Here is a 53,559-nt window from a genome sequence, read left to right on the forward strand (position 1 = left end):
CTCGGCCTTCGCCCGCGAGCTGCAGGCCCAGGGCGTGGCCAAGGGCGACCGGGTCGCCATCGTCATGCGCAACCTCCCGGAATGGCCGGTGGCCTTCTATGCGGCGGAGTCCATCGGCGCCATCGTCACCCCGCTGAACGCCTGGTGGACCGGGCCCGAGCTGGAATACGGCCTGACCGACTCCGGCTCCAAGGTCGCCATCCTCGACGCCGAGCGCTACGAGCGGCTCACCGAGCACCTGCCCAACTGCCCCGACCTGCAGACCATCTATGTCAGCCGCGAGGCGGACGAGATCGCCCACCCGATGGTGCGCAAGCTGGAGGCCGTGCTGGGCGGCCCCAACGACTGGGCCAAGCTGCCCGACCAGGCGCTGCCGGCCGTCGAGATCGACACCGACGACGACGCGACGATCTTCTACACCTCCGGGACCACCGGTAAGCCCAAGGGGGCGCTGGCCACCCACCGGGCGGTCAATTCCAACATCATGGCCGGCGCGGTGGCCGGCGCCCGGGCCTTCCTGCGCCGCGGCGAGGCGCCGCCCCAGCCCGATCCCAACGCCCCCCAGCGCTCCTCGCTGATCTCGGTGCCCTTCTTCCACGCCACCGGCTGCTTCGCCGTGCTTAACCCGTCCCTGGCCGGCGGCGCCAAGCTGGTGATGATGCACAAGTGGGACGTGATCCGCGCCTTCGAGCTGATTCAGCGCGAGAAGATCCAGTCGGCCGGCGGGGTGCCCACCATCGCCTGGCAGCTCATCGAGCATCCCCTGCGCGAGAAGTACGATCTGTCCTCCCTGGAGAGCGTGGCCTATGGCGGCGCCCCCTCGGCGCCGGAGCTGGTCCGCAAGATCAAGGAGACCTTCCCCAAGTCGGCCGCCGGCAACGGCTGGGGCATGACCGAGACCTGCGCCACCGTCACCACCCATGGGGCCGAGGACTACGCCAACCGCCCCGACAGCTGCGGCCCGGCCGTGCCGGTGAGCATGCTGCAGATCCGCGACCCCGCCGACGGCGTCACGGTGCTGGGTCCCAACCAGGTGGGCGAGCTCTGGGCCAATGGTCCGCAGATCGTGAAGGGCTACTGGAACAAGCCCGAGGCCACCGCCCAGACCTTCGTCGACGGCTGGGTGCGCACCGGCGACCTGGCGCGCGTGGACGAGGAGGGCTTCTGCTTCATCATCGACCGCGCCAAGGACATGCTGATCCGCGGCGGCGAGAACATCTACTGCATCGAGGTGGAGAACGTCCTCTATGACCACCCGGCGGTGATGGACGCCGCCGTCGTCGGCATCGTCCACCGGACCCTCGGCGAGGAGCCCGGCGCCGTGGTCACCCTGAAGCCCGGCGCCACCGCCACGGAGGCCGAGCTCCGCGCCCACGTGGCCGAGCACCTGGCGGCCTTCAAGGTGCCGGTGAAGGTGAAGTTCTGGCACGAGACCCTGCCGCGTAACGCCAATGGCAAGATTCTCAAGAACGAGCTGAAGAAGCTGTTCGAAGAGGACACGGCGAGCGCCTGATCTCGAGATGCGCTCTCAACCGCTCATCCCGGCGAAGGCCGGGAGCCAGGTCGCAGAGCGCCTGATCTGCCAGGACATCCACAGGGCGGCTTCTGACGACGCGTCGAGCCTTTGGACCTGGGCCCCGGCCTGCGCCGGGGTGAGCGGAGTCTGGCGATGAGCCGTGTCCGCGCCGATGTCCTGCTGGTGGCGCGCGGCCTGTTCGATAGCCGCGCCAAGGCCCGCGCGGCCATCGAGGCCGGCGGGGTCACCGCTGATGGCCGGACGGTGGCCAAGGCCTCGGACATGCTGGACGAGGCCTGCGACCTGCGGGGGCAGGCCGCCCACCCCTATGTGGGGCGCGGGGCGCTGAAGCTGGTCCACGCCCTGGAGCTCTGGCCGGTGGCCGTCGAGGGCGCCGTGGTGCTGGATGTCGGCGCCTCGACCGGCGGCTTCACCCAGGTCTGCCTGGCGCGCGGCGCGGCGCGGGTCTACGCCGTCGATGTGGGCCGGGGCCAGCTCCACGCCAGCCTCGCCGCCGATCCCCGGGTCACCGCCCTGGAGGGGCTGGACGCCCGGAGCCTGACGGCCGATCTGATCCCGCATCCGCCGCAAGTCGTGGTCTGCGACGCCAGCTTCATCGGCCTGGCCAAGGTGCTGCCGGCGGCGCTCGCCCTGGCCGCCCCCGGCGCCGACCTGATCGCCCTGGTGAAGCCGCAGTTCGAGGTGGGGCCGGACCTGGTGGGGAAGGGCGGGCTGGTCCGCGACGCCACCGCCCGGGCCCGCGCCCTGGCCGACGTGGCCAGCTTCCTGACCGCCTCGGGCTGGTCGGTGCTCGACACCGCCGACAGCCCCATCCTCGGCGGGGACGGCAATTCCGAATACCTGCTGCACGCACGAAAAAGCCGCCCGGCGTGAACCGGGCGGCCTTGGTTCGTCCGAGGCTCTAGGTCTTAGTCGACGACCTGATAGCGGCCCTGGCTGTCCTGGCAGACCCGCACGAAGCGCTTCTGGACGCGGCCGTCGGGCAGGTAGATCGGGCTCTCGGCCAGGGTGCAGCCGTCCGCGCCTACGCCGCCCTGGGTGGAGACGCTGTAGCTGCGGCCATAGCGGTCATAGGCGTTGTCGTAGTTGCTGGAGCGGTCGTAGTCGTAGGTCCGCTGGGCGTAGCCGTTGTCGTAGCCGTTCCCGTAGTAGCCGTTGGAGCCGTACTGGCTGTTGCCGTAGTAGCTGTTGGAGCCGTACCGACTGTCGCCGTAGTGGCTCTGGCGGCTGGGGGTGCAGGCCGCGGAGTCCTTGCCGATCTTCGCCCCGGCCGCCGCGCCGACCAGGCCGCCCAGCACCGCGCCCTCGGTCCGCGCGTTGCGGGCCGCGACGTTGGATCCGATGGCCGCACCGGCCAGGGCGCCGATCAGGCCGCCCGTGGTGCTGCGGTTCGACGACGACCGGCGGCAGGGGTCGTAATAGCCGCTGTCGTAGCTGTTGCCGTAGTAGCCCGACTGCGCCGAGGCGAAGCTCGGAACCGCCAGGGCGGCGCTGAGCGCCATGACGCCGGCGACGCCGGCGAGGGCGGACTTGGCGAAGGTGTTGGTCATCGGAAACTCCCCGTTTGGGACTGGAAAGGTGGAGGGGCTCTTACGAGCGCCCGCTGGGCCGCCACACGCCATCCTTGCCGCGGCAGATCTCGAAACTGTGGTCGCGGCCGCCGTAGTACTCGCTCACCCACTGGCAGTTCTTGCGGCTGTAGGAGGATTGGGCGACGCGGCTGGGATAGCCCTTGCAGTTGACGCGGTTGCGGCCGACCTGGTTGCCGGCGGCCGCGCCGACCACGCCGCCGAGCACGGCGCCTTCGGTCTTGGCGCCCTTGCCGGCGACCTGGGAGCCTACCAGCGCGCCGAGCACGCCGCCCACCAGGGCGCCCTTGTGGCCGGACTCGCGGCGGGCTTCGCGGCAGATGTCGCCGGTGCCGTAGGAGCGGGTGGATTGGGCCGCGGCGAACTGCGGAACCGCAAGGCTGGTCGCCAGGACGGCGGCGGCGGCGGTGAGGGCGAACGTACGCTTCATGGTCTTTTCCTTCGCAGGCTCCGGCGGCGCCAAGGCCCCGCTTTCGGAGATGAGGTTTGACGTATCGAACCTGAACGGGTCTTGAACAGACGCACGACGCCCGTTCATCTGGATTCAGGTGCGCAAGGTGAAGCTACCATCCGCCCCCCAGCCGTAAATGATCCCGATCATGCGAAGTTCCAGCCGCCGCCCCGGCCGTCCCGAGAGCCCCCAGCCCGTGGGACCGCCCGTCGAGGTGGTCATAGAGACCATCGGCGGGGAGGGGGACGGCGTCGCGCCCGGGCCGATCTATGTGCCCTTCACCCTGCCCGGCGAGCGGGTCCGCGCGGTCGGCGGCGGCGAGCGCCGGGAGCTGGACGCGATCCTCACGGCCAGCGCCGAGCGGGTGACCCCGCCCTGTCCGCACTTCGGGGTCTGCGGCGGCTGCGCCCTGCAGCACTGGGAGCACGGCGCCTACCTGGCCTGGAAGGTGGAGCGCCTGCGCACGACGCTGGGCCTGCAGCGCATCGAGAGCGAGATCCTGGCGCCCTTCGCGGCCAAGCCCGGCACGCGGCGGCGCCTGGCCCTGCACGCCCGCCCCGGCAAGCGCGGCGAGGCGCGCCTCGGCTACAAGGGCCGCAAGTCCTGGGACCTGGTGGACATCACCGTCTGCCCCATCGCCGACCCCCGGCTTGAGGCGGCCCTGCCGGCCCTGCGCCGCATGGCCGCGCCGCTGTTCGAGCACCCCAAGTCCGCGCCCACCCTGCACGTCACCCTGACCTCGGAGGGGATCGACGTCGACATCACCGGGGTGGAGCGCAAGAGCGGGGGCCTGTCGGCCGACGCCCGCATGCGCCTGGCTGAGGCCGCCGCCGAGGCCGACTTCGCCCGCGTCACCATGGACGGGGACGTGGCCTATGGCGCGCGCCAGCCGGTGGTGCGCCTCGGCCCCGCCGCCGTGGCCCTGCCGCCGGGCGCCTTCCTCCAGGCCGTGCCCGAGGCCGAGGCCGCCATGGCCGCCTTCGCCGTGGCCCAGGTCGCCGGCGCCGAGCGCATCGCCGACCTCTATTGCGGGGTGGGGACCTTCACCTTCCGCCTGGCCCAGGTGGCGCCGGTCTACGCCGTGGACGGCCACGCCCCCGCCATCCGCGCCCTGACCTCGGCCATCTCCACCGCCCCGGGCCTCAAGGGCGTCACCGCCGAGGCCCGCGACCTGACGCGCCGCCCGGTCCTGGCCGTGGAGTTCAAGAAGATCGACACCGTGCTGTTCGACCCGCCCCGGGCCGGCGCCCTGGAGCAGACCGCCGAATTGGCGGCCTCCAAGGTCTCGAAGATCGTGGGTGTGTCCTGCAACCCGGCCACCTTCGCCCGTGACGCCCGGGTGCTGATCGACGCCGGCTTCAGCCTCGACCGCGTGCTGCCGGTGGACCAGTTCCTGTGGTCGCCGCACGTGGAGCTGGTGGGGGTCTTCTCCCGCTAGCCGGCCTGGACGAGCGCCCGTTCGGCGCCCGGATCGGCCATGGCCCGGGAGATGGCCGACATCAGGGCGGGGATCTGGATCGGCTTGGCGGTGTGCTCGGTGAAGCCGAGCTCCAGATAGTGCGCCCGCCCGCCCGAGGTGACGTCGGCGGTCAGGGCGATCACCGGGACCCCCTGGTTCGGGCCCGGGCCGGCGCGCAGGCGCTGCAGGACCTGTGCGCCGCTCATGCCCGGCATCTGGATATCCATCAGGGCCAGGTCGAACGGGCGGCGGGCCAGCAGGTCCAGGGCGGCCTGGCCGCTGGCGGCCTTCTCCGTCCGGTGGCCGAAGGCGTGGAGGATCTGCTCCAACACCAGCAGGTTGACCGGGTTGTCGTCGACGATCAGCAGGTCGAGGTCGGCCGCCGGAGCCTCCTCCGCCACGGGCTCGACGGCCGCCGAGGCCGGCGCCTGGGCCAGGTCGAAGATGGCCTCCACATGGAAGGTCGAGCCCTGGCCGAGTTTGCTCTCGACCCACACCCGGCCGCCCATCAACTCGGTGAGCTGGCTGGCGATCGCCAGGCCCAGGCCGGTGCCGCCGAACCTGCGCGCCTCGGATTCGTCCACCTGGGAGAACCGCTCGAAGAGGACGGGCAGGTGCTCCTCCGGGATGCCGGGGCCGGTGTCGATCACCGAGATATGGATGCGGGCGGCGGTCTCGCCGACGGGTTGGGCGGCGACCCTGACGGTGACGGCGCCCTGGTCGGTGAACTTCAGGGCGTTGCCGATCAGGTTGAACAGCACCTGCCGCACCCGGATCGCATCCATCCAGACATGGCTGGGCAGGTCCTCGTCGGCCTCCAGCCGCAGGGCGACGGCCTTCTCGTCGGCCCGCGCGCGCCAGAAGGCCACCGCGCGGTCCAGGAACAGGGGCAGGTTCTCGGGGGCGGGGGTGATGTCCAGCCGCCCGGCGTTGACCTTGGACATGTCGAGGATGTCGTTGAGGATCGACAGCAGGTGTTCGCCGCTCTCCATGAGGGTCTCCAGCCGGCCGGCCTGGACGGGATCGGTCTCCTCCCGGCGCAGCAACTGCGCCATGCCCAGGACGCCGTTCATGGGGGTGCGGATCTCGTGGCTCATGGTGGCCAGGAAGTTCGACTTGGCGAGATTGGCCTGGCGGGCCACCTCGCGGGCCTCGTCGGCCGCCCGGGTCTCGGCCATGGCGTGGTCGCGGGCGGCCTCCAGCTGCGGGATCATCGCCAGGTTCGAGGCGTAGGCCTCCTGCCAGCTGGTCACCGCCCGGGTCGTGCCGTTCGAGATCATCACCAGCAGCACCATCAGGCAGGCCATGGAGATCATCAGGCCGGCGACGGCCGCCGGGGGGAAGATCGCCACCAGGGTCACGGTCAGGGCCAGGACGGCGGGACCGGCGAAGGACCAGAAGACGATGCGCGACAGGGAGCCGCTGGCGCAGGCGACCGCCACCATTGAGGCGACCGTGATGGCCAGGTAGGCGAGCTCCTTCTGTCCGCCCCAGATGGCCAGGACGGTGGGGCCGACGAGATAGGTCGAGACCCGCGCCACGCACAGCAGGGCGAGTTGGCGGAACCCGCGCGCGACCTCGGTCCGCGCGCTGCGCGCCAGCCAGCGGGCGATGATGCGTTGATAGAGGGTGTCGACGGCGCAGCTGGCGAGGAAGGCGAGGCCGGCGACCACCGGGTGGCCAAGCGCCAGGACCGCCGCCAGGGCGACGGCGTTGAAGACGACGTGGATCTTGACCGGCATGGCCAGGCCCGCCAGGGTCAACTGGTAGGCGTTGGCGTTGGCCGCGGGATCCATCGTTGCTGTGGTGGTCTGGCCGTCCATGACCGGTCACCTGCCCCCTGCTTGCCGGACCATTTAAGAACAGTTCGATTAACTGACTGAAAACCGGGCCGCTTTTTCTAAAAGCTCGCGCCGTCTGATCTATCCGCCCGCGAACAGGTCGCCCTGGTCGCCGGCCCGGACCGGAACCCGGAACCGCGTTAGGTCCAGACCCTCGAAGGCGAACTCCAGGCCGTAGCGCCGCCGCGCCGCCTTGAAGCGCGCGGCCATCAGGTCGGCCAGCGGCCCCTGGCCCTTCATCCGCGTCCCCCAGTCGGCGTCGTAGTCCTTGCCGCCGCGCATCTGGCGCACGAGGGACATGACCCGGCCGGCGCGGTCGGGATGGTCGCTCGCCAACCATTCCCGGAACAGGTCCTTGATCTCCAGGGGCAGGCGCAGGGCGACATAGCCCGCGCCCCGGGCGCCGGCCTGTCCGGCCCGCTCCAGCACCGCCTCCATCTCATGGTCGTTGAGGCCGGGGATGGCGGGGGCGAACATCACGATCACCGGCACACCCGCGTCCGCCAGGCCCCGGATGGCCGCGATCCGCTTCTCCGGCGTGGCGGCCCGCGGCTCCATGCTACGGGCGAGCTTGCGGTCCAGGGTGGTCACCGAGATCGCCACCCGCACCAGGTTGGCCTCCGCCAAGGGCGCCAGCAGGTCGAGGTCGCGCAGGATCAGGGCCGACTTGGTGATGATCGAGAAGGGGTGCTGGAAGCGGGCCAGCACCTCGAGGATCGACCGGGTGATCCGCAGGCTGCGCTCCTGGGGCTGGTAGGGGTCGGTGTTGCCGCCGATGTGGATGGGGATGGGCTGGTAGCGCGGCTTGGAGAGCTCGGCCTCCAGCAGCGCCGCCGCGTCGGGCTTGAAGAACAGCTTGCTCTCGAAATCGAGGCCCGGGGATAGGCCCATATAGGCGTGGGCCGGGCGCGCGTAGCAGTAGATGCAGCCGTGCTCGCAGCCGCGATAGGGGTTGATCGAGCGGCTGAACCCAACATCGGGGCTGGTGTTCTTGGAGATGATCACCCGGGCCTTCTCGGCCGTCAGGCTGGTCTTCAGCTTCGCCGGTTCGAGATCGTCCGCGGTCCAGCCGTCATCGAAGGCCTCGCGGGCCTGCGCCTCATAACGGCCCGAGGCGTTGGACCGCGCGCCGCGGCCCCGGACCTGGGGGGCAGGGTGGACCTGCTGGGTGAAGGTGGCCATGCCGCATCCAAGCCGAGGCGACGGAACAAATCAAGAACAATATCCCGCCGCTTGACCGAGGTGACCGACGCATCGCTTGTGGCGCCATGCTCTCGGTGATCATCCCCACCTCCAATTCCGCCGCCGACCTGCCCGAGCTGCTGACGGTCCTGGTGCCGGCGGCGGTGGACGGCCTCGTGCGCGAGGTGATGGCCGCCGACGAGGGCTCCACCGATCCGACCCTGCTGATCTGCGACGACGCCGGGGTCGAGGTGGTCACCGACGGCATCGCCGCTGCCATGAAGCGCGCCCGCCAGGATTGGATTCTGCTGCTGCCCGCCGACATGAAGCTGACCCACGACTGGGCCGACCGGGTGGCGCGCGGCGTCAAGCAGGGGCGCTCGGCGGGGCTGAAGGGGGTGGCTCAGGGCGGGGGGCTGATGGACCGCCTCAAGCCCGGCCCCTGGGGGCTCCTGATCCGCAAGAGCGAGCTGGGCAACCTGCCCCCCGACGCCGATTTCGCGCGCCTGCGCCGTCAGTTCGGACGCCTGCCCACCCTGAAATAGGGGGCCGGGCTTGGCGCCTAGCGCCCGGAGCCCCCGAGGTCCTTGGCCGGGCTCGCGGGCTGCATCGCCAGAAGCGCCGCCTGGGCCTCGGCCAGCAAGGCGCGAATCTGGTCCTCGTCGGCGTGCCCGCCCGCGGCCGCCAGCATGCGCTCGAAGCGCTCGACGTTCTGGTGCGCGACGTACTTGTCCATGTCGGAAGCTGACACGCTCGCGGGCTCCACGCATCGTTGCGGTGCTTTGGATTGAACCCGCCTTTTCCGTCCGCGTCTGTTCGACGTCGCACCTAGGACGCGATTTTTGCGGCCAGGCGTCAGGCGCGACCCGCCTCTGCCGCGATCGAGGCTTTGCGCGCCCGCGCCCGCGACGCACTATCGGCGCTCACAGGAGGACAAGATCATGACCCCGCCGAGCCTGCCCTGGGAGGGCGGATGCCGCTGCGGACAGGTGAGGTTCAAGGTGACCGCCGCGCCGATCCTGACCATGGCCTGCCATTGCACCGGCTGCCAGAGGATGAGCGCCAGCGCTTTCTCCCTCAGCGCCGCCATCCCCAGCGAGGGGTTCACAGTCACGGCGGGGGAGCCGGTGATCGGCGGCCTGCATGGCCCCGACCGCCACCACTTCTGCCCCCATTGCATGAGCTGGATGTTCACCCGGCCCGGCGGGATGGACTGGTTCGTCAACCTGCGGCCGACGATGCTGGACGAGCCGTCCTGGTTCGTCCCCTTCATCGAGACCTATACGCGCGAGAAGCTGCCCTGGGCCACGACGCCCGCGGTCCACAGCTTCGAGACCTTCCCGGCCTTCGAGGCCTATGAGGGGTTGAGCGCGGCCTACATGGCCCAGGCCGGCGCCGCCCCAGGGTGAGCGACGCGCAGGGCCTGATGCTGGTGCGGGCGGTCCATACGGCCATCTATCTGACGATGGCGGCCGCGTGCTTCGTGACGCTGTTCGGCGCGGTCACCGGCGCCCACGGCCCCTGGCTGTGGTGGGCGGTCGGGCTGATCGGCGTCGAGAGCCTGGTCTTCGCCGCCTGGGGGTTCAGGTGTCCCCTGACCGCGGTGGCGGTGAGGTATGGCGCGGGCGAGGGGCCGTTGTTCGACACCTTCCTGCCCGAGAAGATCACCCGCCACACCTTCAGGTTCTTTGGCCCCCTGGTCGCGATGGGCTTCCTGATGCTCGTCAGCCGCTGGCTGTGGTTCGGCTGGGGGCGGGCGCTCGGCTAGGCCGCGCGCCAGTCGAAGCGCAGGATCGCGCCGTTCCAGCGGTCGGTCTGGACGTCGGTCTCCTGCAGGTTGGCCGCCCGCTCCGCCCCGCTGATGGTCCGTCGCCAGAAGGCCAGCGCCGGCAGGTTCTTGCGCGCCACCGCGGCCTCCCAGGACCCGGCGTGCAGGTCGAAGACCAGCTCGGCCGCCCGCCGTCCGACCCCGCCGCCCCGGTGTTTCCGCACGACGAAGAACTCCGCCACGCTGCGGTCCACCGCGACGGGGCCATGGGCGTAGTCGTTGACCAGGGCGAAGCCCGCCAGGTCGCCGTCGTGCCAGATCAGGTGGGCCGACCAGTTGGGCGCGTTCCAGTAGGGATCCAGCGGGTAGGGCGGGAACCGCCCGTCGGCCAGCAGGTCGCCATGCGGCGTGCCGGCCCAGAACTCCGAGAAGTCGTGGGTGTAGAGCTGGATCAGGTTCTGGAGCAGGGGCTCCTGGGCGGCGGAGGCCGGGGTGAGGGTGACGGTCATCGGCGGTGCTTAGAGCGGGTTTGGCGAAAGTGCGAAGCGGTTTTCCGCCCGCCACCCACTCCACGTCGACAGCCGCAGATCCCGGGGCGTAGGTTGGTAGGAGCCATGGCCACCCTCATCGTCCTCTCCGGCCTGCCCGCCAGCGGCAAGTCCACCCTCGCCCGGCGGCTGGCCCAGGAGTCGGGCGCGGTCTGGCTGCGGATCGATTCCATGGACCAGGCGATCCGCGAGTCCGGCGTCGTGCCCGGCGACCTGAAGGACGTCAGCTACCGCGCCGCCTACGCGGTGGCGGGCGACAATCTGCGCCTGGGCCGCGATGTCGTCGCCGACAGCGTCAACGACCGCAAGGTGACCCGGGACGCCTGGCGCGCGGCGGGCCTGGCGGCCGGGGCCCGGGTCCTGGAGGTGGAGGTCCTGTGCTCGGACGCGGGCGAGCACCGCTGGCGGGTGGAGAGCCGCACGAGCGAGGTTCCGGGCCTGGTCCTGCCCGACTGGGCGGCGGTGACGGCGGCGGCCCCCGAGCCCTGGGATCGCGAGCATCTCATCGTGGACACCGCCGGGCGCGGCCTGGAGGACTGCGTCCAGCTCATCCGGGACGCGCGAGACGGCCCGCAAGCCTAGCGCGCGGCCCAGAGGTTGTCGGCGGCCGCCTGCAGGTCGCCGGCCACGCCGCGGCGGGCCAGGGACAGGCCCTCCAGCTCCAGCCGGTCGCCGCGCAGGGTGCGGGGATGCAGGCTGTAGCCGACCCAGTAGACGGCCCGGTCGGTCTTGGTCTGGCCGTCCTCGAAGAACACCGTCAGCACGCCCACCGGCACGCGGCCGGTCTTGGTCTTGGCCTTCCGCAGGCCGTCCTCGATCCAGCCCGCCTCCAGGCGCGGATTGCCGGTGGTCTCCAGGCTGTCGGCCCGGACCGCCTTGGGGAACCAGACGGTCTGGGTCTGGATCACCTGCTCGGGCCGCAGCGAGGCCAGGCGGATGCGCTCGCCGGAGCTTTCCGCCGCCCCGGTCATCAGGAAGGTTTGCTTCAGCGCGGCGGCGCGGACCTCCACCTGGCGCTCGCGGGCGGCCAGGGCCCTCTCGCGCGCCTCCTGGGCGCGTTCCCGGTGGGAGTCCCAATAGCCGAGCACGGCCACCACCACGGCCACCACGCCCACGATCTCCGCCAGGCTCAGCCAGCGCAGAGGCAGGCGTTTGCGGGGTGTCTCGCTCAATCTGGCCTCCGGGGTCGGGCGTGCGTCGTGGATCGCTTTAGGCCAGATGGCCGCGCGGCGCAGAGCTAATCGCAGAATGAGGGCTGAACTTGGCCGTCGCGGGCCGGACGGCTCAGCCGCGCTTGGAGCGCTTGGCCTTCTTGCCGGCCTTGGTCTTGGCGTCGGTGTCGTCCTCGTCGTCGGCGGCGACCTCGGCCTTCACCACCGGGGCGGGCAGGGGGGCGTCCCATCGGGCGTCGATGTACTTCTGGCCGCTGGCCAGCGCGTCCAGGGTGCGGGACTCCTGGCCGAACTTCTTCTGATAGGTCCAGTAGGCGGCCATGACGCGTTCGACATAGTTGCGGGTCTCCGGCGCGGGCATGCACTCGATGACCATCAGGCTCTCGTCGTCCTCGCCCAGCATCTGGGCGGTCTTCTGCAGGGTGCCGGGGCCGCCGTTATAGGCCGCCACGGTGCGCAGGATGTCGTACCCGACCCCTTCGCCCATCAGCCAGGCCACATAGTCCTGGCCGACCTTGAGGTTGTAGCCGGCGTCGAACAGCGGGCTCATGTCGTCGCGCAGGCGGGCGTTGCCGGTGGCGTGGGCCGCGGCGTCGGGCATCAGCTGCATCAGGCCCACGGCCCCGGCCGGCGAGACCACGCCCGGGTTGAAGCGGCTCTCCTGGCGCACGATGGCGTAGACCAGGGCCTTGTTGATCTTGAAGCCCTCGCGGGGATTGAGGCTGGGGGTCGGATAGTCCGGCTCGCCGCGGCGCCGCGCGGGGCCGGCGGCGGCCATGTCCTCGGCGAGGCCCGCATTGATCACCGCGGCCAGTTGACTCCAGCGGGCGCGCTCCTCGGCGGTGCGGGCGAGCGCCAGGCCGGCGCGCAGCTCCTGGCCGGCTTCCGCCACCCGGCCGATCTGGGCCAGGGCCGCGGCGCGGTGGGCGCGGACGTCGTCGCGCATCATCCGGGCCACCTCGGCGGTGGGGCCGCCATAGGAGGCCTTGATCACCTGGCGGGCGCGGGGCTGGTAGGGCTGGGCCTCCGACAGGGGCAGGGCGGGGCCAAGGCCGCGCAGGGCGACCTGGCGCTCGGCGATCATGCCGTAGAAGGTCTGGGGCGAGCCGGCCGCCTGGCGCAGATAGGTGGCGGCCCGGTCCGAGGCGCCGCGCGCCTCGGCGGCGCGGGCGGCCCAATAGGCGCCCCCGGCCCGGACCCAGATATCCTGGTCGGTGTCCTGGGCGAGCTGCGACAGATAGGTCTCGGCCTGGTCGTAGTGGCGCAGGCGATAGGCCGCCATGCCGGCGATCCAGCGCTCATTCACGGCGCGGGCCAGGTCCAGGGCCCGCTTGGAATCGCCGGAATAGAAGGCTTCGCGGGCCAGGCGGGCGTTGTCGGCGTCGAAGGGCCCGCCGGAGCCGGGCGGCACCAGCTCGATCTTGCTCCAGTCGACCCCGGTCAGGCCGGGAACCACCGGCGGGGGCAGGTCGGGGGTCTTGCGCTTGCTGGCGAGGGTGTAGATCCGCTCGGCCACCGGCAGGTCGGCGTAGCGCGACAGCCAGCCCGACAGCTCGTCGAAGTTCGACTTGTGCGCCGTCGGGTGCATCAGGCCGCGATAGGTGATGTAGCCGGAGAGCGAGGGGTCGCTGAGCTCGATGCTCTGCATGGTGGCGTCGATGAAATCGCCGCGGTCGACGGATTCGAAGGCCCGGGCGTAACCCTGCGCATCGGCGGGCGTCAGGACTTGCGGGCTGCCGGCCAGCGCCTTCCCCGCGATGGTGGCGCAGATCAGGGCCAGGGCCGCGATCCGCACGCGCTTGGTCTGCGTCATGCCCACTTCCACGCCGCCGCATCCTAGCGAGTCTGGCGTGGCCCTACTTCCAATGACCGGCGACCTTTAAAGCCCTTATGCGGAAAGGGAAAGCGGGTTCGCGCACGAAGGGTTTTGTTAAGGACGTTCGGGCCGGTTGAGTCGCTCGGTGAGCGTCAGCAGGTCACTCCACGCCTTCTTTTTCGCCCCCGGCTGCCGCAGCAGGAAGGCCGGGTGCAGGGTGGGCATGGCCGGCAGCTCGATGGACCCGTCCGCCGACTTCCATTCGAACCAGCGGCCGCGCAGGGAGAGGATGCCTTCCTCCCGCTTCAGCATCGACTTGGCCGACGGCCCGCCCACCAGCAGCAGCATCCTGGGCGCCAGCAGTTCGATGGCCCGCTCCAGGAAGGGGGCGCAGACCATCTGCTCCCCCACCGTCGGATTGCGGTTGCCGGGCGGACGCCAGAACACCGAGTTGGTGATGAACACCCGGTCGGTGAGGCCGGCGGCGGCGAACATCTTGTCCAGCAACTGCCCCGCCCGGCCGACGAAGGGCGCGCCCTGGATGTCCTCTTCCTGGCCGGGGCCCTCGCCGATCACCATCAGGGGGGCGTCGGTCGCGCCGCGATAGAAGACCGACTGGCGCGCGGCGCCCTCGAATTTCAGCGGACAGCCGTCGAAGGCCTCGATGGCGGCCTTCAGGGCTTCCAGGTCTGGGGCCGCGGCCGCCAGGCGCCGGGCCTCGGCCACCGCGGCGGCGACATCGGGGCTGGCCCTGGCCGCGCCCTGGGCGGGCGGCGGCGCGGCCACGATCCGCTCCGGTGGCTTGGGCGGCACGAACTTGCCCGCCTCGATGCGGTCGAAGGGCTCGTCCAGCAGCATGGCGTCCACGCCGGCCTCGGCCCAGAAGGCGAGCAGGCTTTCGGCGTTGAGGTCGCGCGGGACGGGGGTCATGGGGCCTTGTAATCGTTCCTGCGGCGGAGTTCACCCTTGACCGCCGAACGATAAGCTTCAGATAAGTCGCCCAACGGATCAACGCCGTGCGGGACAAGGGAGGGGAACCCCTGGCGCACGGCCCAGCGGAGCATGGGGATCATGAGCGACGTCATCGAACGCGAGGCCATGGAGTACGACGTCGTGATCGTCGGCGCCGGCCCCTCGGGCCTGGCGGCCGCCATCCGCCTCAAGCAGCTCGCCGAGAAGGCCGGGACGGAAATCACCGTCGCGGTCCTGGAAAAGGGCTCCGAGGTCGGCGCCCACATCCTGTCGGGCGCGGTGATCGACCCCAGTGGCATCAACGAGCTGCTGCCCAACTGGAAGGAGCTGGGGGTTCCGCTTGAGACCCAGGTCACCCGCGACAAGTTCGTCATGCTCGGCCCGCAGGGCGAGCTGGACATCAGCTGGGCGCCCTTCCCCAAGTGGATGCTGAACCACGGCAACTACATCGCCTCCCTCGGCAATGTCTGCCGCTGGCTGGGCCAGCACGCCGAGAGCCTCGGCGTCGAGATCTATCCCGGCATGGCCGCCTCCGAGGTGGTCTATAACGAGGACGGCTCCGTGAAGGGCGTCGTCGCCGGCGTGTTCGGCGTCGGCAAGGACGGCCAGCCCGGCCCCGACTACCAGCCCGGCATCGAGCTGCACGCCAAGTACACCTTCATCGGCGAGGGCGTCCGCGGCTCGCTCGCCAAGCAGCTGCAGGCCAAGTTCGGCCTCACCGAGGGCCGCGAGCCCCAGAAATTCGGCATCGGCATCAAGGAGTTGTGGCAGGTTCCGGATGAGGCCTTCGAGGCCGGTCTGACCCAGCACACCTTCGGCTGGCCGCTGGACAACGCCACCGGCGGCGGCTCCTTCATGTACCACTTCGGGGACAACTACGTGGCCATCGGCTTCGTGCTGCACCTGAACTACAAGAACCCCTGGCTCTCGCCCTTCGACGAGTTCCAGCGCTTCAAGACCCACCCCTCGATCCGCGGCTATCTCGAAGGCGGCAAGCGCATCTCCTATGGCGCCCGCGCCATCACCGAGGGCGGCTCGCAATCCCTGCCGCAGCTCTACTTCCCCGGCGGCGTGCTGCTGGGCTGCTCGGCCGGCATGGTCAATGTCCCGCGCATCAAGGGCAGCCACAACGCGGTCAAGAGCGGCATCCTGGCCGCCGAGGCCGCCTTCGCCGCCATCTCCGAGGGCCGTTCGGGTGACGCCCTGACCTCGTACGAAGAGGCCTACAAGACGTCCTCGATCCACAAGGAGCTGTGGAACGTCCGCAACTTCAAGCCGCTGTGGTCGAAGTTCGGCACCATCCCGGGCCTGGTCCTGGGCGGGGTCGACGCCATGATCGCCACGCTCTTCGGCGGCTGGTCGCCCTGGGGCACCCTGAAGCACGGCAAGAGCGACGCCCAGTCCACCGGCCTGGCCAAGGACTACCAGCCGATCGTCTATCCGAAGCCGGACAACGAGTTCAGCTTCGACAAGCTCTCCAGCGTCTTCCTGTCGGCCACCAACCACGATGAGAACCAGCCGGCCCACCTGAAGCTGAAGGACCCCACGGTTCCGATCGAGGTGAACCTGCCCCGCTTCGGCGAGCCCGCGCGTCTCTACTGCCCGGCGGGCGTCTACGAGGTGCTGTACGACGAGGCCGGCCAGAACCCGAAGTTCCAGATCAACTTCCAGAACTGCGTCCACTGCAAGACCTGCGACATCAAGGACCCGTCGCAGAACATCAACTGGACCACGCCCCAGGGCGGCGACGGCCCCAACTACCCGAACATGTAGGGCAAATGGGCGCGTGGCCCGTGGCCACGCTTGCGGCGGGCAAGGAAAGCGGTGAGGTTCGACCCCATGCGTAAACTGCTCGCCTGCGTCGCCCCCCTTGTCCTCCTGGCCGCCTGCGCCACCAAGCCGGCGGACGATCTCGCCAGTCTCGATGACCTGGGCGGCTCGTCCTATGGCCTGTTCCTGGCGGGTCAGGGCGCTCTGAACGATGGCCGGGGCGCGGAGGCCGCGGCCTATTTCGAGCAGGCCCAGGCCGGCGGCGCCGACGACGACCTGATCTCCGAGCGGGCCTTCACCGCCGCGGTCATGGCCGGCGACATCAGCAAGGCCGCCGCGCTGGCGCCCACCGGCGACGGGGCCTCGGAATCCTCCAAGCGTCTGGGCCGCATGGTCCAGGCCGTCGAGGCCCTCGCCCAGGGCCAGGGCAAGCCCGCCCAGGCCCTGCTGGCGCCCGAGGGCATGGGCTTCCCGCACAAGGGGGCCGCGGCCCTGCTGGCCCCCTGGGCCGCCGCCATGGCCGGAAACGCCGACGGGGCGGTCACCCGCCCCGAGCTGCGCAACGACAAGGTCGTGGAATATTTCGGCCTCCTGGGCCAGGCCTTCCTCTATGAGCGCGCCAAGCGCTACGACGAGGCCGAGACCGACTTCAAGGCGCTGACCGCCGGCGACAATCCCGGCGACATGGTGCTGCTGGCCTATGGCGGCTTCCTGGAGCGCCGGGGCAAGCGCCTGGACGCCGTGGCCGTCTATGACAAGGGTCTCGCCGACGAGCCCGCCAACAGCGTGCTGCTGGCCGCCAAGGCCCGCGCCGCGTCCGGCAAGGCGCCCCCGCCGGCCCCCACCCTGCGCCAGGGCGCCGCCCAGGCCCTGATGGCGCCGGCCGCCAGCATGATGGCCGCCAAGCAGGAGCAGCTGGGCCTCGTCTATCTGCGCCTGGCCCTGCGGCTGGACCCCAACCGCAACGAAGCCTGGCTGATGGTGGGCGACCTGATGGAGACCGCCGGCGACATCGACGCCGCCCGCGCCGCCTACGCCAAGCCCAAGCCCGGCTCGCCGGAATACGCCGCGGCCCGCTCCAAGCTGGCCTGGAGCTATCAGAACGCCAAGGACAGCGCGACGGCGCTCGCCATGGCCCGCGAGGCCGCCGCCTCCGGCGACCTGGACGCCAAGGTGACCCTGGCCGACCTGCTGCGGGTCAATGAGAAGTTCGCCGAGTCGTCCCAGATCCTCACCGAGGTGATCGCCGCCCGTCCCGGCGACTGGCGGCTGATGTACGCCCGCGGCGTGGCCAACGACCGCGCCGGCCGCTGGGCCGACGGCGAGGCCGACCTGCGCGCCGCCCTCAAGCTGCGCCCCGACGACAGCGAGCTCTTGAACTATCTCGGCTATTCCTGGATCGACCGCGGCGAACACCTGCCCGAGGCCCTGGCCATGGTCCAGCGGGCGGTGGCCTCCAACCCGAAGTCGGGCGCCATGATCGACAGCCTGGGCTGGGCCTATTACCGGCTCGGCGACTACAAGAAGGCGGTCGAGAAGCTGGAGGAGGCCGTCGAGCTGGAAGCCGGCGACCCCGACATCAACAACCACCTCGGCGACGCCTACTGGCGCGTCGGCCGCCGCGCCGAGGCGGAGTTCCAGTGGAAGCGGGTCCTGACCCTCGATCCCGAGGCCAAGATGAAGACCGAGGTCGAGGCCAAGCTCGCCTCCGGCCTCGGCCCCAGCGGTCCGGCTCAGGCGGCCCGCGTCGCCGGGCAGTAGGCCCGTGGCCGCCGACACCCTGGCGCCGGCCAAGATCAACCTGTTCCTGCACGTCGGCGCGCCGGGCGACGACGGCTATCATCCGCTCTGCTCCCTGATGGTCTTCGCCGACGCCGGCGACCGGGTGATGCTGCAGGCCGCGGACGCCCTCGACCTCAAGGTCCGCGGTCCCTTCGGCGCCCAGTTGGCGGGGGAGGGGGACAACCTGGTGCTCCGCGCCGCCCGCGCCCTGCTGGCCACGGCCAAGGGCCCGCAGGCGCCCCACGCCTTCGTCCTCGACAAGCGCCTGCCGGTGGCGGCCGGCCTCGGCGGCGGGTCCAGTGACGCCGGCGCGGCCCTGCGGCTGATGCGCGAGCAGGTGAGCCCCCGCCTGGGAGACGCCGAACTCGAGGCGGTGGCCGCCGGCCTCGGCGCCGACGGCGCGGCCTGCCTGTGGGGCCGTCCGGTCCTGGCGGAGGGTCGCGGTGAGCGGCTGGCCCCCGCGCCCGGACTGCCGATCCTCGAGGCGGTGCTGGTCAATCCCGGGGTCACGGTCTCCACCCCGGAGGTCTACCGTCGCTACGACGCGGGCGGGGCGTTCGGGGAGGTCGAGCCGCCCCCCATGCCCGAGGCCTTCGAGAGCGTCGAGGAGCTGGCCGGCTGGCTGACCTCCACCCGCAACGACCTGGAGGCGCCGGCCGTGGCCCTGGCTCCGGCCATCGGCGACGTGCTCGCCACCCTCGCCGACGAACCCGAGGCCCTGATCGCCCGCATGTCCGGCTCCGGCGCCACCTGCTTCGCCCTGTGCCAGAGCGAGGTGGAGGCCGAGACCCTGGCCGAGCGGATCATGGCCATGAAGCCCGACTGGTGGGTCCAGCGCTGCCGCCTCGGCGGCCCCTGGGACTAGGGCCTGTGCAGACCGCGCGGCTGAGTCTGCGGCCGCTGACGCCCGACGATCTTGAACACCTGGTCGCCCTGCACGGCGACCCGCGGGTTATGGCCTTCATCACCGGAACCGGGGAGAGCCGCGAGGTCGTCGAGACCCGGAGCCTGCCCGAGCTGCTGGCCCGCCGGACCTGGCTGATCTTCGAGAGCGACGCCTTCCTGGGCTGGGGGTCGCTGCGGCCCGAAGGCGGTGAGGCGGAGCTGGGCTATCGCCTGGTCCGGTCCGCCTGGGGACAAGGCTACGCCGGCGAGGCGGCCCGCGCCCTGGTGGACCTGGGGTTCGGCGAGATGGGGCTCACCCGCGTCTGGGCCCAGACCATGGCGGTGAACACCGCCTCGCGCCGGGTGATGGAGAAGGCCGGTCTGGCCTATCAGCGCACCTTCCATGTGGACTGGGACGACCCCCTGCCGGGCTCCGAGCACGGCGAGGTGGAGTACGCCCTGACCCGCGTCGACTGGCGCGCCCGCCAAGCCTGACCCCCAAACGAAAACGGGGGCCCCGAAGGACCCCCGTTCCCAACGCTGGGTGTGGTTCGAACTATTCGTGCAGGGCTTCGCCGTGCAGCGACAGGTCCAGACCCTCGACTTCGCCCTCTTCCGAGACACGCAGGCCGGTGGTGAACTTGCAGATGAACAGGATGACCAGGGTGGCGATGCCCGACCAGGCGATGGTCGCGCCGATGCCCAGCATCTGCTTGGCCACCGAGGCGCCTTCGCCCAGGCTGTTGATGGCCGGGTCGGCCAGGGCGCCGGTGAGCAGGGCGCCGGCGATGCCAGCGATCCCGTGCACGCCGAAGGCGTCCAGGCTGTCGTCGTACTTCAGCAGGCGCTTGAGCCAGACCGCGCCGACATATGCCGCGCCGCCGCCGATGACGCCGATGATCAGGGCGCCCTGCGGGTTCACGAAGCCGGCGGCCGGGGTGATGGCGACCAGACCGGCCACCGCGCCCGAGGCCATGCCCAGCATGCCGGGCTTCTTGCGCTCGACCCACTCCACGACCATCCAGGCCAGGGCGGCCGCGGCGGTGGCGACTTGGGTGTTCAGCATGGCGGCCGAGGCGATGCCGTCGGCGGCCCATTCCGAACCGGCGTTGAAGCCGAACCAGCCCACCCACAGCAGGCTCGCGCCGATCATGGTGAAGACCAGGTTGTGCGGGGCCATGTTCTCGGAGCCGTAGCCCTTACGCTTGCCGAGCACGAGGGCGCACATCAGGCCGGCGACGCCCGCATTGATGTGAACCACGGTGCCGCCCGCGAAGTCGAGGACGCCCGCGCCCGAGAGCCAGCCGCCGCCCCAGACCCAGTGACAGATGGGCGCGTAGACGAAGATCGCCCACAGGGTGGTGAAGAGCAGGAGGGCCGAGAACTTCATGCGCTCGGCGAAGGCGCCGGCGATCAGGGCCGGGGTGATGATGGCGAAGGTCATCTGATAGACGATCCACAGCATCTCCGGCAGGCCTTTGGCGGCCGAGAAGGCCGTCTCGGTGGTGACCCCGTTGAGGAACAGCACGTCGAAGGAGCCGATGTACTTGTTCAGGGTCTCGTCCGGGTTGACCCCGAAGGCCATGCCGTAGGTGATCGCCATCCAGACGATCGTCACCACGCAGGTGACGGCGAAGGACTGGGCCACCGTGGCGATGACGTTCTTGCGCCGCACCATGCCGCCGTAGAACAGCGCCAGGCCGGGAATGGTCATCAGCAGGACCAGGGCCGTGGAGGTCAGGATCCAGGCGGTGCCCGAGCCGTCCAGCTCCAGCTTCACCTGGTGGGCCATCAGCGGCTTGGCCGGCGCGGCGGCCTCGGCGGCCGGAGCTTCGGCGGCCGGCGCGGCCTCCGGAGCCGGAGCGGCGGCTTCCGGCGCGGGCGCGGCGGCCTCGGCGGCGGGCGGCGCGGCGTCCTGAGCGAAGGCGGGCAGCGCCAAGGGCGCCCCGGCCAGGGTGGCGGCGAGCATCAGGCCCGCCAGCCGCTTCATTCCGAATGTTCTCATGTCTATCCCCTTGTCCCGATGAGTTCGCGCCGCGCTCTAGAGCGCCGCAGTGCCGGACTCGCCGGTCCGAATGCGAACCGCGTCCTCGACATTGAGGACGAAGATCTTCCCGTCGCCGATCTTGCCCGTGGCGGCCGCGGCCTTGACGGCCTCGACGGCCTTGGCCGCGGCGCTGTCGTCCACGACAGCTTCCAGCTTCACCTTGGGGACGAAGTTCACCTGGTACTCAGCGCCCCGGTAGATCTCCGTCTGCCCCTTCTGCCGGCCGTAGCCCTTAACTTCCGAAACCGTCAGCCCTTCGACGCCGGCGGCCACGAGCGCTTCGCGCACGTCGTCCAGCTTGAAGGGTTTGACGATCGCCATGATCAGTTTCATCCGCTCGCTCCTGCGCAGCCTCTAAGCTCGGCACGCCCGTGGTGAATTCCCGCCCGTCGCGAGTTCAGCCCCCCCGACGGCAAGGCGACGCTACCGAGACGCGGCGGTCCCGCAGGGCGCGCGGTAACTTCTGATCAAGGAAAAGACTAAAGGCGCCCAAGAACTGAGCAGATGGGGCCGCCTGCGCTTAAAATGTGCGCACAACCTGCCTCCGGAATGGTCGCGAGGGACGCCATGGCGGCGACGCGGGGGTGTCTGCCGGGGGACGGGGCGGGGCGTTCACGACCCCGTGATCGGAGCAACCACCGGCTGCGCCGTGCGCTGTCAGCCCGACAGGCCGAGCTTTCGACGCGTCGGCCGGAGGGGGCTCCGTTCAACCCCGTCATGAGGACCGTATGACCCTGAAAACCATCCTGACCACGACCGCCGCCCTGGCCCTGATCGCCGGCGCCGCGCAGGCTCAGACTCCCGCCGCCAAGACCGCCCCGCCCAAGACGCCCCCCGCCGCCGCCGCGCCGGCCAAGGCCGCGGCGACGACTCCGGCCGAGACCCCGGCCGCGGTCGGCGCGACCCCCAAGGTCGCCGCCGCCGGCGACATCGTCGCCACGGCCCAGGCCTCCGGCCAGTTCACCACCTTCCTGAAGGCGGCGGAGGCCACCAACCTCACCGGCCTGCTGAAGACCACGCCGAACCTGACGGTGTTCGCCCCCACGGACGCGGCCTTCGCGGCCCTGCCGGCCGGCGAACTGGACAAGCTGATGCTGCCCGAGAACAAGGCCCAGCTGCAGAAGGTGCTGATCTATCACGTGATCAACGCCAAGGTGCCGTCCTCGGAGTTCAAGGGCGCCAGCCGCAAGGCCGCCACCGTGGCCGGTCCCTCGGTCGAGCTGACGGGTGGGGCGACGCTGAAGGTCAACGACGCCGACATCGTCCAGGCCGACGTCATGGCCTCCAACGGCATCCTCCACGTGGTGGACAAGGTGCTGCTGCCGCCGGGCGCCATGGCGGCCGCCGCCAGCGCCCAGCCGGCCTCGGCCACCGCCGGGACGCCCACCACGGCGCCGGCCACCCAAGTCATGCCGAAGCCGCAACAGAAATAGTCGGGGCCGCCCGGCGGCCTCCGGCCGTCGGGATTCCTTCCACCAGGAGCACCACCATGACCCTCAAGCATCTTCTCGCCGCCGCCGCCGCCACCACCCTGATGGCCGGCGCCGCCCACGCCCAGACCATGAGCCAGCCGGCGCAGCCCGCCGAACCGGCCATGACCACCCCGGCCGGCGATCCCGCCCCCGGCACGGTGACCACCACGGACACCGCCGCCGACGGTTCGACCTCCACCAGCGTCACCACGCCGCTGGCCAGCACCGGCGCCACCACCGACACCTCGGCCACGCTCACCACCACCACGGTGACCAACGGCCCGGTGGCCGACACCCCGGAGAACCGCGCCAAGTACAAGCCCCTGTCCAACGCCGGGAAGCGCTCGGCGCCCAAGGGCAACTAAAGACAGCCCTACGTGGGTTGAAGCCAAGGTCGGCGGGCCCTATGGTCCGCCGACTTTTTTTGCGCCTGCGAAACAGCCCCCATGCCCGCCGACAAGCCGCTTTCATTTCAGGGCCTTATCCTGAAATTGCACGACTATTGGAGCCGTCAGGGCTGCGTGATTCTGCAGCCGCACGACGTTGAGGTCGGCGCGGGCACCCTGCACCCGGCCACGGTCCTGCGCGCCCTGGGCCCGAAGTCCTGGCGGGCGGCCTATGTCCAGCCCTCGCGGCGGCCCGGCGACGGCCGCTATGGCGAGAACCCCAACCGGCTGCAGCACTACTATCAATACCAGGTGATCCTGAAGCCGAACCCCGACAACCTGCAGGACCTATACCTGGGCAGCCTGGAGGCCATCGGCCTCGACACCCGACTGCATGACATCCGCTTCGTCGAGGACGACTGGGAGAACCCCACGGTCGGGGCCTGGGGCCTGGGCTGGGAGGTCTGGTGCGACGGCATGGAGGTCAGCCAGTACACCTACATGCAGCAGGTGGGCGGCCTGGACGTCTCCCCGGTGGCGGGCGAACTGACCTACGGCCTGGAGCGCCTGGCCATGTACATCCAGGGGGTGGACCACTTCACCCAGCTGGCCTTCAACGATCCCGACGGCCCCGAGCCCAAGACCTATGGCGACGTCTTCCTGGAGAACGAGCGCCAGCATTCCGAGGCCAACTTCCACGGCTATGACGTGGAGACCCTGAAGCGCCAGTTCGAGGACATGGAGATCCAGGTCCCGCGCCTGCTGGCCATGACCGGACCCCAGGGCCAGGCCATCGTCCTGCCGGCCTACGACCACGTGCTGAAGGCCAGCCACCTGTTCAACCTGATGGATGCCCGCGGCGCCATCGCCGTCGCCGAGCGCCAGAGCTATATCGGCCGCATCCGCGACCTGACCAAGATGTGCGCCGTGGCCTGGGTGAAGAACGAAGGGGGCGAAAGCCCGCCGCAGACAGAGCAGGGCGCGAAGTAGAACCATGCCCCAGCTGCTGATCGAACTGTTCTCCGAGGAAATTCCCGCGCGCATGCAGGCCCAGGCCGCGCGCGACTTCGAACGCCTGGCCCGCGAGCACCTGGCCGCCGAGGGCCTGATCCCCGAGGCGGTGAAGAGCTTCGGCGGTCCGCGCCGCCTGACCCTGGTGGCCGAGGGCCTGCCCGCGACCCAGGGCGACCGCCACGAGGACCGCAAGGGCCCCCGCGTCGGCGCCCCCGACCAGGCCATGGACGGCTTCCTGCGCTCCACCGGCCTGACCCGCGACCAGCTGGTGGAGAAGGACGGCGTCTGGTTCGCCCACATCCACCGCCAGGGCCGCCCGACGCCGGAGATCGTCGCCGAGATGGTCGACAAGATCGTCCGCGACTTCCCCTGGCCGAAATCCATGACCTGGGGCCGCGGGACCCTCCGCTGGGTCCGGCCGCTCAAGCGCATCGTCTGCGTGTTCGGCGGCGAGGTGGTGCCCTTCGCCATCGACGGCATCGAGAGCGGGAACATCACCGAGGGTCACCGCTTCATGGGGTCGGGTCAGCCCTTCAAGGTGCGCGACTTCGACGAGTACGCCGAGAAGCTGGCCAAGCACTTCGTGATCCTTGATCCCGAGGAGCGGAAGGACCGCATCATGGACGCGGCCCGCACCCTCTGCTTCGCCCGCAACCTCGACCTGGTGGACGACGAGGGCCTGCTGGACGAGGTGGCGGGCCTCGCCGAATGGCCCTCGCCCGTGCTGGGCGACATGGACCCGGCCTTCCTGGACCTGCCGCCGGAGGTGATCCGCACCTCCATGCGCACCCACCAGAAGTATTTCGCGGTCCGCAATGAGGCCACCGGCAAGCTGGCGCCCCACTTCCTGACCGTGGCCAATATCGAGGCCGCCGACGGCGGCAAGGTGATCGCCGCCGGCAACGCCAAGGTGCTGTCGGCCCGTCTGTCGGACGCCCGCTTCTTCTGGGACGAGGACCGCAAGACCAAGCTGGAGGACCGGCTGGAGAAGCTGAAGGGCGTCACCTTCCACGCCAAGCTTGGCAGCCTCTACGAGCGGGTCGAGCGGCTGGAGATCCTGGCCGGGGCCATCGCCCCGCGGGTCGGCGCCGACGTCCCCAAGGCGGTCCTGGCCGCGCGCCTGTCCAAGGCCGATCTCGGCACGGGCATGGTGGGCGAGTTCCCCGAGCTGCAGGGCCTGATGGGCGGCTACTACGCCCGCGAGGAGAAGATCAGCGCCGTCGTCGCCGACGCCATCCGCGACCATTACCGCCCGGTGGGCGCCAATGACGAGGCGCCCGACACCCCGGTCACCATGGCCGTGGCGCTCGCCGAGAAGCTCGACACCCTGACCGCCTTCTTCGCCATCAACGAGAAGCCCACGGGTTCGCGCGACCCCTACGCCCTGCGCCGCGCGGCCCTGGGCGTGATCCGCATCCTGCTGGGCTCGGAGGCCCGCGCCCCGATCCGTGAGCTGGTGGCCGACTGGTACCGCTCCCTGCGCTGCTTCGTCGATCCGGGCCGCGCCCTCTATGTCTCCACCAAGCGCACCACCGGCTATCTCGGCCCGCTGTCGCGCAGCCCCTCGGAGGTCTTCGAGACCTATGTCGAGGAATTCGAGGCCGCGCTTCTCGAGGGCAAGCCCTATGTCGTGGCGACGCAGGAAGACTTCGACATCCGCTTCGACCGCACGGCCGCGGCCGGCGAGGCGCCGGAGGGCGAGGTCATCTACGAATTCCGGCCCTACAGCGTGGTGGCCGACGAGGTCATGGCCTTCTTCGCCGACCGCCTGAAGGTGGTCCTGCGCGACCAGGGCAAGCGCCACGACCTGGTGGACGCGGTCTTCGCGCTCGGCGACGACGACCTGGTGCGCATCGCGGCCAGGGTTGAGGCCCTGGACGGATTCCTCACCACCGAGGACGGCAAGAACCTGCTGGCGGGCGAGAAGCGCGCCGGCAATATCCTCAAGGCCGAGGAAAAGAAGGGGCCCTTGCCCGTCGGGCCGGCGGTCGGCATGGCCGGCGCGCCGCCCGAGGAGACCGCCCTGATCGGGGCGATTTCCCTTGCGGAACCCGCTGTGGCGCGTGCATTGCAGCAAGAAGATTTCGCGGGTGCGATGCGTGCCCTGTCGGGACTGCGCGCCCCCGTGGACGCCTTCTTCGAGAAGGTATTAGTGAACTCTGAGGTCGCGGCGGAACGTGAGAACCGCCTGCGGCTATTGGCGCAGGTGCGTGACGCCATGGGGCGCGTCGCGGACTTTTCTCTGGTGACGGGTTAGGAGACTCAAGGATGTCGACCGATACGCTGACGAAGTCGCGCTGGGTCTATTCCTTTGGCGGAGGCGGGGCCGACGGCGACGCCTCCATGAAGAACCTGCTGGGCGGGAAGGGGGCCAATCTCGCCGAGATGTCCTCCCTCGGCCTGCCGGTGCCGCCGGGCTTCACGATCACGACGGAAGCCTGCGTCCACTACTATTCCAACGACAAGCGCTATCCCGACGGCCTGAAGGAACAGGTGGCCGCCGGCCTGGCCAAGGTCGAGGTCCTCACCGGCAAGGTGTTCGGCGACGCCGCCAACCCGCTGCTGGTCTCGGTGCGCTCCGGCGCCCGGGCCTCCATGCCGGGCATGATGGACACGGTCCTGAACCTGGGCCTCAACGACCAGACGGTGGAGGGCCTGGCCAAGCTGGCCGGCGACCGCCGCTTCGCCTTCGACAGCTATCGCCGCTTCATCCAGATGTACTCGGCCGTGGTGCTGGACCTGGATCACCACATGTTCGAGGACATCCTCGACGAGCATAAGGAGCGCCTCGACGTCCACGTCGACACCGCCCTGCGCGCCGAGGACTGGGAGAAGGTCGTCTCCGCCTACAAGGCCGCCGTCGAGCGCGAGCTGGGCCATCCCTTCCCGCAGGATCCCGAGGCCCAGCTCTGGGGCGCGGTCAGTGCGGTGTTCGCCAGCTGGATGAACGACCGGGCGAAGTTCTACCGCCGCATGCACGACATCCCCGAAAGCTGGGGGACCGCCGTCAACGTCCAGTCGATGGTGTTCGGCAACATGGGCGACAGCAGCGCCACCGGCGTGGCCTTCACCCGCAACCCCTCCACCGGCGAGGCCCGCCTCTATGGCGAGTTCCTGATCAACGCCCAGGGCGAGGACGTGGTGGCCGGCATCCGCACGCCCCAGGCCCTGACGCGGGCCGCCCGCGAGGAGATGGGGGAGAAGTCGCCCTCCATGGAGGAAGCCCTCCCGGACGTCTTCAAGGAGTTCAAGTCCGTCGTCGAGAAGCTGGAACAGCACTATCGCGACATGCAGGACATCGAGTTCACCGTGGAGAAGGGGCGCCTCTACATGCTCCAGACCCGCAACGGCAAGCGCACCGCCAAGGCGGCGCTCAAGGTCGCGGTGGACCTGGCCAATGAGGGCCTGATCACCAAGGAAGAGGCGGTGATGCGCATCGAGCCCGGGTCGCTCGACCAGCTCCTGCACCCGACCATCGATCCCAAGAGTCCCCGCGACATCATCACCTCGGGCCTGCCCGCCTCGCCCGGCGCCGCCACCGGCAAGGTGGTCTTCGACGCCGACGAGGCCGAGCGCCTGGCCAGCGCCGGCGAGGACGTGATCCTGGTGCGGGAGGAGACTTCGCCGGAGGACATCCACGGCATGCACGCGGCCAAGGCGATCCTCACCGCCCGCGGCGGCATGACCAGCCACGCCGCCGTGGTGGCCCGCGGCATGGGCCGGCCCTGCGTCTCCGGCGCCAGCGAGCTCTATATCGACGACGCGGCCCAGACCTTCCGGGCCCGCAACCGCACCTTCAAGGCCGGCGACATCATCACCATCGACGGCTCCAAGGGCGAGGTCCTGGCCGGCGCCGTCCAGATGATCGAGCCCGAGCTGACCGGCGACTTCGCCGCCCTGATGGTCTGGGCCGACGCCATCCGCCGCCTGAAGGTCCGCGCCAACGCCGAGACCGCCGCCGACGCCGCCGCCGCCCGCCAGTTCGGGGCCGAGGGCATCGGCCTGGTGCGCTCCGAGCACATGTTCTTCGACGCCGTGCGCATCGCCGCCGTGCGCGAGATGATCCTGGCCGACGACCGCCCCGGCCGCGAGGCGGCGCTCGCCAAGATGCTGGTCATGCAGCGCGAGGATTTCGTCCAGCTGTTCTCCATCATGGAGGGCCTGCCGGTCACCTTCCGACTGCTGGACCCGCCCCTGCACGAGTTCCTGCCCCACACCGCCGAGGACGTGGAGGCCGTCTCCAAGGCCACGGGCCTCGACGCCGCCAAGCTGCTGGCCCGCGCCAAGGAGCTGCATGAGGTCAATCCCATGCTCGGCCACCGCGGCTGCCGCCTGGGTGTGGCCTATCCCGAGATCTACGAGATGCAGGTTCGCGCCATCCTGGAGGCCGCCATCGAGGTGGTCGCCTCGGGCAAGGCCGCGCCGATCCCGGAGATCATGCACCCCCTGGTCTCCAAGGGCCTGGAGATGAAGTTCCTGCGCGAGCTCACCGACCGGGTGGCCCAGCAGGTGATGGCCGAGAAGGGCGTCACCATCGACTACCGCGTCGGCACCATGGTGGAGCTGCCCCGCGCCGCCATCCGCGCCGACGACCTGGCCGAGCACGCCGAGTTCTTCTCCTTCGGCACCAACGACCTGACCCAGACCACCTTCGGCATCAGCCGCGATGACTCGGGCCGCTTCCTGGGCGCCTATATCGACAAGGGCATCTTCGAAAAGGACCCCTTCGTCAGCCTCGACCAGGAGGGGGTCGGCGACCTGATCCGCATCGCCGTGGAGCGTGGCCGCAAGACCCGCCCGGATATCAAGCTCGGCATCTGCGGCGAGCACGGCGGCGACCCGGCCTCCATCGAGTTCTGCGAGAAGGTCGGCCTGGACTATGTGAGCTGCTCGCCCTTCCGGGTGCCGATCGCCCGCCTGGCCGCCGCCCAGGCCGCCATCGGCGAGCGGGAGAAGGACCGGTGAGCGAAGAGCCCGAAACCCCCGTCGCCCGGATAGCCCCCAAGGCCCTTCCGGCCGGCGCGGTGGGGGCCGGGGCGCTGGGCGCCCTGGCCGTCGGTTTCCTGGCGCTGGGCGCGCTCACCATCGGCCGCCTGGCGGTGAGCCGGCTGGCCATCGGCCGCAGCCGCATCAAGCATCTCGAGATCGAGAACTTGACGGTCCGCCACCTCACCGTCCTCGACGACAAGACCCACAGGTAGGAGCTGTCCATGCCGCCCCGCATCCACGGCGTCCTCTATCCGCCGCCCTCCGAGGGGCTGCCCCTGCTGGTGGCCATCTTCCGCGACAACGCCCTGGTGGGCTGCAACATCGCCGCCGACCAGGCCGAGGGCGAGGACAAGATCGCCACCGCCGTGGCCGAGATGCAGCGCCTGGAGGTGGCCTCCAAGATGCCCCCCAGCATCACGGTGAAGCGCCCGGTCCAGGGGCGATGAGCGCCGACCTCCGCGCCGCCCGCGAGAAGACCGTCCGCGACCACATGCGGCTGGAGACCGAGCTCGACTTCGACGCCGTGCTGAAGACCTTCGTGGTCCCCCGCTACGAGCTCTACGGCCAGGGCACGGTGATGGAGGGCGACGCCGCGGTGATGGAGTATTTCCGCCGCTCGCGGACTCCGTTCCCCGACCAGTCCAACGAGGTCATCGCCCTGCACCAGGACGGCGACACGGTCTTCGTGGAGTTCTGGCTGATGGGCACCCACCTGGGTCCGCTCCGCATCCAGGGCAAGGATCATCCCGCGACCGGCAAGGCCTTCCGCATCCGCATGGCCGCGGCCTTCGAGTTCGCCAGGGACAGCGACAAGATCATCGCCGAACGCCCCTATTTCGACCCGACCGCCATCTGGGCTCAGCTCGGGCTCGGCTGAGCGGTCCTACCGCCCCTGGGCCGCGATCCAGGCGCTGATCTCCGGAACGCGCTTGGCCTTGATCTCGGCGCCGTTGCGGATGCGGGCCACGGCCACCTTGGTGTCGCCCTGGGCGTCGGCGGGGATGTTGGCGGCGGCGAAGGCCAGCAGCTCCTCGGCGCGGGCGGCGTCCTTTGAGCGCCCGGCGATCCCCGGCACGAAGCTGTTGCGCCGCAGGGCGTCGAAGCCCTTGGAGATGGCGGGCAGGTTGGCCAGGGTGAAGCGCCAGGCCAGGTCCGGGTGCTCATTGGAAACCCCGGCGATCAGGCGCGGACCGACATTGGTGGGTGGCTCGTCGGTGATCGCCAGGTCCAGCACCTTCTGGGCCAGGGCCGCGTCCCGCACCCCGGCCAGCAATTCGTAGAGCTGCTGCTTCTCCAACGGATCGCGGCTGGTCCGCGCCAGGCCGCGCAGGGTGTCGAAGGTGGCGCCGTCCGCCCCTTCGGCGACGCCGGGCAGCACCCAGCTGCGCGCTCCGGCGTCCAGCTTCGACAGGTCGTGGCCGGTGGCCTCGAACCGCCGGCGCGCCTCGGCCAGGACGGCGGGGGAGTCCAGGGCGATCAGGGCGGTGAGCAGGGTCTCTCGCAGGATGGCCTCGTTGTCGGCCTCGCCGCCCTTGGCGTCGAAGCCCACCCGGTCCAGCACCGGCGCCAGACGGGCCAGCACCCAGGCGCGATAAGCGTTCCGCCCCGGCCCCGCGTCGAAGTAGCCGTCCAGCCCCGCCAGGCCGTTCGCGGCCCTGCGCCAGACCAGGGGATCGGCGGAGGCGGGCAGGGCGGCCGCCAGTTGCAGGTAGTCGCCGATGGGCGCGTAGCCGGCCAGGCCGAGCGCCATGCCGTCGTCCAGCAGGCCGATCTGGTCGGCGGCCTCCCAGCGGCCCATCTGCCCCGCCACCAGGGCGAAGGCCTTGGCGTCGTAGAGGCTGCGGTAATAGCCGGTCTGGCCGGCGTTCAGCACGGCGGGCAGGACCAGGCCGTCCATCGTCTGGGGCGCGGCCCCGGAGATGATCGCGCTCCCCAGGCCGGTCACCGGGGCGGCGCGGACCGGCACGCGCCAGGTGAGGGGGGCCTTGGAAGCCTCGTCGGCGCCGAAACGTCCCTGGCTCAGGGTCGGGGGCGAGCCGGAGGCGAGGGAGATCAGCGGTACGCCGGGCTGCAGGGTGAAGTCGTGGGCGATGGCCGAGATGGGCTTGCCGGCGGCCTTGTCGATCGCCGCCCACAGGTCGCGGCTCGCGGTGTTGCCATAGGCGTGGGCGGCCATATAGGCGCGGACCCCGTCGCGCCAGGCGGCTTCGCCGGCATAGCCCTCCAGCATGCGGATCACCGCCTCGCCCTTCTGGTAGGTGATGGCGTCGAAGGCCTGCTCGGCCTGGGCCACGGTGTTGATGGTCTGCACCACCGGGTGGGTGGAGGCCTTGGAGTCGAGCTTCAGCGCGTCGTCCTTGTCGGCCTGGGCGGTCAGCAGGGGCCGCCACTCGGGGTGGAAGTGGTCGCTGGCCTTCACCGCCATCCAGTTGGCGAAGCCCTCGTTGAGCCATAGGTCGTCCCACCAGGCCATGGTCACCAGGTCGCCGAACCACTGGTGGGCCATCTCGTGGGCCACCACGTTGAACACCGTCTGGCGGTCGGCGGCGGTGGAGAGCTCGGGGTCCACCACGATGTAGGACTGGGTGTAGAGGATGGCGCCCCAGTTCTCCATGGCGCCCGCCGCCTCGCCGGGCGCCCCGATCAGGTCCAGCTTGGGCAGGGGGTACTTCACCCCGAAATAGTCGTTGTAATAGGCCAGCAGCCTGGTGGCGGCCTCCAGGGCGTAGCGGCCATTCTCGGTGTCGCCCCGGCGCATGACCACGCCCACCGTGGTCCCGTCCACCTGGGCGCTGATCCGTTCCAGGTCCCCCAGGCCGAAGAACAGCAGGTAGGAGCTCATCCTGGGGGTGGGCGCGAAGCGAACCGTCTTCAGGCCGCCGGCCAGCGGCGTGCTGCCGATCTCCGGCATGTTGGAGAGCGCCATCTGGCCGGCCGGGACCACCGCGCTCACCGTGAACACCGCCTTCTTGGCCGGCTCGTCGAACAGCGGCAGGAAGCGCCGGGCGTCGGCCGGCTCGAACTGGGTCATCAGCATCCGGCCGCCGTCATAGTCGACGTGGAAGAGGCCGGCGGGCCCCTCGTTGATCTTGCCGGCATAGGTCACGGCCAGCACGTGGCGGCCAGCGGGCAGGGGCCGGGCCAGGGCGAAGGTGGCGGTCTGGGCCGCCGGATCGGTGGTCACCTTGGCCGGTGTGCCGTCCAGGCTCGCAGTGCTAATCTTCAGGTCGGCGGCGTTCAGCACCAGCCGGTTGGTCGGCTTGGCGGTGGTCAGGGTGATCTTCACCTGGCCCTTGAAGGTCAGGGCCTTGGCGTCCGGCGTCACCGTCAGGTCATAGGCCACCGGCTCGACCCCGACCGGTAGCTGGGTCTGGACGGCGGCCCGAGCGGGGAGGGCGGCCAGGAGCAGGGCGGCGACGAGGGCGAGGGCTTTCATGGCCGTGAGTCCTAGCATCTGCCTCCCCTTCATGGGGAGGGTGGACGAAGCGACGCTTCGGACGCGGGGGCGCTGTCAGGATTCCCCACCCCTGATCGCGTCGCGATCGTCCCCTCCCCATGAAGGGGAGGGAGGGTTTTCAACGGCGCCGCTGGCGATATGACCACCTGTCCCTATCTTACGGAAATGCCTAGCCAAATCCCCCTTGCCACCATCGGCTATGAGAGCGCCACCCAGGACGCGGTGATCGCCCGCCTGAAGGCCGCCCAGGTCGCTGTCCTGATCGACGTCCGCGCCGTGGCCGCGTCCCGCCGCGCCGGCTTTTCCAAGACCCTGCTGGCCGCCAGCCTGGCCCAGGCCGGGATCGAGTACCTCCACCTGCGCCAGCTCGGCACGCCCAAGCCGGGCCGCGAGGCCGCCCGCAAGGGCCGCATCGGCGAGATGACGGAGATCTTCGAGGCCCACATGGCCGAGCCCGCCGCCCAGCTCGAACTGGCCCGCGCCACCGCCATCGCCGCCGACCGCAAGACGGCCCTGCTCTGCTACGAGGCCGACGCCTGCGGCTGCCATCGCAAGATCCTGGCCGAGGCCATCGCCGGGACCCTCGGCTGCGAGATCGAGAACCTGTAGACCGTCGCCCCTACCGGCGGATCGAAAAGCCCGGATGCACCGTCGGGCAGGGCGGCCGGCTGCAGGCGTCCCTGTCCGACAGCCGGTCGCCGACCTTGCCGCTCTGGCTGAACAGCCAGATCCACTGGCCGTCGCGCTTCTCGAACACGTCCACCCAGGCGAAGGTCCCGCTGACGTCCGTCCCCGCGAAGGTCGCGCGTCCCGTATTGACCCCCTCGACGATGGCGGTCGACCCGAAGATCTGGATGGTGAAGGGCCGAAACTCCATCGACTCCACCACCAGCTTGCCGGACCCGATCAGGCCGAGCAGTTGCGCCTTCGAGGCGCCAGCGTCGCGGCTGGCCGGGTCCACGAAGCGAAACCCCTCGTCCATCTGCGCGGCGACTCGCGCCAGGGTCTTTGGATCCTGGGTGATCTGCATCTCGGCGAAGTCGTGTTCGATCTTCGCCAGCGCCGCCTCGTCGGGCCCCGCCGACGCCGGGCTCGCGGCGATCAGGACCGCGGCGATCGAAACGCTCAGCAGCATCGGGGCCGATGGACTTTTCATGGATCTCTCCGATCGGCGCCGCGCGCCCTCCAGATTTACATTTGTAAACCTAAGAAACTACAATTGTAAATTATAGTCAACGCCCGGGGCCGGGAGGCCGCTTCAGTCCGCGGGCCGGATCATCCCGACCCTCAGGTCGCTGGCGGCATAGACACAGGCGCCGTCGGCGAACAGCTGGCCCGTCGCGACCCCGAGCGCGAGCTGGCCGCGCCGGGCCTGGCGCACGTTCACCTCGTAGCGCACCAGGCGGGTGTCGGGCGTGATGTCGCCCCGGAACCTGATCTCGCCGCCCAGGGCGCGGCCCTTGCCCGGCGACCCCGACCAGCCCAGCCAGTAGCCCAGCATCTGCCACATGGCGTCCAGCCCCAGGCAGCCCGGCATGATCGGGTCGCCCGGGAAGTGGCAGGCGAAGAACCAGAGGTCCGGGGTGATATCCAGCTCGGCCACGATGTGGCCCTTGCCGAATTCCCCGCCGTCGAGGCTCAGCGCCGTGATCCTGTCCATCATCAGCATGGGCGGGGCCGGCAGTTGCGCGTTGCCGGGCCCGAAATAGCCGCCTCGGCTCGACAGGATCAGGTCGTCCCTCGTGTAGCTGGACTTCGGTTCATGAAAGTCGTGCGGATCGGCCACGGCGTCGGTTCCTTTCTGGCCTGGGATGTTCGCTGTCAGGTCACGCCGGCGATCCCGCCTCGGGGGCCGGCAGGCGCAGGGCGCCGGCGACGAAGACCCAGATCTTGTCGGTCAGCACGCCACGGTCGGGGCGGTGGGGGCTGGTCAGGGCGCCGATCAGCGCCTGGCGGATGCCGCCGATCATCAGGGCGATGGTGAGACGCGGATCGAGGTTGGCGGGGATGACGCCCTCCCGCTGCCCCACCCGCAGATTGTGCGCGCCGGCGGTGAGCTGCCGCTTGGTGAAGGCCTGCTCGACATCCAGCACCTCGGCGGCCCGGCTCAAGGGGCCGACCACCAGGGGCGCGAAGGGGTGGTCGTAGTGGAAGGCGATATAGGCGGCGAGCCGCTCCTTCTCCCGCCCCGCCCAGTCCGGGGAGACCAGCTTGGAGGGACTGAAGGCTGTGTCCTCCAGCCGGTTGTAGAAGCGCTCCACCACCGCGGCGATGAGCCCCGCCTTGGATCCGAAGTGGTGATAGGCCAGGCCGACCGAGACCTTGGCCCGCTTGGCGACGGCCTGCATCTCCAGCAGCCCGTGGCCGTGGATCAACTCCTCCTGAGCGGCGGCGATCAAGCGCTCGCGCGTGCCGATCTTGGTCGTGGCCATTGGGGAGTCCAGCGCTGAATTGAATTCAATTTAACAGGAGGCGCGCGGGCGACAAGCCGCAAAGGCGACGCGGACGTTTCCCGCCTCCGGGAAGGGTGGCAAGCTCGCGGCAAAGGGCGCGGGGGCGAGATTCATGGACGAGACCGACGAACTGATGCGGCTCTGCGTGCGCGCCCTCGTCGCCCAGATGGGCGATGTGCCGGGGGTCGAGATGCGGCTGACGCGGGACTGCGTCCTGGGCCTGACCGGCGAGCCCTCGCCCGACTTCAACAGGCTGACCCTGGGCGCGGGACCCGAGGCCGAGACGTTCCTGATCTCGTCGGTGGCGCGGGCCAGGGCGCGGGGCCTCCCGATGATCGCCGTCATGCCGCCGCGGGTGGCCGAGGCGCTGGCGCCGGTGGCGATGCAGCTGGGACTGGCGCCGGTGGGGACCTCGCCGCTGATGGTGCTGCGGGCCGGGACGCCGGTCACGCCGAGCCGGCCGGTGAAGATCACCCGCGCCCTGGGACCCGAGCTGGTGGCCATAGCCGGCGATCTCGCCGCCGCAGCCTTCGACTCGCCCCGCGACGTCCTCGCCCGCTGCATCGATGTCTGCGTCACCGAGACCGCCGGAGTGGAGACCTGGATCGCCTGGGACGGCGAGCGGCCGATGAGCGCGGTCACGGTGACGCCCACCGGGAACACGGCGGGAATCTCGCTGATGGCCACGCCGCCGGATCGCCAGCGCGGCGGCTGGGGCCGCGCCCTGCTGACCCAGGTGATGGCCGACTATCGGAGGCGGGGTGTCGTGCGTTTCCACCTGGGCGCGACCGAGGCGGGGCTGCGGCTCTATGAGAGCCTCGGCTTCACCACCATCGCCAGCCTCTCAGCCTGGCTTCTGGAGGGTCCGAAGGGTGGCGTTCCGGGGCGAAAACGCCAGCCGGTGTCGGAAGGCGCCTAGGCCGTTCGTCCTGTGGGGCGGAGAAGACGCGGAGACAGACAGTGCGAGAGACCCACGCCACGCGCGACGCCGCTTCCGGAGCGGCCCGATGAGCCCCACCATCACCGCCTTCAAGGCCTCCCCCGACCGTGGCCGGGGCCTGGCCCGCGACATGCGGGTCCGCTGGGCCTTGGAGGAGGTCGGCCAGGCCTATGACGTGCGGCTGCTGACCTTCGCCGAGATGAAGGAGCCGGCCCACCTGGCCCTGCATCCCTTCGGGCAGATCCCGACCTATGAGGACGGCGGCCTGGCCCTGTTCGAGAGCGGCGCGATCATCCTGTACGTCGCCCAGCAGCACGCCGGCCTGCTGCCCGACGACGCCGACGCCCGGGCCCGCGCCATCAACTGGATGTTCGCGGCGCTCAACACCGTGGAGCCCCCGATCCTGGAGCTGCAGACCGCCATGTTCACCGAGCGCGACAAAGGCTGGTTCGGCGAGCGCCTGCCCCTGATCCATGACACCATCCGCGTCCGGCTCGCCCAACTCTCCAACCGCCTGGGCGAGGCCGACTGGCTGGACGGGGCGTTCAGCGCCGGGGACCTGATGATGGTCTCGGTGCTGCAGCGGCTGGGCGCCTCGGGCCTGGTGGCGGAATATCCGAACCTGGCGGCCTATGTCGCCCGGGCCGAGGCCCGGCCGGCCTACCGGCGCGCCTTCGACGCCCAGTACGCGGTCTTCCTCGCCGCCTCGGGCGGCTGATCGGCGCGCGGCGTGCTCACGGACACGCCAGGACCAGGTCGCGAACCTCATGCAGGTCCCGCGCGACACGGACGCACAGGGCGCGAAGCGCCTCGGTGGGCTCGAGCAGGTCGGGGACCATCACGGTCATCATGCCCGCCGCCGCCGCCGATCTGATCCCGATATGGGAGTCCTCCAGCGCCAGGCATGACCGGGGCTCGACCCCCAGCCGTTCGGCCGCCCTCAGGAAGGGGTCGGGGGCGGGTTTGCCATTCTCGTAGTCGCCCCGGCAGACGATCTGGTCGAAGCGATCCCTGAGGCCGTGGGCGGTCAGGTGACGCTCGACCGTGGCGCGGGAGGACGAGGTGGCGATGGCGCGCGGCAGCCGGACCTGGTCCAGGACCTCCAGCAGCTCGAACACGCCGGGCTTGAGGGCCAGGTCCTTCTCAGCGATCGCCCAGAAATGGCGCCGCCAGTCGGCGTGGAAATCCTCGAAGCGAAAATCCTCGCCGAAGTGCGAGCGGAACAGGCCCCCGCACTGCGAGCGCCGCACCCCGATGGACCCATCGTAGACCGCGTCCGGAATCTCATGCCCAGCTTCGGCGGCGGCGGCCAGCAGCGCCGCCTGCCAGAGCGCCTCGGTGTCGAATAGCAGGCCGTCCATATCGAAGACCACGGCGCTCGGCCGATGGGGCAAGATCATCTGCGCGCGTCCTTCTCCGCGATCGGGGACGACGCCGGGACCGCCATTCGCCCGAACATGGCCAATGGCGGAATGGGCCCCTCCGAATGGCGGAGGCTCGCGGCTTCCCGACGCTGTTTCAAGCCCTCGTTGAAGTGCGAGGACGGGCGGAGATTGCATTCCGCCGCGCTTCACGTTCCGATGCCGCCGGGGATAGCCCGCGGGGGAAAGCCAATGACCGTTCGGACCGGCAGCTGTCTCTGTGGCGCCAGGGCCTATGAGATCGACGGCGATCTGGATGGCGTCTGGGTCTGCCACTGCTCGCTGTGCCGCAAGGCCTCGGGCGCGAACGGAAACGCCATCCTGATCGTCCCGGTGGACCGGTTTCGCTGGGTGAGGGGGGAGGATCACGGCGTCACCTTCGCCCTGCGCGAGACCTACGCCATCACCCGTTGCCGGACCTGCGGCACGCCGCTCCCGGCCGAAACGGACGCGCGGAATGTCTATGTCACGGCGGGGACCCTCGACGAGCCCCTCGGCAAGGGTGTTCGCACGCACCTGTTCTGCGCCTCGAGGGCCGACTGGGACCGCGACGAACCCGACGCCCGCTCCTTCGATGAACGTCCCACCGGACCGGGGTGAGACATCGCCGACCCTTGGAACGTCCGGGAAGGGTGCAGGCCGACGCGCGCCGCGTCGACGCCTAGGACGTCGCGCCCTTTTCGATGGCCTGGTGAAGTACGCGCGAGAGGGCCTCGACCGAGTAGGGCTTTTGGATGAGCTCGAAGCCGCGATGGCCTTCCTGCGCGAGCACCTCACTGTAGCCGCTGGTGAGCACCACCGGCAGGTTCGGGTATTTCGCCCGGATGCGTGTCGCCAGCTCGAGGCCGTTCATGCCGGCCATGACGACATCGGAGAAGACCAGGTTGAACCGAGCGGGATACTGCTTCAGCACGGCCAGTGCTTCGGTCGCGCCGATGACCCAGTGGGTGGCGTAGCCGAGATCATGGAGCAGTTCGGTGGTGAATTCGCCGACCGCCGCATTGTCCTCGACCACCAGGACAAAGCGCCCCTCGCCCCCAGACGCCGGCGGCTTTGCGACGGCCTCGCCGGTGTCATCGTCGGCCGCGGCGTCGACTAGCGGCAGGTAGATGGTGAATGTCGCGCCCGCGCCAGGCCGGCTGGTCACGGCGATCTCGCCTCCCGACTGCTTGGCGAATCCGAAGGCTTGGCTGAGCCCGAGGCCGGTCCCTGCTCCGACCGCCTTGGTGGTGAAAAAGGGTTCGAAGATCTGATCCAGCTTTTCCGCGGCGATACCCGATCCCGTGTCCAAGACGGAGATGGCGACGAACCGGCCGATCTGGGGCGGGTGGCTGCGGAGCGCCGGCACCTTGTTCGCGGCCCTGACGGTGATGGTGAGCTTGCCTTCGCCGGACATGGCGTCGCGCGCGTTGACCGCCAGGTTGACGATGGCGGTTTCGAACTGGCCGACATCGGCGCTGGCGACCAGGCCCGGGTCGGCGTCCACGACAATGTCGATTCGGCTGCCGACCAGGGGTTGGATCAGCCGCGTGATGTCCTGGACCTGGGCGCTGACGTCGAACAGTTGCGGCTTGAGCGGCTGGCGCCGGGCGAAGGCCAGGAGCTGATGGATCAGCGCCGCGGCCCGATCGACCGTCACGGCGATCGCCTCGACGTAGCGGGCGCGGCGTTCCTCCGCCAAATCCGGGCGGCGCAGGAAGTCCGAGGCGGAGCGGATGATGGTGAGCAGGTTGTTGAAGTCGTGCGCCACCCCGCCGGTCAGCTGGCCCAGGGCTTCGAGCTTCTGGGACTGGCGAAGAGATTCCTGGGCCTGCTCCAGCTCGGCCGCCCGCAGGCGCTCTTCGGTGATGTCGCGGCTGGTGGAGTAGAGCTTGCCATCCGCGGGGACACCCACCCAGGACAGCCAGCGATAGTCGCCGGCCGAGGTGCGGTAGCGGTTCTCGAAATTCAGCACCGGGGCGCCGATCCTCACGCCATCAAAGGCGTCGTCGCTGGCCAGCGCATCGTCGGGGTGCAGGAACTCGCCGTAGAATTTCCCGACGAGCTGATCGGTCGGCCATCCCAGCGCCTGTGTCCAGGCGTCGTTGACCGAGAGGAAGCGGCCGTCGTCGAGGGATATGACCGACAGCAGGTAGGGGCTGACGTCCCATGTCCTGCCGCGCTCGCGGGCGCGCTCCGCCACCTGGTTCTCCAGGTCGAGGACGAGGGCCCGCAGGGTTGCGTCGGAGTCGCGCAGGCGCGCCTCGGCGCGGACCCGCTCGCTGACATCGTAACCCCCGACGAAGATGCCGGTGACCTGGCCGTCGTCGCCGCGGATGGGATGGTAGAGGAAATCCAGGAAGCGCTCGTCGGCCTCGCCCTTCAGTGAGATGGACATGTCGCGCGCCGCGAAGGACTCGCCGCTGGCATAGACTTGATCGAGCAGGGCGAAGAAGGCCTGGTCCGACAGGTCGGGGAACACCTCCCTAACCGTTCGATCCAGATAGGTTCGCGATCCGGCCAGCTCCACATAGGCGTCGTTGACGTAGGCGTAGGTGTGGTCTGGGCCCGACAGCACAGCGACGAAGCCGGGCATCTGCTGAAGATTGCGATGCTGCTGGTCCGCCTGGGCGGTCATCTTCCGATCGGCCAGCACCCGGGCGGTGGTCTCGATGACGGTGACCAGCACGCCGGCGATCAGGCCGTCGTCGTCCCGCAGCGGGCTGTAGGCCAGGGTCAGCCAGGCGTCCTCCAAGGCCCCGTTGCGCACGAGGGGATAGAGGGCGTCCTGGAAATCGCACGACTCGCCGGCCAGGACCCGCTGGTAGATGGGCTCGTTGATGTGCCAGACTTCCGGCCAGCACTCGCGTTTCGCTTGGCCCAGCCCCTGAGGGTGCTTGTCGCCCATCAGCGTGCGGTAGCCGTCATTGTAGATCTGCACGAGGTCCTCGCCCCAAAGGACGATGGCGGGAAAGCCGCCCGCCAGGACGACATCGACGGCGCCGCTCAGCCGCTGCGGCCACGCGGCCTGGGCGCCGAGCGCCGTCTTCGACCAGTCCATGTCACGCACGCGCGCGACCATTTCGCCGGGGATGCCGGCCTCGACGTACGCTGTCATGCGACCCAGCGCTCCATCGGCACAATTGCGGGGATGATGCATCCCTACACATTGCGCACCGGCATGCCCAGAACCGATCAAGCAGTCCAACGAGCGCGGCGGGACGACTTCGCCAAGGTCCGCGAACCCGTTCCAGCGCGCCTCGTCCTCACCCCTGCTTCTCGAACTCCGCGTCGATCACCAGCTCGATGGGGTCGGCGAACACCGCGGGCATGCCGTAGTCGGCGGGCTTGATCCAGCCGCGCGCCGTCATGCCGATGCGCGGCGCGCCGAAGGCCTTGCCGGCGCCCACCAGGACGACGTCGAAGGTCAGGGGCGCGGTCTTGCCCATCAGGGTCAGCTTACCCTCCACCTGGCCGTGGGTGGCGTCGGTCCGGCGGAAGGCGGTGGAGGTGAAGCTGGCCGTCGGATTGGCCTTGGACATCAGGTACTTGTCGGCGATCTCTGTGGCGAAGCCGGGGACGTTGCTGGTGATCGAGGCGGTCTCCACCGAGGCCGTGACCGACGACTTGGCGGGCGCGGCCGGATCCCAGGTCAGGGTCGCCGTGGCCTTGTCGAAGCGGAAGACGCTGATGGAATAGCCCATGTGCGACACCCGGGCGACGACGGCGGCGTGCTGGGTGTCCATGGCGTAGGTCCCGGCCGGCGCCAGGCTCGCGTCCTTCTCGCCGCAGAAGATCCCCTGCGGCACGCCGGGCGGGCAGGCGCCGCCAGCCGCCAGGGCGGAGGCCGGCGCGGCCTGGGAGAGGGCGAGGCCGGCGGCGGCGGCCAGCAGGGTCTTCAACAGGGTCGACATGGCGGGATTCCTTACAAGCTTTCCCCAAGGACGAGGCGGGGCGCCGACGTCCGACAGGCGGACGCGATTGTTTTTCAGGGGAGGGGGCTGACCAGGGCCTCCCCCAGCAACTCCTGCAGCAGGGGCGTGCGGGGGTAGGGGTGGTGGCGGTACTGGCGGAAGCCCTCGGCCAGGGGAACGCCGAAGTACCGGCCCCGCCGGCGGGTCCAGGCCTCCATCGAGGCCTGGTGGTCGCTGATGTCGTGCTGCTGGGAGACCCAGCTGTCCTGGCTCGCGTGGGCGGCCAGCATGGCCTGCTTGGTGGCGAAGTGGTCGCCCACCTCGGCGCCGAAGTCGGGCGCCACCCGGGCCCCCTCGCGGTCGCGGCCGCCGATGGGGTCCATGAAATAGAGGTGCGGGATTCCCGCCAGCACCTGGGCCTCGCCGGTCTTGTAGTTGGGGACCGAGGCGGCGAAACAGGCGTCGCGCACCAGCACGCTCGTCGCCTCGTGGTCGGGATGGTAGTCGGCCGGCGAGGCGGTCAGCACGATGTCGGGCGCCGCCCAGCGGACCATCTCCGTCACCCGCCGCCGGCAGGGATCGTCGTTAAACACCGCCAGGTCGGGGATGTCGGCGCAGCGGTAGTCGGCGCCGATCAGGGCCGCGGCCGCGGCGGCCTCGCCCCGGCGGACCTTGGCCGTGGCCGCCAGGTCCATCTCCGCCGAGCCGCAATCGCCGGCCGTCACCGTGACGATCTTGATCGCGTGGCCCTTGGCCGCCAGCAGGGCGAGCGTCCCGGCCCCCAGGGTCTCGATGTCGTCGGGATGGGCGTGGATGGCCAGGATCACGGTCATCGGCCTTTATCTCCCGGTGGTCCCGGCGGGGAAAGGCCCGCCGGCGCATGAGACAAATTTCACCTGACAAGCCGGGGGTTATCTGGCTTTTTCCACCCCTTATTCGGGAGGGACGGGGCATGGCCCAATTCGATCCGGCCGCGGCGACGCAGGCCTATCTCGCGGTGCTGCCGCCGGAGGCCCACGCCAAGGCCACGGCCTACACCCAGGGCGGCCACTGGGTCCTGCTCTGGAGCGCGGTGGTGGCGGTGGTCATCGCCTGGCTGGTGCTGCGCTCCGGCGTCCTGGTGAAGCTGCGGACCTGGATCGAGGCCAAGAAGAGCCGGCCCTGGCTGGCCGCCCTGGTGGTCCTGCTGGTGGACGGTATCGTCGAGGGCGTGCTGGGCCTGCCCTGGTCGGTCTATGAGGATTGGTGGCGGGAGAAGGGCTACGGCCTCACCAGCCAGCCCCTGGCGGGCTGGATGACCGAGCACCTGATGATGATGGCCATCTCGCTGGTCATCTCGGTGATCCTGGCCGCGGGCCTCTACGCCCTGATCCGCCGCGCGCCGAAGACCTGGTGGCTGTGGGGCGGCGGCCTGGTGGCCGTGGTCTTCATGGTGATGATGGTGCTGTCGCCGGTCTTCATCGAGCCGCTGTTCAACACCTACACCCCGGCCCCGCCCGGCCCGGTGCGCGACACCGTGGTGGCCATGGCCAAGGCCAATGGCGTGCCGTCGGACAAGATCTATGTCTACAACGGCTCCAAGCAGTCCAACCGCTACACCGCCAATGTCTCGGGCCTGTTCGGCACCGCGCGGGTGGCGATGAGCGACACCATGTTCAAGCAGGGCGCCGACCTCGCCGAGGTGAAGGGCGTCGTGGGCCACGAGATGGGCCACTATGTCCACATGCACGCCGTCTGGCTGGCCTCGGGCTTCGGCCTGCTGGCCCTGATCAGCTTCTTCCTCGTGGACCGCCTGTTCGCCCCCGTCGCGGCCCTGGTGGGCGCCAAGGGCGTCCAGGGGCTCTCCGACCCCGCCGGCTTCCCGGTGATCTCCATCATCATCGCGGTCCTCGCGCTGGTTGGGACGCCGATCACCTCCTCCATGGTGCGCCTGGCCGAAACCGACGCCGACAAGTTCTCCCTGGAGCGGGTGAACGAGCCCGACGGCCTGGCCAAGGCCCTGGTCAAGACCATCGAATACCGCGCCGCCACCCCCTCCAAGCTGGAGGAGATCCTGTTCTATGATCACCCGGCCGTGGGCAACCGCGTGCGCATGGCCATGGACTGGAAGGCCGCCCACCCCAAGCCCGAGATGGTCCCCTGACCCAACGCATCCTCACCTTCGACGAAGCCAACCGCGCGGCCCTGGCCGGCGACGCCGAGGCCCAGATGGCCCTGGCCGAAGCCCTGGATTCCCAGGGCCAGTCCAAGGCCGCCCTCGACTGGATGGTCCGCGCCGCCCAGGGGGGCTGGATGCCCGCCGTCTCGCGCCTGGGGCTCTGGCAGCTGGTGGGGCACATCACCCCCAAGGCGCCGGCCCTCGGCGTGGCGCGCATCGTCCAGGCGGCCCAGGCCGGCGACCCCTTCGCCCTGCACCTGGCCGCCATCGTCGATTCCGGCGCGGTGGGCACGCCGCGCAACCTCGGCCGGGCCCTCTACTGGCTGGCCCGGGCCGCCGAGGCCGGCGACGGCCGCGCGGCCTGCCAGCTCGGCCTGCTGTGCGGCGACCCGGACCTGTCCCTGGCGGCCCTGTCGGCTGCGGCGGCCACCGGCTTCGAGCCGGCCCTGGCGGCCCTGGCCGACCGCGCCCCGACCGTACCGGCCTTCGACTGGGACGCCATCGCCGCGGCCGCCGACCTCTCGGCCTTCGCCGCCCCGGTGGCGCGCAAGGTGGAGAGCGAGAGCCCGCGCATCCTGTCCATCCCCGACCTGCTGCCCGCCTGGGTCTGCGGCTATGTCATGGCGCTGGCCGAGCCGGCCCTGGACCGCGGCATGGTGGTGGACGACGACGGCGCCGAGCGGGTGAAGGACGAGCGTTCCAACCGGGTCATGCACTTCGGCCTGGTGGATTCCGACGTCATCCTGGAGCTGGTCAATCTGCGCATCAGTCAGGCGGCCGGCATGCCGGCGGAGAACGCCGAGGGTCTTGGCGTCCTCCACTACGCCCCGGGCGAGCGCTACCGTCCGCACATGGACTACATCCCCGACACCCCGGAGAACGCCCGCCAGCTCGAGGTCATGGGCCAGCGGGTGCGCACCCTGCTGGTCTATCTCAACGACGGCTTCGAGGGCGGGGCGACCCTGTTCCCGCGCCTGGACGCCGCCTACCGGCCGCCCTCGGGCGGGGCGCTGATCTTCGACAGCGTCACCGCCGACGGAACCATGGACCCCCGCACCCTGCACGAGGGCTCGCCCCCCACCTCCGGCGAGAAGTGGGTGATCTCCAAGTGGTTCCGCACCAAGGCCCTGCGGCCTACCGCTTCCTGACGAACACCGTGCCCGCCGAATAGCCCGCTCCGAAGGAGCAGATCAGGCCGGTGTCCCCGGCGGCGAAATCCTCGTTGGCGCTGTGGAAGGCGATGATCGATCCGGCCGAGGAGGTGTTGGCGTAGGTGTCGAGGATGATGACGTTCTCGCCGGGCTCGGGGTCGCGCCCCAGCACCTTCTTGCCGATCATCAGGTTCATGTTGATGTTGGCTTGATGCAGCCACAGGCGCTTGAGCCCCGTGGGATCGAGCCCCAGGTCGCCGGCGTGGTCGACGATCATCTCCGACACCATCGGCACCACCTCGCGGAACACCTTGCGGCCCTCCTGCACGAACAGCTTGTCGGGCGCCCCGATCCCCTCGGGCGCGGCGCGGTTCAGAAAGCCGAAATTGTTGCGGATATTGTTGGAGAACTGGGTCTTCAGCCGCGTGCCGAGGATCTCCCAGCCCTGGCCGGGCTTGGCCAGGTCGGCCCGCTCGACGATGACGGCGGTGGCCACGTCGCCGAAGATGAAGTGGCTGTCGCGGTCGCGGAAGTTCAGGTGGCCCGAGGTGATCTCCGGATTGACCACCAGCACCGCCCGGGCCGAACCCGTGGCGATGTAGTCGGCCGCCGTCTTGATCCCGAAGGTGGCCGAGGAGCAGGCCACGTTCATGTCGAACCCGAAGCCCTCGATCCCCAGGGCCTGCTGGATCTCGATGGCCATGGCCGGATAGGCCCGCTGCATGTTCGAGGCCGCGCAGATCACCGCGTCGATCTGGCTGGCGTCCTTGCCCCAGCGGGCGATGGCGTCGCGGGCGGCGGCCACGCCGATCTCGGCCATGATCGAGATCTCGTCATTTGGCCGCTCGGGGATGCGCGGGGTCATCACGGCCGGATCGATCACACCGGCCTTGTCCACCACATGGCGCGACTTGATCCCCGAGGCCTTCTCGATGAACTCCACGGAGGAGGGGGTCAGGGCCTCGACCTGGCCCGCCGCGATGGCGTCGGCGTGCTCGGTGTTGAAATTGGCCACATAGGTGTTGAAGGCCTCCACCAGCTCGGCGTTCGAGACGGTCTGGGGCGGGGTGTAGAGGCCGGTGGCCGCGATCACGGCTGATTCCAAAGCGGTCGTCTCCCGATACATGGCCCCCCGTCAGGGGGAGTCAGGCGCCGTTGATAGCACGCAGGCGGCGCGGGGCCGACAGATCGCGCCGATCACGCCGTTACGCCAAGGCTAAGCTTTTGAATCGGGCTTGCTTCTTCGCCTTTAAGTTGCCTGCCCGACATTGGCGGCGCGGGCGATTCTCACCGGTTCAAGCCTGTGGCCGTTTAGGCACACGCCGCGCCGGACCTTGCGATTTGCGGGTTTTGCCCAATCGGTAGGCTTGTTTCGCGGTCGGTGCATGCCATTTGGGCGGAGCTGGGCAATGAAACCCAGAGTTGGAGTTCCAAAAAAATGAAGTCTCTCATCGTTCTCGCCGCCACCGCCGCCGTTCTCGCCATCCCGGCCGCCGCCTCGGCCCAGAGCCTGTCGCCCACCACCGTCTACGGCTCGCTCGGCTACGCCAACGCCAATATCGACGACGTGAACCTCGGCGCCATCCAGGGCCGCCTGGGCGCCCGCTTCGGCCAGTATGTCGGCGTCGAAGGCGAACTCGCCGGCGGCGTCAAGGAAGACAGCGTCACCATCTCGGGGATCAAGGTCGACGTGAAGCTGAAGCACCAGGTCGCCATCTACGCCGTCGGCTACCTGCCCCTGAACCCGCAGTTCGACCTGCTGGCCCGCGTCGGCTACGGCAATTCCAAGCTGGAAGCCTCGGCCCTCGGCTCCTCCGCCGCCGATGACGGCGACAGCTGGAACTACGGCGTCGGCGGCCAGTACTTCTTCGACGACAAGAACGGCGTGCGCGTCGACTACACGCGTCACGACTTCAAGGACTCCAGCGACAACGCTGACGTCTGGGCCGTCGCCTACACCCGCAAGTTCTAAAGCCTGAAAAAGCCCTTCCCCGGCGACGGGGGAGGGCGATCTTGGCGGCGCGGACGGAACACCGGTCCGCCGGTGGGCCGCCCGCGTCCCCGATCTGTGGCCCAGGAGTCACAGGGCGCCGGCCGCCACAATGTTTCCGCCCAATGTCGAGGAACAGACCTTCCCCCGCCGTGTTTGAGGCCCACTTGGGCGGTGCTGGGGAGCTGAACCTGACGTTGGAGTATCAAATGAAGTCTCTCATCGCGCTTGCGGCAACGACCGCCCTGACCCTGTCCATCCCCGCCATCGCCTCGGCCCAGAGCCTGTCGCCCACCACCGTCTACGGCTCGCTCGGCTATGCGAACGCCAATATCGACGACGTGAACCTGGGCGCGATCCAGGGCCGCCTGGGCGCCCGCTTCGGCCAATATCTCGGCGTCGAGGGCGAACTGGCCGGCGGGGTCAAGTCGGACGACACCAACGTGGCCGGCACGCCGGTCAATGTGAAGCTGCAGCACCAGGCCGCCATCTACGGCGTCGGCTATCTGCCGATCTCGCCCCAGGCCGATCTGTTCGCCCGCGTCGGCTACGGCAATTCCAAGATCAAGGCCTCGGCCGCCGGGACCTCCGCGGCCGACGACGGCGACAGCTGGAACTACGGCGTCGGCGGCCAGTACTTCCTGGACGACAAGAACGGCGTGCGGCTGGACTACACCCGCCACGACTTCAAGGATTCCAGCGAGAACGCCGACGTCTGGGCCGTGGGCTACACGCGGAAGTTCTAACCTCGGAACCTTGGCCGGGCCGACGCCGTTGGTGTCGTGCCCGGCCCCCCGTCATGGGGCCCGATCCCCTATTCGAAGAGAAGATCCATGGCCGACCCGATGACCTCCTCCCTCGCCAACGGAACCGCCAACGGGGCCACGGCGAACATCGCCGATGAGACCGCCGCCCTCGACCCGATGGCCAGCGGCGCCAAGGCCGCCCTGGGCGAAGCCGCCGGCGCCGGACGGGCCGCCACCTCGGCCCTCAACGACGCGGCCCACAGCCTGCTGGACGCCGCCAAGACCCTGCTGGAGGGCAAGACCGAGATCGTCGTGGCCAAGGGCCAGAAGGTCTATGGCAAGGTCAAGGAACAGGCGGTCGAGCGCTTCGGCGACACCGACGTCCTGGTCCGCGAGAGGCCCTACCTCGCCCTCGGCATCGCCGCGGCCGCCGGCTTCCTGCTGGGCCACCTGATCAGCTCGGGCCGCAGCCAGGTCGTCTATCTGCGCGACGCCCGCTAATCCTCTCCGGGGAGCAGGATCACGCCCCTTTTCCCAGGGAACGTGCGTCATCTTGCCCGAAAAGGCCGTCTGACGGCCCCGTTTCCGTTGCGTCAAGGTCGCCACGGCCCCCGAATCTGCGCAAACCCTTGCCTCCTTGCGTCGCGACGCGAGGCGCATTCCAAAGACAACCGGAGGTCACATGACCCAATCTGAATTCATCGAACAGGTCGCCGCCGCCGCCGGGACCACCCAGGCCGAGACCGGCCGCGTGCTGGAAGCCATGATCGCCACCGTCTCGGCGGCCCTGGTCAAGGGCGGTGACGTCCGTCTCGCCGGCCTCGGCGTGTTCGACGTGGGTGACCGCGCCGCCCGCGAGGGCCGCAACCCCTCCACCGGCGAAGCGATCAAGATCCCGGCCTCCAAGGCCGTGCGCTTCCGCGCCGCCAAGGGCCTCAAGGACGCCGTCAACGGCGAAGCCCCCAAGAAGGCCAAGAAGTAGGACTTCCGGCGCGGGCCTCTCGCCCGCCGCCGACGGACTTTTCGAGACAGGGCCGTCCCTCCCGGGGCGGCCCTGTTTTGGTTTGGGGCCGGGGAGGGGAGCTTCCGGGGCCTCCTCCTCGCCCCCGCCTGCGGGGGAGGAGCGCGCTTCTTCTACCCCCGCTCTCGCTCGGCCCGCGCCTTGGCCGCCTCGAAGCTCGGACCGGCCACCAGCTCCAGGGTGCCTGACGCCGCATCTTGCCGCGGAAGCCCGGGTCTTCCGAACAAAAGCGGAACATAGAATACCGGCCGCCCGAACATGAACGGCGCCCAACGATCCGCTCCGCCGTCATTCAGCCCGGCGGGCGCTTCATGGCGGGCATGGCGGCGAACCCCGCCGCCTCCATGATCCAGGTGACGCCATGCAAGACGAGCTCCCCGACACCCCGGCCCCCGCGGCGGATCTGCCGACCGCCGAGATCATCACCTACGCCCAGTTCCTCAGCGCCCGCTCGCGCCGCGCCCTCGATCAGGTCCGGGCGGGCGATCCCCGCGTCTCGGACTATCCCTGGGCCTACACCTTCGAGCCCCGTCCCTGAGCGCGGCGGAACCTCGCCCGCCGCCGCAGGTTGCGTCTCCATGTCCCCCTTAGTGCTTGTCGTCGAAGACGAAATCCTGGTCCGCCTCACCGCCGCAGCGGGCCTTGAAGACGCCGGTTTCACGGTGATCGAGGCCGACGACGCGGCCCAGGCCATCGAGATTCTCAGCCGGCACGACGACATCTGCGCGGTGTTCACCGACGTGAACATGCCAGGGTCCCTGGATGGGGTGGACCTGGCCCAGCTGGTCCACGATCGCTGGCCGAACGTCCGCATCCTGGTGACCACCGGCGGCGCCGACCTCAGCGGCGGCCTGCCGGACGGCGCCGACTTCGTGGCCAAGCCCTACCACGCCGAGCAGGTGGCCGCCCGCCTGCGCCGCTCCATGGCCCTCTAGCGGGCTGGGCGGCCTGTCCAGGCCGCCACGCGCGCCAACCCTCCGGTGTCGCTCGCGCCATTGCGAGGGGCCGTACACACATCCTGCCGGCCCGCGCCCCTTGACGGTCCTCCGTCCACGGCCGACTCTCCGTCGCCAAGGGGAGAGACGTTTTGGACAAGGCGATGCTGATCCAGTTGGCCGGATCGTTCGCGGCCGTGGCCGTGCTGGTGGCCGTGGCCGCCTGGGCCAAGATCGCCAAGCCGATGTCGCCGCTCAGCGACGCGCGGGCCCGGGCCCTGCTGGCCGACGAGTTCCCCGGCAAGACCCTGGACGGCCTCTGGATCGCTACCGACGGCCGCGGCGCCCTGGCGCGCTCGGGGGCCTCGGCCCTGGTCCTCTGCGAGGTGGGCGACGGCTATGCGGCCCGCCACATCCCCTGGGCCCAGGCCCTGGCCGCCAGCTTCCGCGACGGGGTTCTGAGGCTCGATCTCGCCGACGTCGCCGCGCCCCGCGCCCGCCTGGCCTTCGACGCCTGGCCCCCGGCGGGGGCCCAGTGATGGATCCGCTGCACGCCCCCTTCGATCCCGTCACCCTGGCGATCCCCTTCTTCGTCCTGGCCATCATCCTGGAAATCGCGCTGGCCCGCTTCAAGACCGTGAAGGCCCACTACGAGACCCGCGACACCATGGCCTCCCTGGCCATGGGCCTGGGCAGCAACGTGGCCGGGCTGATCACCGGCGGCCTGGCCTTCGCCGCCACGGTCTGGGTGTGGAAGCACCGGGCCTTCGACATCCCCATGACCGCGGTCTGGGCCTGGGTGGCGATCTTCTTCCTGGAGGACCTGACCTACTACTGGTTCCACCGCCTGAGCCACGAGCGGCGGTTCTGGTGGGCGGCCCACGTCAACCACCACTCCTCGCAGCACTACAACCTGTCCACCGCCCTGCGGCAGACCTGGACCGGCGGCGTCGCCGCCACCTGGGCGCTCTGGCTGCCGCTCGCCTTCCTCGGTTTCCCGCCGGCCATGCTGGCCATCCAGAAGGGGGTCAGCCTCGTCTACCAGTTCTGGATCCATACCGAGGCGATCAAGCGCATGCCCCGCTGGTTCGAGGCGGTGTTCAACACCCCCTCCCACCACCGCGTCCACCACGCCCGCAATCCGCGCTACCTCGACAGCAACTACGCCGGCATCCTGATCGTCTGGGACAGGCTGTTTGGCACCTTCCAGCCTGAGCTGGACGAGGAGACGCCGCGATACGGGATTGTCAAGAACCTGAACAACTTCAATATTCTGCGCGTGGCTTTTCACGAATGGGCCGGCATCGCCAAGGACCTGGCCGGCGCCCGCTCCCCCCGCGAGGTCGTGGGCTACCTCCTGGGTCCCCCCGGCTGGAGCCCCGACGGCTCCCGCGACACCTCGGCCACCCTGAAAGCCCAGTGGGCCGCCGACCAGGCCAAGCCCGACACCCCCGACGTCGCCGCCTAGGTCGCCGCAAATCCCGGTGTCTGACCTGCGCGCGGACCGTGTCCCTCATCCGGTGGTTCGCGCGTCACGGGAACCTTCGCCGCGGCTTCCCCGTTGGTTGTGCATGGAAGTTCATGCCAACAACAAGATCGTGTTCATCGACGACGATCCGATGGTGCGCCTGCTGCAGGTCCTGGCCGAATTCGCCGAGGAGCGGCGGCCCCGCGAGACTCCCGACCGCCAGTACGCCCGCCGCGCCTTCCCCGGCTCGCGCTTCTCCTCGGTCTTCGACCCGCGCCACTGACGGCCCCGCCGACGCGCTGCGCCGATTCGGCCCCCGGGCCGGAAGGGCGTATCCTTCCCCCGTTGGCCGAGGCCGCGTTCGGCGCGCCTGTCGCCAAAGGGGGGTGCGTGATGAGCGTGAGACTTCCGATCCTGTCGGCCCTTGCGGCGGGCGCCCTTCTGGCGGCCGGTCCGCAGGCCTCGGCCCAGCCCGTCACCCAGCACGTGGAGGACGCCCGGCTCCACTACCTGCGCAAGGACCATCTCTGCGAGCTGCGTCTGGGGGGCTTCATCTCGCTCACCAAGCCCGAGAACAGTCCGACCCAGGCCGACCTCGACCTGATGCGCGAGATCTACGAGGTCGCCGATCGCATCATCTACGACTCCGAGATCCTGGCGAAGCAGGTGGGGCCTGAGGCGGACAAGCGCGTCATCGACGAGCTCCTGCCGGCCTGGTACGCCGCCCTCAAGCACGGCGACGGCCAGCCGGACAAGGCCGCCATCCTGAGGGCGGACCTGACGCCGGGCCTGCGGGACTGCGTCGAACACGCCCAGACCCTGCCCAAGCCGCCAGCCTCCTGGAAATAGCGGCCCCGCCCCTCAGGCGGCCGGCGACGGCGGGCCGGACCTGGTTGCGGCGAAGCCGGCGCGGACATCTCCGGGATTTCGGCCAGTCCATCGCTTGAAGGCGCGGGAGAATGCAGCGCGGTCGGAGAAGCCCACAAGGTAGGCGACTTCGTTGACCGAGGCCCGGTTGCCCCGGAGATAATGCATCGCCATGCGATGGCGGAGGTCGTCGAGCAGCGCCTCGAACGTCACGCCTTCAGCCTTCAGCCGGCGAAACAGGGTCTGTCTGCTGAACCCCAGGGCGGTGGCGACGGTCTCGGCCTTTGCGCCCCCCTTGTGCAGGACCGGCAAGATCAGGCTCTCGACCTGGGCGCGCAGGGTTCGACGGTCGTCCAGGGTCTTCAGCAGCATGTCCGCGCGCTCAGTCAGGACGCCAAACACGTAGCGCGGCTGTAGGGCCACGCGCCAAGCGGGCGCTTCGGGATGCATGCGCATCGCGTTCCATTCGCTCTCGAAGACGACCTTGCACCCGAACACCCGCTCATAGGCCTGCCGGTAGGCGGGCGGCGAATGGGTGAAATGCACCTCAAGGACATGGGGCTGCGGAAGGAACCGGCGCGGCCCGCACGCCAGTCGTGCAAAGGTGACTTCTGTCAGCTGCGGGAATTCGTGCGCGTTCGTGCGCTGATCGACGATCCAGAGGTCGCCGCCTCGAATGGCGATGCCGAACCGCTCGCTGACGCCCTCAACCTCCAGCGCCAGACGGTTGAAACGTTGGAGCTGGGCGAACGCCTCGGCCATGGTCTCCGAGGCGTTCATGATCAGCCCGACGATCGACACCTCCGACATGTCGACGCACTCGCCGTAGTGCAGCGCCAATGCGGGGTCGGCGCACAACTCGCACGCGCGGCGCATCAGCCTTGTGTAGGTGTCGAAGGGGACGCGGTTGTCCGGATCCTCGAGGGCCTGTTCGTCCAGGCCCGCCTGCGCGACCAGGGCCCGGCGGTCGGCGCCCCGAGCAACGGCGAACTCCAGCAGGCCACGGACAAGTCCCGCCGAGGCGGTCAGATCGGCCATTCAAGTCGCCCCTTGGTACAAGGGATCACAACAACGGAACGCACGAATATAGCGCTCAGCTCGATTGTCCAAAACGATGGACCTCCGATCGCGGCGAAGTGCGCGAGGCGCGGCCGGCGAGGAGGGGAGGAAGGAAGCATGGAGTCGCGGAAAGGCGCGGCGCGCTGGGCCGGGTTCTTGTACCTCCTGGTCGCCCTGGCGACGCCGTTCGTACTGCTCTACGTGCCGGGACGCCTCTACGCCCCGGGGGATGCGTCGGCCACGGTCGCGAACATCGCGGCCCATCAGGGCCTGTTCGTCGCCGCCATCCTGGTCGGGCTCGTGAGCCAGATCCTGTTCGTGTTGGTGATCCTGGCGCTCTTTCAGCTCCTGAAGGCCGTGGACCTTCGCCTGGCCGTCCTGATGGCGGCGCTCATCCTGCTACAGGCGCCGCTGGCCTTCCTCGGCATGGCCAATGAGGTCGCGACCTTGCAGTTCATTCGTGGCGGCGAGTTTCTTCAGGTCTTCGATCCGGCCGAGCGCAACGCCCTGATCATGTTGATGATCAACATCGATCGCCAGGGTGTGCTCATATCCCAAGTCTTCTGGGGCCTATGGCTGCTTCCGCTCGGCGTGCTGGTGATCCGTTCGGGGTTCTTGCCGCGGCTGTTGGGGCTCTGGCTGATCCTGAATGGCCTGGCCTATGTCGCCTTGAGCGTGATCGGGCTCGTTGCGCCCGAGTATCGTGCGACCGCCTTCACTCTGGCCACGCCGTTCATGTTTGGTGAACTGGCCCTGGCCCTCTGGCTCCTGCTCGTCGGCCCGCGGCCAAGCCTGGCCAGGGGGGCGGTTTCACCCTGACCGTCGGCGATGACCTTGGGCGCCTTGCCCCCGCTCAGTCGCGCAGCAGCGGCAGGCTCAAGCCCGAGACCGGGCGGGCGCTGAGGATCTCGCGACGGAAGCGGAACAGTTCCGCCGGCCGGCCGCCGGTGTCGGTGTCCATCGACCCCAGTCCCTCCACCAGTTCGGCGCGTTCCAGGGCGCGGCGGAAGTTCTGCTTGTGCAGGGGCACTCCGGCGATGGCCTCCACCGCCCTCTGCAGGGACGACAGGGTGAAGGCCTCGGGCATCAGCTCGAACACCACCGGGCGGTACTTCAGCTTGCCCCGCAGCCGCGACAGCGCCGTGGCCAGGATGCGGCGGTGGTCGGAGAACATCGGCTCGCCCATGGACGCCGCCAGGGCGGGGGAGGGGGCGTGCTCGCCGCGGTCGCGGGCGGCCTCCGGGGCCAGGCCCGCCTCGTAGAGCAGCTCGTAACGTTCCAGCACCCGCTCCTCGTTCCAGGGCGCGTCGTCCAGGGCGA

58 protein-coding genes (2 of these 58 only partly in view) are annotated in these 53,559 nt (G+C 70.0%); 36 read left to right on the plus strand and 22 right to left on the minus strand.

Annotated elements, in window-relative coordinates; all coding sequences use genetic code 11:
- Both AC1RN5_RS05970 and AC1RN5_RS05975 read left to right on the plus strand, forming a co-directional pair.
- Positions 1-1,513: the 3' portion of a class I adenylate-forming enzyme family protein gene (locus AC1RN5_RS05970; RefSeq protein WP_493040340.1), read on the plus strand. Its footprint begins 248 nt before the window's first position; the window shows 1,513 of its 1,761 coding nt (coding positions 249-1,761); the start codon falls outside the window, past its left edge; the stop codon is at positions 1,511-1,513.
- 156 nt (positions 1,514-1,669) lie between these two features.
- Positions 1,670-2,410 carry a TlyA family RNA methyltransferase gene (locus AC1RN5_RS05975; protein WP_493040341.1) on the plus strand — a complete coding sequence of 247 codons (741 nt, stop codon included), beginning with the start codon at positions 1,670-1,672 and terminating at the stop codon, positions 2,408-2,410.
- A gap of 35 nt (positions 2,411-2,445) precedes the next feature.
- Here the strand turns inward: AC1RN5_RS05975 and AC1RN5_RS05980 are convergent, their stop codons facing one another.
- Both AC1RN5_RS05980 and AC1RN5_RS05985 read right to left on the minus strand, forming a co-directional pair.
- Complete coding sequence (locus AC1RN5_RS05980) at positions 2,446-3,087, minus strand: glycine zipper 2TM domain-containing protein (protein WP_493040342.1); 642 nt, start codon at positions 3,085-3,087, stop codon at positions 2,446-2,448.
- A 40-nt stretch (positions 3,088-3,127) separates the two neighbouring features.
- Positions 3,128-3,556 (minus strand): glycine zipper 2TM domain-containing protein, encoded by a 429-nt coding sequence (locus tag AC1RN5_RS05985; protein ID WP_421931985.1) that lies wholly within the window; start codon positions 3,554-3,556, stop codon positions 3,128-3,130.
- Between the two features lie 169 nt (positions 3,557-3,725).
- On the opposite strand from AC1RN5_RS05985, the gene AC1RN5_RS05990 reads away from it, so the two are divergent.
- Positions 3,726-5,015, plus strand: coding sequence for a class I SAM-dependent RNA methyltransferase (locus AC1RN5_RS05990; RefSeq protein ID WP_493040343.1), 1,290 nt, complete (start codon positions 3,726-3,728; stop codon positions 5,013-5,015).
- Here the strand turns inward: AC1RN5_RS05990 and AC1RN5_RS05995 are convergent.
- Together AC1RN5_RS05995 and AC1RN5_RS06000 are read right to left on the minus strand one after the other, a co-directional pair.
- Positions 5,012-6,859 carry an ATP-binding protein gene (locus AC1RN5_RS05995; protein WP_493040344.1) on the minus strand — a complete coding sequence of 616 codons (1,848 nt, stop codon included), beginning with the start codon at positions 6,857-6,859 and terminating at the stop codon, positions 5,012-5,014. The two genes, AC1RN5_RS05990 and AC1RN5_RS05995, sit on opposite strands and share 4 nt — an antisense overlap.
- Before the next feature lie 99 nt (positions 6,860-6,958).
- A complete protein-coding gene (locus tag AC1RN5_RS06000; RefSeq protein ID WP_493040345.1) occupies positions 6,959-8,059 on the minus strand; it encodes a PA0069 family radical SAM protein in 1,101 nt (366 codons plus the stop codon).
- An 86-nt stretch (positions 8,060-8,145) separates the two neighbouring features.
- Here AC1RN5_RS06000 and AC1RN5_RS06005 point away from each other — a divergent pair, with 86 nt between their 5' ends.
- Positions 8,146-8,604, plus strand: a complete 459-nt coding sequence (locus tag AC1RN5_RS06005; protein WP_493040346.1) for a glycosyltransferase — start codon at positions 8,146-8,148, stop codon at positions 8,602-8,604.
- Between the two features lie 17 nt (positions 8,605-8,621).
- Here the strand turns inward: AC1RN5_RS06005 and AC1RN5_RS06010 are convergent, their stop codons facing one another.
- The gene (locus AC1RN5_RS06010) at positions 8,622-8,810 is read right to left on the minus strand and encodes a hypothetical protein (protein ID WP_493040347.1); all 189 of its coding nucleotides are present in this window, start codon (positions 8,808-8,810) and stop codon (positions 8,622-8,624) included.
- Positions 8,811-9,000: 190 nt separating this feature from the next.
- Here AC1RN5_RS06010 and AC1RN5_RS06015 point away from each other — a divergent pair, with 190 nt between their 5' ends.
- Positions 9,001-9,468, plus strand: coding sequence for a GFA family protein (locus AC1RN5_RS06015; protein ID WP_493040348.1), 468 nt, complete (start codon positions 9,001-9,003; stop codon positions 9,466-9,468).
- Positions 9,465-9,827, plus strand: coding sequence for a hypothetical protein (locus AC1RN5_RS06020; RefSeq protein ID WP_493040349.1), 363 nt, complete (start codon positions 9,465-9,467; stop codon positions 9,825-9,827). The genes AC1RN5_RS06015 and AC1RN5_RS06020 overlap by 4 nt, the downstream gene beginning before the upstream one ends.
- Here the strand turns inward: AC1RN5_RS06020 and AC1RN5_RS06025 are convergent.
- Positions 9,824-10,336, minus strand: a complete 513-nt coding sequence (locus AC1RN5_RS06025) for a GNAT family N-acetyltransferase (RefSeq protein WP_493040350.1) — start codon at positions 10,334-10,336, stop codon at positions 9,824-9,826. The two genes, AC1RN5_RS06020 and AC1RN5_RS06025, sit on opposite strands and share 4 nt — an antisense overlap.
- 105 nt (positions 10,337-10,441) lie before the next feature.
- Between AC1RN5_RS06025 and AC1RN5_RS06030 the strand changes: the two genes are divergently transcribed.
- Positions 10,442-10,957, plus strand: a complete 516-nt coding sequence (locus AC1RN5_RS06030) for a P-loop nucleotide/nucleoside kinase family protein (RefSeq protein WP_493040351.1) — start codon at positions 10,442-10,444, stop codon at positions 10,955-10,957.
- Here the strand turns inward: AC1RN5_RS06030 and AC1RN5_RS06035 are convergent.
- The 3 genes from AC1RN5_RS06035 to AC1RN5_RS06045 all read right to left on the minus strand — a co-directional run bounded on the left by AC1RN5_RS06035 (position 10,954) and on the right by AC1RN5_RS06045 (position 14,293).
- Positions 10,954-11,547 (minus strand): hypothetical protein, encoded by a 594-nt coding sequence (locus tag AC1RN5_RS06035; RefSeq protein WP_493040352.1) that lies wholly within the window; start codon positions 11,545-11,547, stop codon positions 10,954-10,956. The genes AC1RN5_RS06030 and AC1RN5_RS06035 overlap by 4 nt on opposite strands.
- A gap of 112 nt (positions 11,548-11,659) precedes the next feature.
- On the minus strand, positions 11,660-13,360 hold the full coding sequence (locus tag AC1RN5_RS06040; RefSeq protein ID WP_493040353.1) for a lytic transglycosylase domain-containing protein: 1,701 nt from the start codon (positions 13,358-13,360) through the stop codon (positions 11,660-11,662).
- Between the two features lie 117 nt (positions 13,361-13,477).
- Positions 13,478-14,293, minus strand: coding sequence for a uracil-DNA glycosylase (locus AC1RN5_RS06045; RefSeq protein ID WP_493040354.1), 816 nt, complete (start codon positions 14,291-14,293; stop codon positions 13,478-13,480).
- A gap of 141 nt (positions 14,294-14,434) precedes the next feature.
- On the opposite strand from AC1RN5_RS06045, the gene AC1RN5_RS06050 reads away from it, so the two are divergent.
- The 4 genes from AC1RN5_RS06050 (at position 14,435) to AC1RN5_RS06065 (ending at position 19,267) form a co-directional block, all read left to right on the plus strand.
- On the plus strand, positions 14,435-16,108 hold the full coding sequence (locus AC1RN5_RS06050) for an electron transfer flavoprotein-ubiquinone oxidoreductase (protein ID WP_493040355.1): 1,674 nt from the start codon (positions 14,435-14,437) through the stop codon (positions 16,106-16,108).
- 66 nt (positions 16,109-16,174) lie between these two features.
- Complete coding sequence (locus AC1RN5_RS06055; protein WP_493040356.1) at positions 16,175-17,866, plus strand: tetratricopeptide repeat protein; 1,692 nt, start codon at positions 16,175-16,177, stop codon at positions 17,864-17,866.
- A 4-nt stretch (positions 17,867-17,870) separates the two neighbouring features.
- Entirely contained in the window at positions 17,871-18,752 is an 882-nt protein-coding gene (locus tag AC1RN5_RS06060) for a 4-(cytidine 5'-diphospho)-2-C-methyl-D-erythritol kinase (RefSeq protein WP_493040357.1), read from the plus strand.
- A 5-nt stretch (positions 18,753-18,757) separates the two neighbouring features.
- Positions 18,758-19,267, plus strand: a complete 510-nt coding sequence (locus AC1RN5_RS06065) for a GNAT family N-acetyltransferase (protein ID WP_493040358.1) — start codon at positions 18,758-18,760, stop codon at positions 19,265-19,267.
- A 61-nt stretch (positions 19,268-19,328) separates the two neighbouring features.
- Here the strand turns inward: AC1RN5_RS06065 and AC1RN5_RS06070 are convergent, their stop codons facing one another.
- The gene (locus AC1RN5_RS06070) at positions 19,329-20,777 is read right to left on the minus strand and encodes an ammonium transporter (RefSeq protein WP_493040359.1); all 1,449 of its coding nucleotides are present in this window, start codon (positions 20,775-20,777) and stop codon (positions 19,329-19,331) included.
- Positions 20,778-20,813: 36 nt separating this feature from the next.
- The gene (locus AC1RN5_RS06075) at positions 20,814-21,152 is read right to left on the minus strand and encodes a P-II family nitrogen regulator (protein WP_215339866.1); all 339 of its coding nucleotides are present in this window, start codon (positions 21,150-21,152) and stop codon (positions 20,814-20,816) included.
- A 395-nt stretch (positions 21,153-21,547) separates the two neighbouring features.
- Here AC1RN5_RS06075 and AC1RN5_RS06080 point away from each other — a divergent pair, with 395 nt between their 5' ends.
- The 8 genes from AC1RN5_RS06080 to AC1RN5_RS06115 all read left to right on the plus strand — a co-directional run bounded on the left by AC1RN5_RS06080 (position 21,548) and on the right by AC1RN5_RS06115 (position 29,557).
- Complete coding sequence (locus tag AC1RN5_RS06080) at positions 21,548-22,252, plus strand: fasciclin domain-containing protein (RefSeq protein ID WP_493040360.1); 705 nt, start codon at positions 21,548-21,550, stop codon at positions 22,250-22,252.
- Positions 22,253-22,308: 56 nt separating this feature from the next.
- Positions 22,309-22,656: a hypothetical protein gene (locus AC1RN5_RS06085; protein ID WP_493040361.1), complete on the plus strand. Its 348-nt coding sequence runs from the start codon at positions 22,309-22,311 to the stop codon at positions 22,654-22,656.
- 81 nt (positions 22,657-22,737) lie between these two features.
- Entirely contained in the window at positions 22,738-23,667 is a 930-nt protein-coding gene (locus tag AC1RN5_RS06090) for a glycine--tRNA ligase subunit alpha (protein WP_493040362.1), read from the plus strand.
- Between the two features lie 4 nt (positions 23,668-23,671).
- Positions 23,672-25,948: a glycine--tRNA ligase subunit beta gene (gene glyS, locus AC1RN5_RS06095; RefSeq protein WP_493040363.1), complete on the plus strand. Its 2,277-nt coding sequence runs from the start codon at positions 23,672-23,674 to the stop codon at positions 25,946-25,948.
- Between the two features lie 11 nt (positions 25,949-25,959).
- Positions 25,960-28,656, plus strand: a complete 2,697-nt coding sequence (ppdK, locus tag AC1RN5_RS06100) for a pyruvate, phosphate dikinase (RefSeq protein WP_493040364.1) — start codon at positions 25,960-25,962, stop codon at positions 28,654-28,656.
- The gene (locus tag AC1RN5_RS06105) at positions 28,653-28,892 is read left to right on the plus strand and encodes a hypothetical protein (protein ID WP_493040365.1); all 240 of its coding nucleotides are present in this window, start codon (positions 28,653-28,655) and stop codon (positions 28,890-28,892) included. The genes ppdK and AC1RN5_RS06105 overlap by 4 nt, the downstream gene beginning before the upstream one ends.
- 9 nt (positions 28,893-28,901) lie before the next feature.
- Positions 28,902-29,126 carry a hypothetical protein gene (locus tag AC1RN5_RS06110; RefSeq protein WP_493040366.1) on the plus strand — a complete coding sequence of 75 codons (225 nt, stop codon included), beginning with the start codon at positions 28,902-28,904 and terminating at the stop codon, positions 29,124-29,126.
- Positions 29,123-29,557, plus strand: coding sequence for an ester cyclase (locus tag AC1RN5_RS06115; protein WP_493040367.1), 435 nt, complete (start codon positions 29,123-29,125; stop codon positions 29,555-29,557). The genes AC1RN5_RS06110 and AC1RN5_RS06115 overlap by 4 nt, the downstream gene beginning before the upstream one ends.
- A gap of 6 nt (positions 29,558-29,563) precedes the next feature.
- On the opposite strand, the gene AC1RN5_RS06120 is transcribed toward AC1RN5_RS06115, so the two are convergent.
- Positions 29,564-32,116: a M1 family metallopeptidase gene (locus AC1RN5_RS06120; protein WP_493040368.1), complete on the minus strand. Its 2,553-nt coding sequence runs from the start codon at positions 32,114-32,116 to the stop codon at positions 29,564-29,566.
- Between the two features lie 186 nt (positions 32,117-32,302).
- Here AC1RN5_RS06120 and AC1RN5_RS06125 point away from each other — a divergent pair, with 186 nt between their 5' ends.
- Positions 32,303-32,746 (plus strand): DUF488 domain-containing protein, encoded by a 444-nt coding sequence (locus AC1RN5_RS06125; protein ID WP_493040369.1) that lies wholly within the window; start codon positions 32,303-32,305, stop codon positions 32,744-32,746.
- A gap of 10 nt (positions 32,747-32,756) precedes the next feature.
- Here AC1RN5_RS06125 and AC1RN5_RS06130 read toward each other — a convergent pair whose 3' ends face one another.
- The 3 genes from AC1RN5_RS06130 to AC1RN5_RS06140 all read right to left on the minus strand — a co-directional run bounded on the left by AC1RN5_RS06130 (position 32,757) and on the right by AC1RN5_RS06140 (position 34,569).
- Positions 32,757-33,293: a nuclear transport factor 2 family protein gene (locus AC1RN5_RS06130; protein WP_493040370.1), complete on the minus strand. Its 537-nt coding sequence runs from the start codon at positions 33,291-33,293 to the stop codon at positions 32,757-32,759.
- 102 nt (positions 33,294-33,395) lie between these two features.
- Positions 33,396-33,923 (minus strand): bifunctional 3-hydroxydecanoyl-ACP dehydratase/trans-2-decenoyl-ACP isomerase, encoded by a 528-nt coding sequence (gene fabA / locus AC1RN5_RS06135; RefSeq protein WP_493040371.1) that lies wholly within the window; start codon positions 33,921-33,923, stop codon positions 33,396-33,398.
- A 40-nt stretch (positions 33,924-33,963) separates the two neighbouring features.
- A complete protein-coding gene (locus AC1RN5_RS06140) occupies positions 33,964-34,569 on the minus strand; it encodes a TetR/AcrR family transcriptional regulator (protein WP_493040372.1) in 606 nt (201 codons plus the stop codon).
- A 133-nt stretch (positions 34,570-34,702) separates the two neighbouring features.
- Here AC1RN5_RS06140 and AC1RN5_RS06145 point away from each other — a divergent pair, with 133 nt between their 5' ends.
- Positions 34,703-35,509 (plus strand): GNAT family N-acetyltransferase, encoded by an 807-nt coding sequence (locus AC1RN5_RS06145; protein WP_493040373.1) that lies wholly within the window; start codon positions 34,703-34,705, stop codon positions 35,507-35,509.
- Between the two features lie 88 nt (positions 35,510-35,597).
- Positions 35,598-36,248 (plus strand): glutathione S-transferase family protein, encoded by a 651-nt coding sequence (locus AC1RN5_RS06150; RefSeq protein ID WP_493040374.1) that lies wholly within the window; start codon positions 35,598-35,600, stop codon positions 36,246-36,248.
- Positions 36,249-36,264: 16 nt separating this feature from the next.
- Here AC1RN5_RS06150 and AC1RN5_RS06155 read toward each other — a convergent pair whose 3' ends face one another.
- Positions 36,265-36,930 carry an HAD family hydrolase gene (locus AC1RN5_RS06155; protein WP_493040375.1) on the minus strand — a complete coding sequence of 222 codons (666 nt, stop codon included), beginning with the start codon at positions 36,928-36,930 and terminating at the stop codon, positions 36,265-36,267.
- Between the two features lie 213 nt (positions 36,931-37,143).
- On the opposite strand from AC1RN5_RS06155, the gene AC1RN5_RS06160 reads away from it, so the two are divergent.
- Complete coding sequence (locus AC1RN5_RS06160) at positions 37,144-37,551, plus strand: GFA family protein (protein WP_493040376.1); 408 nt, start codon at positions 37,144-37,146, stop codon at positions 37,549-37,551.
- 61 nt (positions 37,552-37,612) lie between these two features.
- Here AC1RN5_RS06160 and AC1RN5_RS06165 read toward each other — a convergent pair whose 3' ends face one another.
- The 3 genes from AC1RN5_RS06165 to AC1RN5_RS06175 form a co-directional block, all read right to left on the minus strand.
- Positions 37,613-40,129: a PAS domain-containing protein gene (locus AC1RN5_RS06165; RefSeq protein WP_493040377.1), complete on the minus strand. Its 2,517-nt coding sequence runs from the start codon at positions 40,127-40,129 to the stop codon at positions 37,613-37,615.
- A gap of 67 nt (positions 40,130-40,196) precedes the next feature.
- Positions 40,197-40,844: a YceI family protein gene (locus AC1RN5_RS06170; RefSeq protein WP_493040378.1), complete on the minus strand. Its 648-nt coding sequence runs from the start codon at positions 40,842-40,844 to the stop codon at positions 40,197-40,199.
- A 74-nt stretch (positions 40,845-40,918) separates the two neighbouring features.
- Complete coding sequence (locus AC1RN5_RS06175; protein ID WP_493040379.1) at positions 40,919-41,677, minus strand: PIG-L deacetylase family protein; 759 nt, start codon at positions 41,675-41,677, stop codon at positions 40,919-40,921.
- 119 nt (positions 41,678-41,796) lie between these two features.
- On the opposite strand from AC1RN5_RS06175, the gene AC1RN5_RS06180 reads away from it, so the two are divergent.
- Entirely contained in the window at positions 41,797-42,987 is a 1,191-nt protein-coding gene (locus AC1RN5_RS06180) for a M48 family metallopeptidase (RefSeq protein WP_493040381.1), read from the plus strand.
- A 65-nt stretch (positions 42,988-43,052) separates the two neighbouring features.
- Positions 43,053-44,150: a 2OG-Fe(II) oxygenase gene (locus AC1RN5_RS06185; protein WP_493040382.1), complete on the plus strand. Its 1,098-nt coding sequence runs from the start codon at positions 43,053-43,055 to the stop codon at positions 44,148-44,150.
- On the opposite strand, the gene AC1RN5_RS06190 is transcribed toward AC1RN5_RS06185, so the two are convergent.
- Positions 44,137-45,258 (minus strand): beta-ketoacyl-ACP synthase III, encoded by a 1,122-nt coding sequence (locus AC1RN5_RS06190; protein WP_493040383.1) that lies wholly within the window; start codon positions 45,256-45,258, stop codon positions 44,137-44,139. The two genes, AC1RN5_RS06185 and AC1RN5_RS06190, sit on opposite strands and share 14 nt — an antisense overlap.
- A gap of 333 nt (positions 45,259-45,591) precedes the next feature.
- On the opposite strand from AC1RN5_RS06190, the gene AC1RN5_RS06195 reads away from it, so the two are divergent.
- From AC1RN5_RS06195 to AC1RN5_RS06240, 10 genes are all read left to right on the plus strand, one after another.
- The gene (locus AC1RN5_RS06195; RefSeq protein ID WP_493040384.1) at positions 45,592-46,125 is read left to right on the plus strand and encodes a porin family protein; all 534 of its coding nucleotides are present in this window, start codon (positions 45,592-45,594) and stop codon (positions 46,123-46,125) included.
- A gap of 227 nt (positions 46,126-46,352) precedes the next feature.
- Complete coding sequence (locus tag AC1RN5_RS06200; protein ID WP_493040385.1) at positions 46,353-46,889, plus strand: porin family protein; 537 nt, start codon at positions 46,353-46,355, stop codon at positions 46,887-46,889.
- A gap of 87 nt (positions 46,890-46,976) precedes the next feature.
- Positions 46,977-47,390, plus strand: a complete 414-nt coding sequence (locus AC1RN5_RS06205) for a glycine zipper domain-containing protein (RefSeq protein ID WP_493040386.1) — start codon at positions 46,977-46,979, stop codon at positions 47,388-47,390.
- Between the two features lie 181 nt (positions 47,391-47,571).
- Complete coding sequence (locus tag AC1RN5_RS06210) at positions 47,572-47,871, plus strand: HU family DNA-binding protein (protein ID WP_421931939.1); 300 nt, start codon at positions 47,572-47,574, stop codon at positions 47,869-47,871.
- A gap of 400 nt (positions 47,872-48,271) precedes the next feature.
- Positions 48,272-48,448, plus strand: coding sequence for a hypothetical protein (locus AC1RN5_RS06215; RefSeq protein WP_493040387.1), 177 nt, complete (start codon positions 48,272-48,274; stop codon positions 48,446-48,448).
- A 40-nt stretch (positions 48,449-48,488) separates the two neighbouring features.
- Positions 48,489-48,845: a response regulator gene (locus AC1RN5_RS06220; protein WP_493040388.1), complete on the plus strand. Its 357-nt coding sequence runs from the start codon at positions 48,489-48,491 to the stop codon at positions 48,843-48,845.
- Between the two features lie 164 nt (positions 48,846-49,009).
- The gene (locus tag AC1RN5_RS06225) at positions 49,010-49,384 is read left to right on the plus strand and encodes a hypothetical protein (RefSeq protein ID WP_493040389.1); all 375 of its coding nucleotides are present in this window, start codon (positions 49,010-49,012) and stop codon (positions 49,382-49,384) included.
- Positions 49,384-50,313 carry a sterol desaturase family protein gene (locus AC1RN5_RS06230; RefSeq protein ID WP_493040390.1) on the plus strand — a complete coding sequence of 310 codons (930 nt, stop codon included), beginning with the start codon at positions 49,384-49,386 and terminating at the stop codon, positions 50,311-50,313. The genes AC1RN5_RS06225 and AC1RN5_RS06230 overlap by 1 nt, the downstream gene beginning before the upstream one ends.
- Before the next feature lie 103 nt (positions 50,314-50,416).
- Positions 50,417-50,596 carry a hypothetical protein gene (locus AC1RN5_RS06235; RefSeq protein ID WP_493040391.1) on the plus strand — a complete coding sequence of 60 codons (180 nt, stop codon included), beginning with the start codon at positions 50,417-50,419 and terminating at the stop codon, positions 50,594-50,596.
- Positions 50,597-50,706: 110 nt separating this feature from the next.
- Complete coding sequence (locus AC1RN5_RS06240) at positions 50,707-51,162, plus strand: hypothetical protein (protein WP_493040392.1); 456 nt, start codon at positions 50,707-50,709, stop codon at positions 51,160-51,162.
- A gap of 12 nt (positions 51,163-51,174) precedes the next feature.
- Here AC1RN5_RS06240 and AC1RN5_RS06245 read toward each other — a convergent pair whose 3' ends face one another.
- A complete protein-coding gene (locus AC1RN5_RS06245; protein WP_493040393.1) occupies positions 51,175-52,218 on the minus strand; it encodes an AraC family transcriptional regulator in 1,044 nt (347 codons plus the stop codon).
- Between the two features lie 138 nt (positions 52,219-52,356).
- Here AC1RN5_RS06245 and AC1RN5_RS06250 point away from each other — a divergent pair, with 138 nt between their 5' ends.
- A complete protein-coding gene (locus AC1RN5_RS06250; protein ID WP_493040394.1) occupies positions 52,357-53,058 on the plus strand; it encodes a DUF4386 domain-containing protein in 702 nt (233 codons plus the stop codon).
- A gap of 34 nt (positions 53,059-53,092) precedes the next feature.
- Here the strand turns inward: AC1RN5_RS06250 and AC1RN5_RS06255 are convergent, their stop codons facing one another.
- Positions 53,093-53,559, minus strand: the final stretch of a protein-coding gene (locus AC1RN5_RS06255) for an NUDIX hydrolase (protein WP_493040395.1). 496 nt of this gene lie beyond the right edge of the window; 467 of the gene's 963 nt are visible here — the last part of the coding sequence; its start codon lies beyond the right edge, outside the window; the stop codon is at positions 53,093-53,095.

This window comes from Phenylobacterium sp. GW821-FHT12F10 (assembly GCF_058806695.1).

Bases quoted from the DNA above. Each gene is read 5' to 3' on its own strand.
- AC1RN5_RS05975 (WP_493040341.1), top strand. From the start codon at position 1,670: ATGAGCCGTGTCCGCGCCGATGTCCTGCTGGTGGCGCGCGGCCTGTTC.
- AC1RN5_RS05980 (WP_493040342.1), bottom strand. From the start codon at position 3,087: ATGACCAACACCTTCGCCAAGTCCGCCCTCGCCGGCGTCGCCGGCGTC.
- AC1RN5_RS05985 (WP_421931985.1), bottom strand. From the start codon at position 3,556: ATGAAGCGTACGTTCGCCCTCACCGCCGCCGCCGCCGTCCTGGCGACC.
- AC1RN5_RS05990 (WP_493040343.1), top strand. From the start codon at position 3,726: ATGCGAAGTTCCAGCCGCCGCCCCGGCCGTCCCGAGAGCCCCCAGCCC.
- AC1RN5_RS05995 (WP_493040344.1), bottom strand. From the start codon at position 6,859: ATGGACGGCCAGACCACCACAGCAACGATGGATCCCGCGGCCAACGCC.
- AC1RN5_RS06000 (WP_493040345.1), bottom strand. From the start codon at position 8,059: ATGGCCACCTTCACCCAGCAGGTCCACCCTGCCCCCCAGGTCCGGGGC.
- AC1RN5_RS06005 (WP_493040346.1), top strand. From the start codon at position 8,146: ATGCTCTCGGTGATCATCCCCACCTCCAATTCCGCCGCCGACCTGCCC.
- AC1RN5_RS06015 (WP_493040348.1), top strand. From the start codon at position 9,001: ATGACCCCGCCGAGCCTGCCCTGGGAGGGCGGATGCCGCTGCGGACAG.
- AC1RN5_RS06025 (WP_493040350.1), bottom strand. From the start codon at position 10,336: ATGACCGTCACCCTCACCCCGGCCTCCGCCGCCCAGGAGCCCCTGCTC.
- AC1RN5_RS06030 (WP_493040351.1), top strand. From the start codon at position 10,442: ATGGCCACCCTCATCGTCCTCTCCGGCCTGCCCGCCAGCGGCAAGTCC.
- AC1RN5_RS06040 (WP_493040353.1), bottom strand. From the start codon at position 13,360: ATGACGCAGACCAAGCGCGTGCGGATCGCGGCCCTGGCCCTGATCTGC.
- AC1RN5_RS06045 (WP_493040354.1), bottom strand. From the start codon at position 14,293: ATGACCCCCGTCCCGCGCGACCTCAACGCCGAAAGCCTGCTCGCCTTC.
- AC1RN5_RS06050 (WP_493040355.1), top strand. From the start codon at position 14,435: ATGAGCGACGTCATCGAACGCGAGGCCATGGAGTACGACGTCGTGATC.
- AC1RN5_RS06055 (WP_493040356.1), top strand. From the start codon at position 16,175: ATGCGTAAACTGCTCGCCTGCGTCGCCCCCCTTGTCCTCCTGGCCGCC.
- AC1RN5_RS06070 (WP_493040359.1), bottom strand. From the start codon at position 20,777: ATGAGAACATTCGGAATGAAGCGGCTGGCGGGCCTGATGCTCGCCGCC.
- AC1RN5_RS06075 (WP_215339866.1), bottom strand. From the start codon at position 21,152: ATGAAACTGATCATGGCGATCGTCAAACCCTTCAAGCTGGACGACGTG.
- AC1RN5_RS06080 (WP_493040360.1), top strand. From the start codon at position 21,548: ATGACCCTGAAAACCATCCTGACCACGACCGCCGCCCTGGCCCTGATC.
- AC1RN5_RS06085 (WP_493040361.1), top strand. From the start codon at position 22,309: ATGACCCTCAAGCATCTTCTCGCCGCCGCCGCCGCCACCACCCTGATG.
- AC1RN5_RS06090 (WP_493040362.1), top strand. From the start codon at position 22,738: ATGCCCGCCGACAAGCCGCTTTCATTTCAGGGCCTTATCCTGAAATTG.
- glyS (WP_493040363.1), top strand. From the start codon at position 23,672: ATGCCCCAGCTGCTGATCGAACTGTTCTCCGAGGAAATTCCCGCGCGC.
- ppdK (WP_493040364.1), top strand. From the start codon at position 25,960: ATGTCGACCGATACGCTGACGAAGTCGCGCTGGGTCTATTCCTTTGGC.
- AC1RN5_RS06110 (WP_493040366.1), top strand. From the start codon at position 28,902: ATGCCGCCCCGCATCCACGGCGTCCTCTATCCGCCGCCCTCCGAGGGG.
- AC1RN5_RS06115 (WP_493040367.1), top strand. From the start codon at position 29,123: ATGAGCGCCGACCTCCGCGCCGCCCGCGAGAAGACCGTCCGCGACCAC.
- AC1RN5_RS06120 (WP_493040368.1), bottom strand. From the start codon at position 32,116: ATGAAAGCCCTCGCCCTCGTCGCCGCCCTGCTCCTGGCCGCCCTCCCC.
- AC1RN5_RS06125 (WP_493040369.1), top strand. From the start codon at position 32,303: ATGCCTAGCCAAATCCCCCTTGCCACCATCGGCTATGAGAGCGCCACC.
- AC1RN5_RS06130 (WP_493040370.1), bottom strand. From the start codon at position 33,293: ATGAAAAGTCCATCGGCCCCGATGCTGCTGAGCGTTTCGATCGCCGCG.
- AC1RN5_RS06140 (WP_493040372.1), bottom strand. From the start codon at position 34,569: ATGGCCACGACCAAGATCGGCACGCGCGAGCGCTTGATCGCCGCCGCT.
- AC1RN5_RS06145 (WP_493040373.1), top strand. From the start codon at position 34,703: ATGGACGAGACCGACGAACTGATGCGGCTCTGCGTGCGCGCCCTCGTC.
- AC1RN5_RS06150 (WP_493040374.1), top strand. From the start codon at position 35,598: ATGAGCCCCACCATCACCGCCTTCAAGGCCTCCCCCGACCGTGGCCGG.
- AC1RN5_RS06155 (WP_493040375.1), bottom strand. From the start codon at position 36,930: ATGATCTTGCCCCATCGGCCGAGCGCCGTGGTCTTCGATATGGACGGC.
- AC1RN5_RS06160 (WP_493040376.1), top strand. From the start codon at position 37,144: ATGACCGTTCGGACCGGCAGCTGTCTCTGTGGCGCCAGGGCCTATGAG.
- AC1RN5_RS06170 (WP_493040378.1), bottom strand. From the start codon at position 40,844: ATGTCGACCCTGTTGAAGACCCTGCTGGCCGCCGCCGCCGGCCTCGCC.
- AC1RN5_RS06175 (WP_493040379.1), bottom strand. From the start codon at position 41,677: ATGACCGTGATCCTGGCCATCCACGCCCATCCCGACGACATCGAGACC.
- AC1RN5_RS06180 (WP_493040381.1), top strand. From the start codon at position 41,797: ATGGCCCAATTCGATCCGGCCGCGGCGACGCAGGCCTATCTCGCGGTG.
- AC1RN5_RS06185 (WP_493040382.1), top strand. From the start codon at position 43,053: ATGGCCCTGGCCGAAGCCCTGGATTCCCAGGGCCAGTCCAAGGCCGCC.
- AC1RN5_RS06195 (WP_493040384.1), top strand. From the start codon at position 45,592: ATGAAGTCTCTCATCGTTCTCGCCGCCACCGCCGCCGTTCTCGCCATC.
- AC1RN5_RS06200 (WP_493040385.1), top strand. From the start codon at position 46,353: ATGAAGTCTCTCATCGCGCTTGCGGCAACGACCGCCCTGACCCTGTCC.
- AC1RN5_RS06205 (WP_493040386.1), top strand. From the start codon at position 46,977: ATGGCCGACCCGATGACCTCCTCCCTCGCCAACGGAACCGCCAACGGG.
- AC1RN5_RS06210 (WP_421931939.1), top strand. From the start codon at position 47,572: ATGACCCAATCTGAATTCATCGAACAGGTCGCCGCCGCCGCCGGGACC.
- AC1RN5_RS06215 (WP_493040387.1), top strand. From the start codon at position 48,272: ATGCAAGACGAGCTCCCCGACACCCCGGCCCCCGCGGCGGATCTGCCG.
- AC1RN5_RS06220 (WP_493040388.1), top strand. From the start codon at position 48,489: ATGTCCCCCTTAGTGCTTGTCGTCGAAGACGAAATCCTGGTCCGCCTC.
- AC1RN5_RS06225 (WP_493040389.1), top strand. From the start codon at position 49,010: ATGCTGATCCAGTTGGCCGGATCGTTCGCGGCCGTGGCCGTGCTGGTG.
- AC1RN5_RS06230 (WP_493040390.1), top strand. From the start codon at position 49,384: ATGGATCCGCTGCACGCCCCCTTCGATCCCGTCACCCTGGCGATCCCC.
- AC1RN5_RS06235 (WP_493040391.1), top strand. From the start codon at position 50,417: ATGGAAGTTCATGCCAACAACAAGATCGTGTTCATCGACGACGATCCG.
- AC1RN5_RS06240 (WP_493040392.1), top strand. From the start codon at position 50,707: ATGAGCGTGAGACTTCCGATCCTGTCGGCCCTTGCGGCGGGCGCCCTT.
- AC1RN5_RS06245 (WP_493040393.1), bottom strand. From the start codon at position 52,218: ATGGCCGATCTGACCGCCTCGGCGGGACTTGTCCGTGGCCTGCTGGAG.
- AC1RN5_RS06250 (WP_493040394.1), top strand. From the start codon at position 52,357: ATGGAGTCGCGGAAAGGCGCGGCGCGCTGGGCCGGGTTCTTGTACCTC.